Source organism: Achromobacter sp. D7-1 (assembly GCF_059760445.1).
In genome coordinates, this window is sequence record NZ_JCBAMT010000067.1 from 1 (window position 1) to 40,689 (window position 40,689).

Here is a 40,689-nt window from a genome sequence, read left to right on the forward strand (position 1 = left end):
CGCGCAAGGCGTCCGGCGCGGGCAATCATCAGAAGATGTGGCGGAAGCCCACTGCGGCGCCGAGCTGGTTGCTCTTGCCGGTGATTTCGCCGCTGGCGGCATCGCTGACCTTGTTCCAGTCCACGGTGCCGTAGACCTGCGAGCGCTTGGACAGCGAGTACTCGGCCACGGCGACCAGCGCGTAGCGTTTGCCCTTGTCGCCGTCTTCGACCACGTTCTTGCTCTGGTCGTAGTAGGCGGCGCCGGTGATGGCCCAGCGCGGCGTGGCCTGCCAGGTGACGCCGGCGAAGTAGCCGTTGTCCTTGCGGTCCAGGCCAGGAGCCTGGGCGCCGCCCATGACGGCGTTGACCCAGCCGGTTTCGTCGCGGCCGTTGTAGTAGCCGGCGAACACCTTGGCGCCTTCGAACTGATAGGAAGCGTTCAGGTTCCAGACGCGCTGGCGCAGATCGGAATCCGTGCCGTCGTAGGTCTGCTGGTAGCCCGCGCCCAGGCCCAGGTTGCCCACGGTGTAGCGCAGGCTGGCGCCGTACTGCTGGCCGGCCTTGTGGTCGTTGTAGTCGTCGCCGTTGGCCCAGGACAGCACGAACGCCAGGTCTCCAATGGTGTTGGAGTACTTGGTCATGTTGTTGGTGCGCACGCGCGACATGGCGGCGGGCAGCCAGGCGTTCTGGTCGTAGTTGCCGACGGTCAGCGGGTCGAAGTAGTCGGCCAGCAGGTCGAACATCGGGGTGTTCTGCAGACCCAGGGTCAGCGCGCCGATGCTGCCGCCGTCCAGGCCGATATAGGCCAGGCGGCTGAAGGTCTTGCTGGGATCCGAGCCGCGGCCGTTCTGCATGTTGAAGCCGTTTTCCAGGCGGAAGAAGGCGCGGTTGCCGTTGCCCAGGTCTTCGGAGCCGCGCAGGCCCCAGCGGCTGTTGGAGATGGCGCCGTTTTCCATCGATACGCGGCTGCCGTCCGCGCCGACGCTGCCGGCGCTGGTGCTCAGGTAGCGGATGCTGACGTCGGCGATGCCGTAGAGGGTGACGCTGGTTTCGGCTTGGGCCGTGCCGGCGGCCAGGCCCAGGCCTGCAAGGGCGAGGGATAGAGTGATGCGTTTCATGCGGGGGGCTCCTCCTGGGTAGCGCTATTTTTAATGGCGCCGGGCTTTTGGCCCGGCTGGTTGCGCCTGGCGGATCGTCAGGCGCTGGGCCGTCGCTCCGACACTTTGGGTAAGCGCGGGTCCGGGCGATGGCCGCATATGCACATATACGCCGTAATGTTGCAACGTATCAGCGCCTGGGAATTCTAGAAAAGTTGAGGAGCAAACAACACCTGTAGTTTTTTGGAGTTTTCCCTGGTTTACAGGAACGCAAAACAGGGGGCGGGCAGAGTGCGCAGGCAGGGGTGAAAAAAAACCCCGTTGCAGGAACGGGGTTTCATGTTGGCGCCAGGCTACAGCGTCATGTGCAGCGGCAGCCACGTCGCTATGCCAGGCACGGCATAGAGCAGCAGCACCGCCAGGATCATGAGGAAGAACATGGGCAGCGAGGCGCGCGCGATATAGGGCAATTCCCTGCCGCTCATGCCGGACAGTACGAACAGGTTGAACCCCACCGGCGGCGTGATCTGTGCCATTTCCACAACGAATACGATGAAGATGCCGAACCAGATCAGGTCGATGCCGGCGGCCTGCACGGTGGGCAGCAGCACGCCCATGGTCAGCACGACGATGGAAATGCCATCCAGGAAGCAGCCCAGGACGACGAAGAACACCATCAGCGCCATGATCAGCCAGAACTGGGACAGGCCCAGGCCGCCGATCCATTCGGCCAGCGCGCGGGGCAGGCCGATGTAGCCCATGGCCAACGTCAGGAACTGCGCGCCGGCGAGGATCAGCGCAATCATGCAGTACAGCCGCGTCGCGCCCAGCAGCGACTGCATGAAGGTGCTGCGGGTGAGCGAGCCCTGCAGCGCGGAGAGGAACAGGGCCCCCACCACGCCGACCGCGGCGGCTTCCGTGGCGGTCGCGATGCCGGTATAGATGGAGCCGAGCACGGCGCCAATCAGCAGCATCACCGGAATCAGATGGCGCGAGCGCGACAGCTTCTGCATCAGCGACAGGCCGGGATCCGCCGCGGGCACCTGGCCGGGGTTGCGGATCGCCCACCAGGCGATGTAGCCCATGAACAGCAGCGCCAGCATCAGGCCGGGCAGGATACCTGCAATGAACAGCTTGGCGATGGACACGTCCGCGGCCACCCCGTACACGATCATGATGATGGAAGGCGGTATCAGCAGGCCCAGCGTGCCGGCCCCGGACAACGTGCCGAGGATCTTGTCCTCGGGATAGCCGCGGCGCGTGAGTTCGGGGATGGTCATCTTGCCGACCGTGGCGCAGGTCGCCGCGGACGAACCCGAGACCGCCGCAAAGATGGCGCAGCCGATCACGTTGGTGTGCAGCAGTCGGCCGGGAAGGCGGTTGAGCCAGGGGGCGAGCCCCTTGAACAGGTCTTCGGACAGCCGCGTGCGGAACAGGATTTCGCCCATCCACAGGAACAGCGGCAGGGCGGTCAGCGTCCAGCTGGAAGACGCGCCCCAGATGGTGACGGCCATGGCGTCGCCGGCCGGCCGGCTGGAGAAGATCTCCATGCCGATCCAGGCGGTTCCCGCCAGGGTCAGGCCGACCCAGACCCCGCAGCCCAGCAGCGCGAAGATCGAGACGACCAATAGGGTTATGACGAGAAGTTCATTCATGGGTTTGCTGCGAAGTGGCGGCGGCCAGGCCGCGTGAGCGTCGGATCAGCTCGTCGAGCAGGGCGACCAGGAACAGCACCGTGCCCACGGCCATGCTGAGCTGGGGTATCCAGAGCGGCGTGGCGTCGTTGGACGTGGAAATGTCGTTGAATTGCCAGGAGTCGTAGGTCAGCTTGATGCTGAAGAACGCGAAGGCGGCTGCCAGCAGGGAGCCGGCCGCCAAGGCAAAGATGTCCAGCCTGCGGCTCGCAGCGGGTTTGAGCGAATTGAGCAGCAGCGTCACGCGGATGTGCTCGCCGTGCTTGAACGTGCTGGCTAACGCGAGGAAACCGGCGGCGGCCATGAAATACCCGGCATAGGCGTCCGTGCCGGGTATGTTCCAGTGGAGCTGGCGCGCGATGATCGCGGCCAGCACCGACCCCAGGACGCCTATCGTGCACAGGCCGGCCAGCAGGCCGGCCGCGCCGTAAAGACCATCTAGAAAGCGGCGCATGGAGATATCACTGCTTCTTGTAGGCGTCGATCATGGCCTGGCCGTCAGCGCCGGCTTTCTTCAGCCAGTCGTCCAGCATGCGCTTGCCGATCACCGACAGGCCTTCCTTCAGCTCGACCGTGGGCTTGATGGTTTCCATGCCGTTCTTGGCCAGCTCTTCCTGGTACCACTTGTTCTTTTCCTGCGACAGCTTCCAGCCGCGCTCTTCAGCCTGCGCGCCGGCCTTCTTCAGGGCGGCCTGGGTCGCCGGGTCGAGCGCGTCGAACGCCTTCTTGTTGACGATGATGGCGTTCTTCGGCAGCCAGGCCTGGGTGTCGTAGAACTTCTTGATGTACTCGTAGGTCTTGGTGTCGTAGCCCGTCGATGCCGAGGACATGTAGGAATCGATCACGCCGGTGGCCATGGCCTGGGCCAGTTCAGCCTGCTGCACCGTGACGGGCTGCGCGCCGACCAGTTCGGCGATCTTGGCCGTCACCGGGCTGTAGGCGCGCCACTTCAGGCCCTTCATGTCGCTGATCTGCTTGATGTCCTTGTTGGCGAAGATGCCCTGGGGCGGCCAGGCCACTGCGTACAGCAGGGTCATGCCGTGCGCGTTGAGCTTCTTCTCGAGGAAGGGTTTCTGCGCCTGGTAGAGCTTGAACGAAGCGTCATAGCCGGTGGCCAGGAAGGGCAGGCCGTCCAGTTCGTAGATCGGATCTTCGTTCGCAAAGTTGGTCAGCAGGATCTCGCCGATCTGCGCCTGATTGCCTTGCACCGCGCGCTTGATCTCGGGCGCCTTGTACAGCGAGGCGTTGTTGTGCAGCGTGATCTTCAGCTTGCCTTCCGACAGCGTGTCCACGTCCTTGACGAAGGTGGTCAGGTTCTCTACGTGGAAGTTGCTGGCCGGATAGGCCGTGGGCAGATCCCATTTGGTTTGCGCCTGTGCGCCTGCGCTGAACGCCAGAACGATGCTGCCGGCGAGCAGGGAAATTTTCTTGTGCATGGGTGGGTCCTTCTTTGCGAATGGTGAAGCCGGGTTGTGCCCGAAAGGCATTGCGAAAGAGTGCGCTGCGCCGATGACGCGCAGCTGAAAAGCCGTGCCATTCTATGTTGCTATGCGGCGGCAGGGCGCGTGAAATCGCGTCTTTACGGGTTATTCCTAACAGCCGCGCGCAGCGCCGATCATTGAGGGTTCAATCTTTGCGCAAACGCAATGCGGCAGCGGTTTTTCTTCTAACATTGCGTATCAAATGCATGGTGCAGAGGCGCGTGTGAACTTCGTTTTCCGTCGTGATGAATTGCTGGTTGAAGAGACGTCCGCCGTATTGCCGGACACCGCCGTGTGCGTACGGATAGGCGTGGCGGCTGCGGCCTTGCAGCCGATCTGGACATTGCCCGGTTCGCCGTACCGCACCGTGCACGTGGAGCCGGGCGTGGAGCCGCCGCAGGGCTATGCCTTCAGGAAGCTGCGCTCGCTTTTCGGGGTGCTGGACGACGAGCGCATGGCGCTGGCCGGCCGCGCCTACCAGATCGCCGAATGGGCGCGCACGCACCGGTTCTGTGGCGTCTGCGGCACGCCGGCGGAACGCGTACCCACTGAGTTCTGCCTGCGCTGCCCGTCCTGCGGCTTTTCGGCCTATCCGCGCATCTCGCCGGCCATGATGGTGCTGATTCGCAAGGGCGACAGCATCCTGCTGGCGCGCCACACCACCACGGCCACCTCGCGCTACACCGCGCTGGCCGGCTTCGTCGAGCCTGGCGAAAGCATCGAGCAGACCATCCATCGCGAGGTCTACGAGGAGGTGGGCCTGAAGGTGGGCAATCTTCAGTACTTCGGCAGCCAATCCTGGCCGTTTCCGCATTCGCTCATGGTTGCGTTCACGGCGGACTACGTGTCGGGGGATATACGTGTCCAGGAAGAGGAGATCGCCGATGCGCGCTGGTTCGGCCCGGGCGATCCCATGCCCGAGATCGCGCCGCGGATTTCCATCGCCGGCGGGCTGATCCGGGCCAATCTGCCCATGGGCTGGTCGGCGCCTTAAACCGCCTTTCTGGTTTGGAGTTTTCTAGGGGTATTCCCTCGAAAGAGGGGGTTTCTGGCGCTTCGTTCGTATTTTTTATTGATGAAATATAGATAAATTATTAGTATTTCGTTCATATAAACTCGGCTTGCGTCTCCCATGACACCCGCTTTGATTGCATCGTCGGCCCATCTGGCCGGCGGCAGCGCGCCCGACCTCTCCGAGGTGGAATTCGGCCTGATGATCGCCAGCCACGCCTTCGACCGCTGGACCGTGCGCTGCATGGCGGCGGCCGGGCTGCCCGACCTGACGCCCACCGACGTAATGGTCTTTCATCATGTCTATCACCGTGAACGGCCCAAGAAGCTGGCCGACATCTGCTTCACGCTGAACGTCGAGGACACGCACATCGTCAGCTATGCGCTCAAGAAGCTGGACCGCCTGGGCGTGGTCAAAGGCGAGCGCAACAGCAAGGAAGTCTTCTACAGCGTGACCCCGGACGGCGCGGCCATCCTCAAGCGCTACGCCGAGATCCGCGAACAATGCCTGACCGCCGGCCTGGACGCGCCGGGCGGGGGCGGGCTGGACTACAGCCGCCAATTGGCGCACACCTTGCGCGCGCTGTCCGGCCTGTACGACCAGGCCGCCCGCGCGGCGACCTCTCTCTGATTCCATTTACCCGCGCGCGGCCGCATGCGCCGCGGCGACTCTTTGTTTGCAAGGACAGCTATGAAGTGGCAATTCTGGATTGACCGTGGGGGTACCTTTACCGACATCGTGGCGCGGCGTCCCGATGGCACGACCACCACGGCCAAGATGCTCTCGGAAAACCCGGAGCAGTACCGCGACGCGGCCGTGGCCGGCATCCGCAAGCTGCTGGGCATCGCGCCCGGCCAGCCCGTACCCGCCGATCAGGTCGAGTGCGTGAAGATGGGCACCACGGTGGCCACCAACGCCTTGCTGGAACGCAAGGGCGAGCGCACCTTGCTGGTGACGACCAAGGGTTTCCGCGACGGCCTGCGCATTGCCTACCAGAACCGTCCGCGCCTGTTCGACCGTAACGTCGTTCTGCCCGAGATGCTGTACGAATCCGTGGTGGAAGCGGACGAGCGCGTGGCCGCCGACGGCGAGGTGATCCGCGAACTGGACCAGGAAGCGCTGCGCGCGGCTATGCAGGCGGCCTACGACAGCGGCATCCGCGCGGTCGCCATCGTCTTCATGCATGCCTGGCATGCGCCGGAACACGAGCGCATCGCTGCCCGCATCGCGCGCGAAGTGGGCTTCCCGCAGGTGTCGGCCTCGCACGAGGTCAGTCCGCTGATCAAGTTCGTGTCGCGCGGCGATACCACGGTGGTGGATGCCTATCTGTCGCCGATCCTGATGCGCTATGTGGACCAGGTGGCTGGCGAACTGCCGGGCATCCGCCTGATGTTCATGCAATCGAGCGGCGGCCTGACCGACGCGCACCGTTTCCGGGGCAAGGACGCCATCCTGTCGGGGCCTGCCGGCGGCATCGTCGGCATGGTGCGCACCAGCGAGATCGCGGGCTTTCCGAAGGTCATCGGCTTCGACATGGGCGGCACCTCCACCGACGTGTCTCACTATGCCGGCGAATTCGAACGCGAGTTCGAGACCCAGGTGGCCGGCGTGCGCATGCGCGCGCCCATGATGAGCATCCACACGGTGGCGGCGGGCGGCGGTTCGATCCTGCATTTCGACGGCGCGCGGCTGCGCGTGGGTCCGGATTCGGCCGGCGCCAATCCTGGCCCCGCGTGCTATCGCCGCGGCGGCCCGCTGGCGGTGACGGACTGCAACGTCCTGCTGGGCAAGATCCAACCCGATTTCTTCCCCAAGGTCTTCGGCCCCGAGGCCAATGAGCCGCTGGACCGCGACGCGGTCGTGGCGCGCTTTACGGCCATGTCCGACGAAGTGCGTGCCGCCACCGGCCGCGAGATGAGTCCGGAACAGCTCGCCGAGGGCTTCCTGGAAATCGCGGTGGGCAATATGGCCGAGGCCATCAAGCGCATTTCGGTGCAGCGCGGCCACGACGTGACCGAATACGCGCTGACCGTGTTCGGCGGCGCGGGCGGCCAGCACGCCTGCCTGGTCGCCGACGCGCTGGGCATGACGACGGTGTTCGCGCATCCGCTGGGCGGCGTGCTGTCGGCCTATGGCATGGGCCTGGCTGACCAGACCGACATGCGCCAGAAGACGGTCGAGAAGGTGCTGGACGCGGACCTGATGCAGGCGCTCCAGGGCGAGCTGGACGAGCTGGCCGGCCAGGCCGTGGGCGAATTGCGCCGCCAGCATGTGGCCGAAAGCGATATCAGCGTGCAGCGCCGCCTGCACCTGAAGTACCGCGGCACGGACACCTCGCTGGAAGTGGCCTACACGGACCTGAACCAGGCGCGCAAGGATTTCGAGGCGGCCTACCGCCTGCGCTATTCCTTCCTGATGCCCAACCGCGAGCTGGTGGTGGAAACCATCTCCGTCGAAGCCACGGGCGGCGGCGAACGCGTCAGCGAAGCGACCACCGCGCGGCTGCGCGATGGCGCCCTGGCTCCCAGCCGCGTCGTCAGCATGTACAGCGGCGGCGCCTGGCGCGACACGCCCTTGTATGTGCGCGAGGACATGGCGGGCGGCGACGTGGTGGCGGGACCTGCCATCATTTCCGAGCCCAACCAGACCACGGTGGTCGAAGCCGGCTGGCAGGCTGAACTGACGGCGCAGGATCACTTCGTGATCCGCCGCGTCGAAGCTCGTCCGGAACGCCGCGCCATCGGCACACAGGCCGATCCGGTGATGCTGGAGGTCTTCAACAACCTCTTCATGTCGATCGCCGAGCAGATGGGTTACCGCCTGCAGAACACGGCCTATTCGGTCAACATCAAGGAACGGCTGGACTTCTCCTGCGCGATTTTCGATGCGCAGGCCCGTTTGATCGCCAACGCGCCGCACATGCCGGTGCACCTGGGTTCCATGGGCGAATCCGTGCGCACAGTCATGCACGCCAATGCCGGCAACATGCAGCCTGGCGACGCCTATGTGGTGAACGATCCGTACCATGGCGGCACGCACTTGCCCGACGTCACGGTCATCACCCCGGTGTTCGACCGCGACGGACGCGAGATCCTGTTCTACGTGGGTTCGCGCGGCCACCATGCCGACATCGGCGGCACCACGCCGGGCTCCATGCCGCCCGATTCCAAGACAGTGGAAGACGAGGGCGTGCTCTTCACCAACTTCCAGCTGGTGAAGAATGGCGAGTTCCGCGAAGCCGCCGCGCGCGGCATCCTGGGCTCGGGCCGCTGGCCCGCGCGCAATCCGGACCAGAACATCGCCGACATGCACGCGCAGATCGCCGCCAACGAAAAGGGCGTGCAGGAGCTGCTGCGCATGTGCGACCACTTCGGCCTGGAGGTGGTCCGCGCCTACATGGGGCATGTGCAGGACAACGCCGAGGAAGCGGTGCGCCGCGTGATCTCGGTGCTGAAGGACGGCAGCTACGAGTATCCGCTGGACAACGGCGCGATGATCCGCGTGGCCGTGAAGGTCGACACCCAGGCGCGCAGCGCCGTGGTGGATTTCACCGGCACGTCCAACCAGCTGGACAACAACTTCAACGCACCCGGCGCCATCGCCGTGGCGGCGGTGCTGTACGTGTTCCGCACGCTGGTCAATGACGACATTCCGCTGAACGACGGCTGCCTGGTGCCGCTGTCCATCATCCTGCCGGAAGGCTCGATGCTGCGCCCGAATCCGCCGGCCTCGGTGGTGGCGGGCAACGTGGAAACCTCCATGTGCATCGTCAACGCGCTGTACGGCGCGCTGGGCGTGCTGGCCGCGAGCCAGGGCACGATGAACAACTTCACGTTCGGCAATGCGCGCCATCAGTACTACGAGACCATCTCGGGCGGTACGGGCGCGGGTCCGGTGCGCATCGATGCGGCGGGTCCCCACGATGAAGGTTTCGCAGGGACTTCGCTGGTGCAGGCGCACATGACCAATTCGCGCCTGACGGATCCCGAAGTGCTGGAGTTCCGCTTTCCGGTGCGCTTGGAGTCCTACGAAATCCGCAAGGGTTCGGGTGGCGCCGGCCGCTATCCGGGCGGCGACGGCGGCGTGCGCCGCATCCGCTTCCTGGAAGACATGACGGCGGCGATCCTGTCGAACAACCGACTGTACGCGCCGTTCGGCCTGGCAGGCGGGCAGCCCGGCGCCATGGGCCGCAACTCGGTCGAGCGCGCCGATGGTTCGGTGCAGGAACTGGGGCCGCAAGACAGCGCGCAGCTGTGTTCGGGTGACATCTTCGTCGTTGAAACCCCCGGAGGCGGGGGCTACGGCCAGGCTTGACCCGTAGCGGATGAAGCAACGGCCGCGTCAGCAATGACGCGGCCGTTGTTTTTCGGGCGTGGCGGATGACTACGATTCAGTGTCCGACATCACGTCCAGCGCAATGTCCGCCTTCGCCTTGCGGTCGTAAACCCGCAAGGTCACTTCGCTTTCTCCGATCTCGAACAGCGCGGTCGCCAAGGTGTTCTCGTCATCGGGATCGTCCGCCGCGGTGCGCAATATCGGCAGCTTTCCCTCGGTGTCGTGCAAGGCGGCGATCACATCGTCGCGGCCGGTGCTGCCGGACCAGCCGTCCACGATCCCTTCGATGCGGTTCTGCCGCGCCCGCGACGAGTCCGTGACGAGCTGGGCCACGCCGCCCATGTCCGCATGCACGATGTGGTTGGCATGGCCGTAGCGCGTGCCGATCTCCAGGATGGAGACCGAGCCCGGCGCGACTTCGGCGCTGAGCAGGCGCGGGTCGCCGGCCGCACCCAGCGTGTGATGGAAGCCGCCGGAATGCGGCAGTTCGCGCAGCAGCCCGACGGCCTCGTCCAGCGTGGCGCAATCCAGCAGCGCGCGCGCCATCAGCATGCGCGGCACGCCCGGATGTCGTTGCCGGATGCGCAGGTTATTGATGGTCTGGACCAGCCCGGCACGGTTGGCGCCGAAGGTGTGACCGGGCAGGGAACCGGGGTAATAGAAGCTGACGTAGCCGGGCGCGTCGTCCAGCGCCACGTCGACCAGATGGCAACGCCCATGCAGGTAGGGATCGCCGTCCTCGTTGTGGCCGATCCAGCGCGTGCCGTCCGCCGCCCGTAGCGCGACCGACGTGCAGCCGTCGGTGGTGCTGTGCAGCAGGTCGCCGCGGCAGTTCCACAGCAGCACGTCCTCGATCGGCATGCGCAGGCCTTCCGCCATGCCTTCCAGCTCTTCCCAGACTGCCGGCAGCGCCGTTTGCGCCTGCCGTGCCAACTCGTCCAGGAAGGCGTGGCCGCGCCACGGTCGCAGCGCATCCCAGCTGCGGCTTTGCTCCAGGTAGGTTGCCATCAGGGGGCGCGCCAGCTTGCCCAGCGCCAGGCCGGTTTGACGCCGGTTGCCGGCAATGCGCACATATTTGTAGGCCATGGGAATCCTCCGGGTGTCATGCGGATTGTAAATTTTCCGGCCGCTGCCGGGTGGGGACGTATGCGTTAAGATCGGCGGTAAGCTGTGCCGGAGACCCCGGTGCGGCCTAGGAATCATGCCCCTACAACAACCCCGGGGTGCCGACTGGTCCCCAAGAGGAGAGTTTCATGATCAAACGCAAAGTCGCCGCCGCGCTGGTCGGCCTGTCCGTGGCCATGTTCGGCGCCGCCTCCGGCGCGCAGGCCCAAGGCAAGGAATTGGTGGTGGCCACCGATACCGCTTTCGTGCCGTTCGAGTTCAAGCAGGGTAATACCTATGTGGGCTTCGACGTGGATCTCTGGGCGGCCATCGCCAAGGAACTCAACCTCAAGTACAAGCTGCAGCCCATGGACTTCGCCGGCATCATCCCGGGCCTGCAGACCAAGAACATCGACGCGGCGCTGGCCGGCATCACGATCCGCGACGACCGCAAGAAGGTCATCGACTTCTCCGATCCTTATTACGAAAGCGGCCTGGCCATCCTGGTCGGCGAAAAGAACACCGACATCAAGGACGCCAAGTCCCTGGCCGGCAAGACCGTCGCGGTCAAGACCGGCACCGCCACCGTGGACTTCCTGAAGGCCCAGGTGCCGGACGCCAAGCTCAAGCTGTTCCCGAACATCGACAACGCCTATCTGGAACTGGCCACGGGCCGGGTGGACGCGGCGGTGCACGACACGCCCAATGTCCAGTACTACGCCAATACGGCGGGCAAGGGCCGCGTGAAGGTGGTGGGTTCGGTCAAGAGCGGCGACTTCTACGGCATAGCCTTCCCCAAGGGCAGCGATCTGGTGCCGCAGGTGAACAAGGCCCTGGCCACGCTGAAGGCCAACGGCCAGTACGACGCCATCTACACCAAGTGGTTCGGCAAGAAGCCCTGAGCATACGGGTTCGCTTTGCGTTCCGGGACCGCTCGGCAGCGGCCAGCGCCGGCTGATGCCGGCCGCTGCGCCGCAGTCCGGCGGGCGGTCCCGCGCCGCTCTCGCCGTGCCATGCCGCGGCGCCGCGCCATAGGGGGAATATCGTGGAGTTTGACTGGACTGTAATCAGGGACGCGCTACCCAATCTGCTCGAGGGTACGCTCATGACCATCAAGATCACGTTCTGGGGCTTGTTTGGCGGCTTCTTGCTGGGCGCGCTGTCAGGCGTGACGCGGGCCTATGGGCATCCCGTGCTGTCGGCCATCGCGCAGGTCTACGTCGCGGTCATCCGCGGCACGCCCATCGTGGTGCAGGTGATGTTCATCTATTTCGCCTTGCCCTTGCTGGCGAACATCCGGGTGGACGCGGAATGGGCGGCGATTGTCACGCTCATCATCAATTCCGGGGCCTATATCTCTGAAATCGTGCGCGGCGCGCTGCTATCCGTGCACAAGGGCCTGAAGGAAGCGGGTCAAGCCATGGGGCTGCCGTTCCACAAGATCCTGTTGCACATCATCGGGCCGGTGGCGTTTCGCCGCATGATTCCGCCGCTGGGCAACCAGTGCATCATCAGCCTCAAGGATTCTTCGCTCTTCATCGTGATCGGCGTGGCCGAGCTGACCCGGCAGGGCCAGGAAATCATGGCCAGCAACTTCCGCGCGGTCGAGATCTGGTCGGCGGTGGCGATCGTTTACCTGATCCTGACCGGTCTCATGGCGCTGGCCCTGCATCTGGTTGAAAGAAGGATGCGCATACTATGAGCATGGTCGAATTTCACAACGTCACCAAGAACTTCGGCGAGTCCATGGTGCTCAACGGGATTTCGCTGAACATCGACGCGGGCGAGGTCGTGGTGGTGGTCGGGCCGTCGGGTTCCGGCAAGTCCACCTTCCTGCGTTGCATCAACGTGCTTGAAACCATCAATGGCGGCGATCTGCTGGTCGATGGCCTGAGCGTGAACGGCGGAGCGGCGCAAGTGCGCGAGATCCGCCGTGAAGCGGGCATGGTGTTCCAGCAGTTCAACCTGTTCCCGCAGATGACCGCGCTGGAAAACGTCATGTTCGGCCCGGTGCATACGCGCGGCCAGAGCCGCGCCGAGGCGCGCGAACTGGCCGAGAGCCTGCTGGCCAAGGTTGGCCTGGCCGAGCGCATGAACCACTATCCGTCGGAGCTGTCCGGCGGCCAGCAGCAGCGCGTGGCGATTGCGCGGGCGCTCGCCATCAAGCCCAAGCTGATGCTGTTCGACGAGCCCACGTCGGCGCTGGATCCGGAGCTGCGCCACGAAGTCCTCAAAGTCATGCGCGACCTGGCCGAGGAGGGCATGACCATGGTGGTGGTCACGCATGAGATGGAGTTCGCGCGCAAGGTGGGCAGCCGCTTGATCTTCATTGATGCCGGCAAGATCGCCCATGACGGGCCACCGGGCGAATTGCTGAGCAATCCGCCCAGCCAGCGGCTCAAGGATTTCCTGCAGCACGTGACCTGATTGCGGCGTGCAGGGCTGGGTTCAGCCCTGCACATCGGCTTTGCACCTCAGCCCTTCACGCGCACGATCTTCTGCACCTGCGGCACATGGCGGATGGCGCGGATGACCTGCGCCAGGTGCTTGCGGCTGTCGACCTGGATGGTCAGATGCAGCGACACCGTGGCGACTGCGTCGTCGTGCATGGTGACGTGCACGATGTTGGCGTCGGCCGCCGTGACTTCCGCGGCCAGCCGTCCCAGCACGCCGCGCTCGTTGCGCGTGACGATGTCCAGCCGCGTGGCCAGGTGCTTGGCGGTGTGGGCGTCCCAGGCGACATTGATCCAGCGTTCCGGCTCGCGCAGGCGCTGGCGCATCGCCACCGGGCAGTCGGCGGTATGCACCACCAGTCCATGTCCCATGCGCATGCCGGCGATGATGGGGTCGCCGGGCAGGGGGCCGCAGCAAGGCGCCAATTGCACGGCCTGGCCTTCATTGCCCTGGATCAGGATGGGGGCGCTGCGCGCCGAGGTAAGCTCGTCCACCGCCGCGGCCGTGGTCGCCACCAGTTGATGCTCGGGCGCGAAACGGCGCGCCACCACGGCAGCCAGGCGCTTGCCCAGGCCGATGTCGGCCAGGATTTCCTCGCGCGAGCTGGCGCCGGTGCTGCGCGCCAGCTTCTGCCAGGCCGGGTCGTCGGTGGCGGGCAGGGGCATGTGCAGTTCTTGCAGCGCCTGGCCCAGCAGGCGTTCACCAAAGGCCACGGACTCTTCGTACTTGACCGTGCGCAGGTAGTGGCGGATTTCGGAGCGCGCCCGTCCGGTACGGACGTAGTTGAGCCATTGCGCGTTTGGACGCGAGGCCGGCGAGGTGACGATTTCCACGGTGTCGCCGCTGTTCATCTCGGTGCGCAGGGGCACGAATTCGCCATTGACCTTGGCGGCCACCGCCTGGTTGCCGATGTCGGTGTGGATCGCGTAGGCGAAGTCCACTGGCGTGGCGCCGCGGGGCAGCGAGATGATCTTGCCGCGCGGGGTGAACACGTAGACCGCGTCGGGGAACAGGTCGACCTTGACGTGCTCCAGGAATCCCCCGGAGTCCCCGGTCTGGCTCTGGATGTCCAGGAGCGATTGCAGCCACTGGTGGGTGCGTTTCTGCAGGTCGTTGAGCGTCAGGTCGGCGCCCTTGTAGAGCCAGTGCGAGGCCACGCCTTCTTCGGCAACGTGATGCATGTCGCGCGTGCGGAACTGGAACTCCACGGGCGTGCCGTAGGGGCCGACCAGAGTCGTATGCAAGGACTGGTAGCCGTTCACCTTGGGAATGGCGATGTAGTCCTTGAACTTGCCGGGCACGGGCCGGTAGAGCTGATGCAGCGTGCCCAGGGCCAGGTAGCACTCGGGCAGGGTGTGCACGATGACGCGAAAGCCGTAGATGTCCAGGACGTCGGAAAACGACTTCTTCTGGTCGACCATCTTGCGGTAGATGCCGTACAGCGTTTTTTCGCGGCCGGTGACTTCGGCCTCGATGCCGGCGGCGGGCAGCGAGGCGCGCACCGAATCGGCGATCTTGGTGATGACTTCGCGGCGGTTGCCGCGGGCGGCCAGCACGGCCTTGTACAGCACCTGGTAGCGGTTCGGATACATGGCCGCGAAGCACAAATCCTGCAGTTCGCGGAACAGCAGGTTCAGGCCCAGGCGGTGCGCGATGGGCGCGTAGATGTCCAGGGTTTCGCGCGCGATGCGGCGGCGCTTTTCCGGATTGACGGCGTCCAGCGTGCGCATATTGTGCAGGCGGTCGGCCAGCTTGATGAGGATGACGCGCACGTCGCGCGCCATCGCCAGCAGCATCTTGCGGAAGCTCTCGGCCTGTTGTTCGGCCTTGGTGGCGAAGTCCAGGCGGTCCAGCTTGGACAGGCCGTCGACCAGTTCGGCGACTTCAGGACCGAATTTCTCGGCAAGCTCGTGCTTGGCGATGCCCTGGTCTTCCATCACGTCGTGCAGCAGGGCGGCGGACAACGCGTTGACGTCGAGCTTCCAGCCTGCGCAGATTTCCGTGACGGCGATGGGATGAGAGATGTAGGGCGAGCCGCTGGCGCGGAACTGGCCCAGGTGCGCCTGGTCCGCGAAGCGATAGGCTTCGCGTACGCGCTCTACGTCTTTCTTGTCGAGATAGCTGCCGATGATTTCGGTCAGCGGCGCCAGCGAGGCGACCGGCGAGGCGGTCGCGTCCGCCGCTTCTTGCGCGGCGACGGACGGTGGCGTGGGGGGAGTCTTGTCTTTCTTGCCCGTGCGGCGCCCGAGACGGGAGCCGGCACGCAGTGCGGCAAGCAGACCTGATGAAGCGTACTTCAGCCCGGGAAAAGCCATGCTTGCCGCCCCCGGAAACGATCAGGTGGGTACTTTACGCAGCATTTCCACGCCGGTGAGGCCGCCCGCGATTTCGCGCAGGGCAGTGACCGTGGGCTTGTCTTTGCTGTCCAGGCGCGGGGCATGGCCTTGCGCCAACTCGCGGGCGCGGTAGGTCGCGGCCAGCGTGAGCTTGAAACGATTGGGGATTTGATTCAGACAGTCTTCGACGGTAATGCGAGCCATTAGGACACCTGGTGCTGATGGAGGATAGGGAGAATGCGTTCGGCTCAGTGCTCGGCCGGGATGCCAAGTTGCGAGAACAACTGGCTGTGGCGGGCGGCCTGAGACGAAAAGCGCAGCCGCGCGGCGCTAACTATTTGAGTCAGTTCCGACAAGGCCACGCTAAATTCTTGATTAATAATAACATATTCGCATTCAGGCGCGTGGGCGATTTCGCCGCCCGCGGCCATCAGGCGGCGCGCGATCACCTGGGGCGCATCCTGGCCGCGCGCCTTGAGCCGGCTTTCGAGTTCATCGATGGACGGCGGCAGCACGAACACGCCGATCGCGCCGGGAAAGCGCTGCTTCACCTGGCGCGCGCCTTGCCAGTCGATTTCCAGCAGCACGTCGCGGCCGGCGCGGGTGGCTTCGTCGATGCGGTCTCGCGGCGTGCCATAGAAATTGCCGTGCACTTCGGCCCATTCCAGCAGATTGTTGCCTTCGCGCAGGAGCTTGAACTCGTCCGCGGACACGAAGCGGTATTCACGGCCGTCTTCCTCGCCGGGGCGGGGCGCGCGGGTGGTGCAGGAAATGGAGAGCAGGATGGAGGGGTCTTGCTGGAGCAAGGCCTTGACCAGGCTGGACTTGCCGGCGCCGCTGGGCGCGACGACCATGAAGACGTTTCCGGGATTGGCGGACATGAATGTGGCGGGCGTGTGATGCTGAGACACGAAGAATAACAAATCACGCGGCCGGGCAGGGGGTAACCCGCAAGCCTGCCGCGTGATTTGCGCCTGCCGGATTCAGCCGCCAGCCTTGGCGGCGGCCTGGGTCAGCTTGCCTCCGGCTGGTGGGGAGTCGCTGCCCAGCAGGTGGCCGTTGACCTCGATGCCATAAAGCGAATCGTCGGAGTCGTGGTACTTGGCCCGGGTCGCGGCGACCGACTCGGTGTAGCGCGGATCCTGGGGGCGTTCATGCGCGTTCATGAAGTAGGCGACATCCCAGGCTTCCTGGTCGCTCAGCATGCCGGCCTGCCCCAGCGGCATATTGGCCTTGATGAAGCCGGCGGCATTGCCGATCTGGTGCATGCCCGCGCCCCAGTTAAACGAGTCCGCGCCCCACAGGGCGGGGAATACCCAATGCTTGCCGTTCTTCTGGCCTCCGCCCTCGGCGCCGTGGCAGACGGCGCAATACTGCGCGTAGACCTCGCTGCCGCGCACGTAGTCCGCTTTCTGGGCGGGCGGCGGCAACTTGCGGTAGCCCTGGCCTTCCAGCACCACGCCGGTGGGCGCCTTGCTGGCCAGCCAGAACATATAGGTCTGCAGCGCGGTCAGCGTGGGATCGTCGGCGGCTGGGGCCTTGCCGTTCATGCTGAAGCGGAAACACCCTTGCAGGCGTTCGGCCAAGGTGTTGACGTGGCCATTCTTGGCGCGATACGCCGGGTACAGCACATAGGCTGCCCACATCGGGGCGGAATCTGCGCGGCGGCCGGCGTCCAGGTGACAGCTGGCGCAGTTCAGGTCGTTGCCGACGAACTTGCCGGCCTTCTGCGGCGTATGCAGGAAGATCTGCTCGCCTTCGCGTACGGCTTTGCCGAAATCGTTGTCGGGGATGGACGCGGCGGACGGCGGCGTGAAGGACGGGCGGGGTTCGGCCGCAAAAGTGGCGGCGGATGCGAACAGACAGGCGGCGGACAGCAGGCGCAGGCTGGTGGCGGTCATTGCTGGGCTCCCGCAGCGGTGTTGGCTTGCGCGGCAAGCTGGTCGGCGGCCTTGGGCAGGCCTGCGTAGTAAGCGGACACGGCGTCGATCTCGGCGCTGGAGAGGCGGGTGGCCACGGCAGGCATCAGGCCCAGCGGACCCGGCGGGCGCTGGCCTTGTTGCCACGCGCGCAGTTGGCCCGCGATGTAGGCGGCGGGCTGGCCTGCCAGGGCAGGGAAGTTCGCGCCGACGCCGATGCCGCCCGGTCCATGGCACTGATTACAGGCCGGCACGTTCTTATCCCAGGCGCCGCGGGTGGCCAGCCAGGCGCCGGTGTCGGCCGGCTTGACCGGATGCATGGCGGTGGCGGCGAGCTTGTCGGTGTCCAGCGTGGACGGCAGCGAAGCGTAGTACTGCGACACGGCCTTGCGCTGCGCCGGGTCCAGCGCCTTGGCGGTGGCGGCCATGACGGGGCTGATACGCGAGCCGTTGGCCATGGCTTCGAGCTGTTCTTCCAGGTAGGCGCTACCCATGCCGGCCAGCTGCGGAAAACCGGCGGCCGGATTGCCTTCGCCACGGGCGCCGTGGCAGGTGATACAGGCGGGCGCGCCATTCGCGCCCTGGGTGCTGATCTGCTTGCCGTCAGGCGCGCCCTGGGCTGCGGCCGAGGCGGTGTAGAGCGCGCCGAGGACGAGTGCGCCAGTCAGGGACCTTGGGATCATGGATGCTGCTCCATAGGTGTCTTTGGATTTTTGGTAATAAGCTAATTTCTAGGAATTATATAAAAACTTGTGACGGATCAACACGGGATTATCGGTTCGGTGGCATGCGCTGCGCTTGTTTTCGCGGTGGGATATGTCTGAAGAAAAGCCGCGTGCGCAGGCAACCGCGAGGTGCGGGCGCTTGCGGAAAATCGCCTCGTCTCCCGCTTTCCGGCAAGCTGCCGTGCCGCGTAATTTTTGCTTGCGTGTGACGGCTGCGTAAGTGTCACGGCTGGAACCTTCGCTTGCAGCATCGCCAGAACGATTCGGGTAGCATTCCGCCGATCGATAACAAGGAGAATCCGATGCAAGCGAACGAGATCGAACACCCGCGCGTGGCGCTGGTCACCGGCGCCGGTACCGGCATAGGCCGCGCGGTGGCGCTGGAATTCCTGGCGCAAGGTTATCGGGTCGTGCTGGCCGGCCGCCGCCGCGAACCGTTGGAAGCGACTCGCACTGCGGCGGGCGAGGATGGCGTGCGGGCGTTGGTGGTGCCCACGGATGTGTCGGACGAGCAGGCCGTGCGCGAGCTCTTCGACGCGGCGCAGCGCGAATACGGCCGGCTGGACGTGCTGTTCAACAATGCCGGGCGCGGCGCGCCGGCGATGCCGATCGAGGAGTTGCCCGTCGCTGTCTGGCGCGAGGTGGTCGACACCAACCTGACTGGCATGTTCCTGTGCGCGCAGGCCGCCATCCGCGTGATGAAGGCGCAGAATCCTCGCGGCGGGCGCATCATCAACAACGGTTCGATCTCGGCGCACGCGCCGCGTCCGTTTTCCATCGCCTACACCGCCACCAAGCATGCGGTGACCGGGCTGACCAAGTCGATTTCGCTGGATTGCCGGCCTTACAACATCGCTTGCGGCCAGATCGACATCGGCAACGCCGCCACCGATATGACCGAACGCATGGCCGCAGGCATCCTGCAGGCCGATGGCAGCACCAAGGTGGAACCGCGCATGGACGTGGCGCACGTGGCACAGGCGGTTGCCGCCATGGCGCGCCTGCCGCTGGAAGCCAATGTGCAATTCATGACCATCATGGCGACCAACATGCCCTTCGTGGGCCGGGGCTGAAACGCGTTCAGCCTGCGGCGGCGCGTCCATCGAGGACTGGCCGCGGCAGGCTGTGGTGCCGCCCCTATGGCGCGCCGCAAGCGCGCTTTTTTTTCGTCAGGGCGCGGAGGCCTGGGCCAGCATCTGGCCCGGTTGCATATCCAGGTAGCGCCGGGCGCCGACGTAGCGCTTGGTCCAGTACGGATTCTTCATTTCATCCACACGCACCTTGGTGCCGCGGCGCGGGGCGTGGACAAACTTGTTCTGGCCGATGTAGATGCCAACGTGCGAGGTCACGCCGCGGCCGCGCGTGGCGAAGAACACCAGGTCGCCAGGGCGCAGCTCCTGCTTGCCAGCGACGGATTCGCCGGCGGTGCGCTGGGCGCGGGCCGTGCGGGGCAGTTCCAGGCCGGCGATTTCGCGGAAGACGTACAGGACCAGTCCGCTGCAATCGAAACCTTCGGCATCGTCGCCGCCCCAGCTATAGGGGGTGCCGATGGCCTCCAGGCCGGCTTGCACGACGCGGTCGCGCAGGGTGGGGACGGTGGGCTCCTGCGCCAGGCGCAGGCCGGTGAGCGAGGGGCGGGCCTGCTCGGGACGGATGGACGCCTGGGCGGCGTCGGGGATCCAGGAGAGGGTCAGGGCGATGATGGGCGCTGACAGGAATACGGGAATGCGCAGTTGGGCAATTCGGGCTTTTCGCGTGGGCGGCGTCATTACGTCACTTCAAGAATCGGAGTGGGCGGCATGGCTTTGCCTGGACAGGCAAGCCGGCGGAAAGGGGGGCAACACCGGGACGCAAAACCCCGGATTGCCACATGATTGTAATGGAATAATGTTTCATTACATTTGTAGTGCAATGCAGCATTCTTGTCGGCAGACGTTACGGCGCCGCGCCGCTTCGGCAGGCCTGAATATGACACTTCATCTTGCGCTGGCTCGGGCATAATCGGCGGCATCGGCCCTGCGGCACGGCAAGCCGGCGGTGGCCGCTGAAACAGATAAGATGAGAAGCGGAGTAAAGCTCGATGATGAACGCAGTGCACCCTTTGTCTTCCATGAGCCGGCCCGAGGCCTTGCCGTTCGAGCCATACCAGGATGCGGTGGCGGCGGTGGAGCGCCTGATTGAAATCTATGCGCGCAACACCGCTTTCCTGCGCGCCGCTTTCCGCGAAGTGCTGAAAGGTTCGACCAACGGCCGTGAGCGCGCCCGCGCCTACTACCCGGCCATCCGCATCGTGGTGGAAACCTACGACCCGATCGACACGCGGCTGTCCTACGGCCACGTGGCCGAGCCAGGCATTTACCAGACCACCATCACCCAGCCCGCGCTGTTCCGCGACTACCTGATAGAGCAGGTGGGCCAGTTGCTGCAGAATCACCGCGTGGCGGTGGAAGTCGGCGAGTCCGATTCGCCCATTCCGCTGCATTTCGCTTTCCCTGAGGGCGCCTATGTCGAAGGCGAGCACCTGGAGGCGCTCAAGCGGCCCCTGCGCGACCTGTTCGATGTGCCGGACCTGGCGGTGACGGACGATGCCATCGTCAACGGTTCCTGGCGCGGCAAGGAGGGCGAGCCCAAGCCATTGGCGCCTTTCACGGCCCAGCGCGTGGACTATTCGCTGCACCGCCTGCAACACTACACCTCGACCGCGCCGGCGCATTTCCAGAATTTCGTGCTGTTCACCAACTACCAGTTCTACGTGGACGAGTTCTGCGCCCGCGCCCGCGCGCTCATGGCCAGCGGCAACGAAGACTATGAAATGCTGGTGGAACCGGGCAACCGCATCACGCGCCGCGGCGAAAGCGGCCCGGGCGACGAGGACCAGGCGGTCCGCCTGCCGCAGATGCCGGCGTATCACCTGGTGCGCGGCGACCATTCCGGCATCACGCTGGTGAACATCGGCGTGGGTCCGTCCAACGCCAAGACCATTACCGACCATATCGCCGTGCTGCGTCCGCACGCCTGGCTGATGCTGGGCCATTGCGCCGGCCTGCGCGATTCGCAGCGCCTGGGCGACTACGTGCTGGCGCACGGCTATGTGCGCGAGGATCACGTGCTGGACGCCGACCTTCCTACCTGGGTGCCGGTGCCTGCGCTGGCCGAGGTGCAGGTGGCGCTGGAACAGGCGGTCGAAGAAGTGGCGGGGCTGTCGGGCTGGGACTTGAAGCGCATCATGCGCACGGGCACGGTCGCCACCATCGACAACCGCAACTGGGAACTGCGCGACCACCTGGAGCTGGTGGAGCGTTTTGCCCAATCCCGCGCGATTGCGCTGGACATGGAATCCGCCACCATCGCGGCCAACGGCTTCCGCTTCCGAGTGCCTTACGGCACCTTGCTGTGCGTGTCGGACAAGCCTTTGCATGGCGAGTTGAAGCTGCCCGGCATGGCCAGCGCGTTCTATCGCCGGCAGGTGAACCAGCATCTGGAAATCGGCATTCGCGCGCTGGAGCGGCTGCGCGACATGCCGCCGGAACGCCTGCATTCGCGCAAGTTGCGCACCTTCATGGAAACGGCGTTTCAATAGCCTGATTGATCCGTCCCCGAGGCCCCGCGATTTCACCGGATGGGGCCTCTTGCGCTATCCTCGCCGGTTGCTTGGAAATCCCCAGGCACCCGGGCGCGTGGCGCGGGTGCCTTCATGACCTGAAGGAAATGCATTTTGGCACCATCGGAACACGATGAACGTCGCTCAGGCGGCACGCGCACAGCGGAGGCGGAACGGCCTTCCGAGCTGCGCCGCACGCTGTCCGCGCGCCACCTGACCATGATCGCGGTAGGCGGGTCGATCGGCACCGGGCTGTTCGTGGCCTCGGGCGCGACCATCGCCAAGGCCGGCCCCGGCGGCGCGCTGCTGGGCTATGTGCTGATCGGCATCATGGTCTATTTCCTGATGACCAGCCTGGGCGAACTGGCCGCCGCCATGCCGGTTTCGGGATCCTTCTCCACTTACGGCGCGCGCTACGTCGAGGATGGCTTCGGCTTCGCCCTGGGCTGGAACTATTGGTACAACTGGGCGGTGACCGTGGCGGTGGACCTGGTGGCGGCGCAGCTCGTCATGGCCTACTGGTTTCCGGACGTGCCAGGCTTCTACTGGAGCGCCTTGTTCCTGGCTATCACCTTCGGCCTGAACGCCATGTCGGCGCGCGGCTTCGGCGAGGCGGAGTTCTGGTTTGCGCTGATCAAGGTGGTCGCCGTGCTGGCGTTCGTGGCCATGGGCGTGATGATGCTGCTGGGCATCATCCGCGGCGGCGAGACCGGCGGCCTGGCCAACTGGACGGTGGGCGACGCGCCGTTCTCGGGCGGCTTCGCGGCGCTGATCGGCGTGGCCATGGTGGTGGGTTTTTCGTTCCAGGGCACCGAGCTGATCGGCATCGCCGCCGGCGAATCCAAGGATCCGGCGCGCAACCTGCCGCGCGCGGTGCGGCAGGTGTTCTGGCGCATTCTGCTGTTCTACGTGGCGGCCATCCTGGTCATCGGCCTGCTGATTCCGTATACCGATCCGCATCTGCTGCGCAACGAGGTCGAGGACATCAGCGTCAGTCCTTTCGCCCTGATTTTCGAGCGCGCCGGCCTGTTGGGGGCGGCTTCGGTCATGAACGCGGTGGTGTTGACGTCGGTCTTGTCGGCGGGCAACTCCGGCATGTATGCCGCCACGCGCATGCTCTACAGCCTGGCGCGCGACGGCAAGGCGCCGCGCATTTTCGGCCGCATTTCGCGCAACGGCGTGCCCCTGTGGGCGCTGCTGGCGACCACGGCCGTGGCGGCGCTGTGCTTCTTCACCTTCATCTTCAGCCCCAACGCGGTCTACATCTGGTTGCTGAACACGTCAGGCATGACGGGCTTCATCGCCTGGCTGGGCATCGCCATCAGCCACTACCGGTTCCGCCGCGGCTACGTCAAGCAAGGCCATAACCTGGCCGATCTACCCTATGTGTCGCCGTTCTTTCCGTTCGGGCCGATCTTCGCCTTTGTGCTGTGCCTGATCATTACGCTGGGACAGAACTATCAGGCGTTCCTGCAGGACAAGATCGATTGGGGCGGGGTGGTCGCGACCTATATCGGGATTCCGCTGTTCCTGCTGATCTGGGCCGGCTACCGGCTGGCACGCGGCTCGCGCTTCGTCAACTACCGGGACATGAAGTTCCCCGATGCGCGGGCGCGCAGCGCGTATCTGGATTCAGCGCTGCGAGGGGAGCCTGCTGCGGGTGAGGCGCGCTGAAGACTGGTCAAGCCAGCGCTTCGATGACGGCCTCCGGGTTCCGTTCGATGACATTGAGTAGTACCAGGGCAGGGCCGCGCGGTGAACGATCACCGCGTTCCCAGTGCCGCAGCGTGGCAGTCGAAAAACCGAATCGGGCTGCGAATTGCTCCTGGGTCATTCCGACTTTGGCGCGTACGGCTTTGACGTCAACTTCGCGGGGGCGATGCAAGCGCACGCCGCGCGTATCTCCCTGCGCGTGGGCAATCGCTTCTTGCAGACCTTGCTTGATGCCGTCGAATACAGTGCTCATGATCTTGTTTGTCCTTTCCAGATACTCACCAGCAAGGTCACCATGCTGGCTAGCTCGTTGCGTTGGGCCTTGGTCAGATTGGCTTTGTCGTTTTTCGCAAAAAGCGTCAGCAAATATAGCGGCATAAGATCATCGTGGTAGTAATAGATGATGCGCGCGCCGCCGCTCTTGCCTTGCCCACCACGACGCCAGCGCAATTTACGGACTCCGCCGGTGCCCTCCATGATGTCTCCCGCTTTCGGATGCCCGGCCAGGTAGTCGATCAGATCTTGGCGTTCGTCTGGCAGCAATAGTCTGTCGGCAAGACGAATGTAATAGGGCAGTTCTGCAATGCCATGCATGGTTTGTCGCAAAGTTGATTCTAATCCATTGGATTAGTTTGGCCAAGATCAGATGCCCAGCATCGGGGCTGGATCGAAAACGCGTATATCAACAGCTACGGGCCAATGCGGGGCGCGTGTGTCCTTAAAACCAGACGAAAAGCAGCCCTTACATACTGGATTGGTCATCCAGCAGGTAAGGGCTGCTTTTTTGGTGTCAGGATCCGGCGCCCGGTCGAAGCGCCGCTGCGAGTCTTTCTACTCGATGTTCTGCGCCTGTTCCCGCATCTGCTCGATCAGCAGCTTCAGGTCCATGGCGGCGCGGGTGACTTCCATGCTGCCGGCCTTGGAGCCCAGGGTGTTGGCTTCGCGGTTCATTTCCTGGAACAGGAAGTCCAGGCGCTTGCCGGCGCTGCCGGCGTTCTTCTTGCCGGAGGCTTGCTTGCCGCCGCCGTCGCCCAGCAGGTGGCGCAGTTCTTCCAGGTGCGAGCGCAGGCGCGACAGCTCTTCGGCCACGTCGATGCGCAGCGCGAACAGATTGGCTTCCTGCGACAGGCGTTCCGACAGCTCCGCGCCGGAAATGTGGGTGAAGCCGCCGGGGAAGGCGGATTCCACGCTTTCGCGCAGCTTGGAAGCCAGTTTGTCGCGGTGGTCGGCCAGCAGCTGGGGCAGGTGCGCCTGCACCAGTTCGACGATGCGCGCCACGCCGTCGGCGCATTCGCGCATCATGCCGGCCAGGCGTTCGCCTTCGCGCTCGCGGCCTTCCTGCAATTGGGTCAGGGCCTGCTGGGCGGCCTGCAGGCAGGCGGCGCCCCAGACTTGCGGGTCGAGCGCATCGTTGGTGCGCTGGCCAGGCCAGTTGAACAGTTCCACCAGGCGCGGCGCGGCGATGTCGGGGAGGATGCGGCGTGCGGCCTGCAGCTGTTCGGCCAGGCTTTCGAGCCAGGCCGGTTCCAACTTGGACAAGTCGGTGCTGGCGTTGCGCGTGTAGGAGACGCGGATCTCGACCTTGCCGCGCGCCAGGTTGGCGGTCAGCAGTTCGCGCAGTGGCGTTTCGACGTGGCGCAATTCATCGGGCAGGCGGAAATAGAGGTCGAGAAAGCGGCTGTTGACGCTGCGGAATTCGAGCGCAAGCGTGCCTTGCTCGAGATCTGCGCGGGCGTTGCCGAAAGCGGTCATGCTGCGAATCATGATGTGCGTGTCCTGGTAATGCTTTTTATTGGGAACCGGTTGCGGCCCAGCCCGCGCCAGCCGGTATTTCGGCGCGGACCCTTGTGTTTGTACCGGTTATATCGCGGCAGGATACTCCAAGCGGCGTTTTCCTGCGGCGCCACCCCGTACAATGCGGCGGATCTAAGCCACGTCTGGAGTCTGCCTGTGACCACACCCCCCGCCATCGCCCGTCCCTCGGGCCGCGCCGTCGACGAACTGCGGCCGTTCAGCCTGGAGCGCGGATTCACGCGCTACGCCGAAGGTTCGGTGCTGGTGAAGGCCGGCAACACCCATGTGCTGTGCACGGCCAGCGTATTGGAGAAAGTACCGCCTTTTCTGAAGGGCAAGGGGGAAGGCTGGGTAACGGCTGAATACGGCATGTTGCCGCGCGCCACCCACACGCGCGGCGATCGCGAGGCCGCGCGCGGCAAGCAGAGCGGCCGCACGCAGGAAATCCAGCGCCTGATTGGCCGCAGCCTGCGCGCGGTATTCGACATGAAGGCGCTGGGCGAGCGCACCCTGCATCTGGATTGCGATGTGCTGCAGGCCGACGGCGGCACGCGCTGCGCCAGCATTACCGGCGCCTGGGTGGCGGCGTCCGAAGCGATCGCCTTGCTGATGAAGCGCGGCGACTTGGCCGTGAACCCGATCCGCGACGCGGTGGCGGCGGTGTCGGTGGGACTGGTGCAGGGCCGCGCGGTGCTGGACCTGGATTACGAGGAAGACTCGGCCTGCGACGCCGACGTGAATGTGATCATGACCGGCGGCGGCGCGTTCGTGGAAGTGCAGGGCACGGGCGAGGGCGCGACCTTCACCCGCGCGGAACTGGACACGATGCTGGTGCTGGCCGAAGGCGGCATCGCTGGCCTGGTGCGTGAACAGCGAGCGGCGCTGGCCTGATCGGCACAAAAAAATGACGGGCTGGACGGACTCATTCCCGCCAACCCGTCGACCAGTCTGTCGCCATCAACCCCGCGGCAGCAGCGCTCCCAGCTTCTCCGCTTTTTCCAGGTTCCAGATTGCCGCGATCAGCCCGCGCAGCTCTTGCTCGGTGGCGGCGTCCGCGTAGCGGCCCAGGCTTAGCGTCTTGTCCTCGATTTCCGCGCGGCTCAGAGTATTGCCCGGATCGCCCTTGGGCTCGTCGACGCGACCATGCAGCTTGCGGCCGTCGCGGGTGTAGACCGTGACCTTGCCTATCCAGCGTTGGGGGTAGGCGCCGTCGACTTCCGCGTCCAGCTCCATTTCGACCTTGCCGCGGAACGCGGCCACGCCCGGATCGTCCAGGCCGGCGTCGAATTCCGCCAGGCCGGCGCGGCCCTGTCGGGCGATCAGGGCCAAGACGGTACCCATCGAGAACTTGGACTGGTGCACGGTCTGCGGATTGACTACCGGCCCCAGCACGTCGATGGCGCCCTGATGCACGTGGGCCACGACCCGTTCGACATCGGCCTCGGTCAGATTGTTGTCGCGCAGCGCCTGCTGCAGCGCATCGGCGGCCGGATGGGTGTGACGGCAGGACGCGTGGAATTTGAACGAGGTCTCGGCCAACGCCCAGCGCTCGCCCAGCCGGTCGCACAGGCGGCTGGGATCGGCGTCGGTCGACATGCCGGCCGCCATGCCTTGCGGGCCCTCCAGGATATGGCGCGCGCCGGTGAAGCCTTCGCGCGCCAGGTAGGCCGCGGTGATGCCGTCGGCGGCAGCCTTGGCGGTGTGAAGTTGCTTGGAGTCGGCGGCGTCGCGCAGGAATTCCCAAAGGCCCGCCGCCTGCGTGCCGGCCGATCCCAGCGCGTGCAGCATTTCCTCGGGGGACAGGTTGAGCAGCCGGCCGGTGGTGACGGCGGCGGCCAGTGTGCCGGCGGTGCCGGTGGTGTGGAAGATCTTGTAGTGCGAACGGCCCAGGAATTCGCCGACGCGGATTCCGACTTCGTAGCCCGCAACAGAGGCGACCAGCAGGTCGCGGCCCGAACGGCCCAAGGCCTGGGCCACGGCCAGCGCCGGCGGGAACACCACGGCCGCGGGGTGGAACACGGAACCATTGTGCACGTCGTCCTGTTCGACCACGTGGGCGGCCGCCGCGTTGACCATGGCGGCAAACAGCGGCGTGGTGCGGCGGCGGGTGATCAGGACTTCGCTGGGGCCGTCGGCCGGACCCATGGCGGCGGCATAGCGGTCGATGGCCTGCACCGCGCGGGCGGAAGCGCCCGCCAGGATGGAGGCCAGGCAGTCCAGCAGCAGGTCCTCGGCGCGGCGCAGTACCGGGGCCGGGATGTCTTCATAGCGCAAGTTGGCGGCAAAGGCCGCGAGCTCGGCGCTCAGGTGCGGGGTGTCTTTGACAACGGTCATTGATGTCGGGATCCGGTCAGAAGGAACGGGGCAGGCCCAGGATGTGTTCGGCCACGTAGGACAGGATCAGGTTGGTCGAGATCGGCGCAACCTGATACAGGCGGGTTTCGCGGAACTTGCGCTCCACATCATATTCCGTGGCGAAGCCGAAGCCGCCGTGGAATTGCAGGCAGGCGTTGGCGGCCTCCCAGGACGCGTCGGCGGCCAGCAGCTTGGCCATGTTGGCCTGGGCGCCGCAGGGCTCATGGGCGTCGAACAGGCGGCAGGCTTCGTAACGCATCAGGCTGGCGGCTTCGACGTTGATGTGGGCGCGGGCGATGGGGAACTGCACGCCCTGGTTCTGGCCGATGGGGCGGCCGAACACCATGCGCTCCTTGGCGTAGGCGGTGACCTTGTCCACGAACCAGTAGCCGTCGCCGATGCACTCGGCGGCGATCAGGGTGCGTTCGGCGTTCAGCCCGTCCAGGATGTACTTGAAACCCTTGCCTTCCTCGCCGATCAGGTTCTCTTCGGGGATTTCCAGGTTGTCGAAGAACAGCTCGTTGGTCTCGTGGTTGACCATGTTGGGGATCGGGCGGATAGCCATGCCGTGCTTGACGGCGTGATGCAGGTCCACCAGGAAGATCGACATGCCTTCCGACTTGCGCGTGACCTGGTCCAGCGGCGTGGTGCGTGCCAGCAGGATCATCAGGTCCGAGTGCTGCACGCGCGAGATCCAGACCTTCTGGCCGTTGATGACGTAGCGGTCGCCGCGCTTGACGGCGGTGGTCTTGATTTTGGTGGTGTCGGTGCCGGTGGTGGGTTCGGTCACGCCCATCGATTGCAGGCGCAGCTCGCCGGCGGCGATGCGCGGCAGGTATTCGCGCTTCTGGGCTTCGGAGCCGTGGCGCAGCAGCGTGCCCATGTTGTACATCTGGCCGTGGCAGGCGCCGGAGTTGCCGCCGCTGCGGTTGATTTCTTCCATGATGACCGAGGCTTCGGTCAGGCCCAGGCCGGAGCCGCCGTATTCCTGCGGGATCAGCGCAGCCAGCCAGCCGGCCTCGGTCAGCGCGCGGACGAAGGCTTCGGGGTAGCCGCGTTCTTCGTCGACCTTGCGGAAATATTCGGAGGGGAACTGGGCGCAGAGGTCGCGCACGGCTTCGCGGATGTCCTGATAGGCGTGGGAGGCGTTGGGCATGTTGCTGTTTTCTATATGGGTGATGGATCGTTACAGCATTGAATGTGCCGCAAGCCGCGGGCCCTGCCAATTCACAATTGCTTAATACGGGGTTCGGTTTCGTGACGGGAGTTTGTCATCCCGGCGCCGGGGTTGTGTCAAGAAATTGCCAAACTGGATGTCCATAATCCCTGTGAACGCCGCCGCTGGCGGCAGGTTTTGTATGGACTGATATGCGGAAAAACATCAGGGTCACGACGGCGGTGTCGGCCATTCTTGCGTTGTTCGTGGTGCTGTTCGCGCTGGCGGCGGCGGCGGGAATCTCGGTGCTGCGGGACAACCGCGCGGACATTGAAGCGTTGGGCCGGGGCAGCATCGAACGGGCCGGCGACCTGGCCGACATGAGCAGCCGGCTGTTCCAGGCGCGCGCCGCGCTGACGGACGCCAAGACGGCGATGGAAGGCGGCCTGGAAGAGGCGCGCAACGAGTCCCTGGCGCACGCTGAGACGCTATTCAAGCAGGCGGCGGCCAGCCTGGCGCGACTGCGCGCCAACCCCGACGCCAGCGCCGAGGGCGCGCCGTTGTTCGACGCGGTGCTGGCCGCCTATGCCGCCTTCGCGGACAAGACGCTGGCGCCGATGCATGCGGCCATCAAGGGCTGGAACGGCATCGAGGTGAACCGCCTGGTGGACAAGGTGCTGCCGGGCAGCGGCGCCGCCTACGTCAAGCAGGCCGACGCCTACCAGACCTATGCCCGCGACCAGGGCCAGGTGGCGGTGGCCAGCGCCAGCCTCACGCTGCAGCGGGTGATCGCGGTGGCGGCCGGCGTGCTGGCCCTGGTGCTGCTGCTGGCAGTGTTGATCCGGCTGGCGTTCCGTCGCGGCATCCTGCGGCCGCTGAACGAGGCCGGCGCGCATTTCGACCGCATCGCCGACGGCGACCTGACGGGCGCGATCGCCATGCGCGGCGACAACGAGATCGGCGTCCTGTACAACGCCATGCGGCGCATGCAGAAAGGGCTGTCGGCGGCCGTGGCCTCGGTGCGCCACGGCGTCGAGGAAATCCATACCGGCTCGGGCGAGATCGCCGCGGGCGGGGCGGACATGTCGGACCGCACCGCGCGCCAGGCGGGCTCGCTGCAGGAAGCGTCGGCCAACATGATGCAGCTGGCGCACACGGTGCAGCTGACCGCTGGCAACGCCGACCTGGCCAGCCGCCAGGCGCTGGGCGCGACCCAGCTGGCGCAGCGCGGCGGCGCGGCGGTCGAAGAAGTGGTGCAGAGCATGCAGGGCATTGCGGAAAGCGCGCGCCGCATCGGCGAGATCGTCGGCGTGGTCGACAGCATCGCCTTTCAAACCAATATCCTGGCGCTGAACGCCGCCGTGGAAGCGGCGCGCGCGGGCGAGCAGGGCAAGGGCTTTGCGGTGGTGGCGGGCGAGGTGCGCTCGCTGGCCCAGCGCAGCGCGCAGGCGGCCAAGGAGATCAAGGGTCTGATCGAGGACTCCGCGGCGCGCGTGCAGGCGGGGGTGCGCCAGGTCAGCCTGGCGGGCGACACCATGCGCGACATGGTGCAGTCGGTGGACCGGGTGACGCAGATCGTGGCCGAGATTTCCAGCGCCACGGCCGAGCAGGCCGCCGGCATCGCCTCGGTGAACCACGCGGTGGCGGACATCGAGCGCTCGACGCAGGAGAATGCCGCCATGGTGGAACAGACGGCGGCTGCGGCGGCTGCCTTGGAAGCGCAGGCGCAGGGCTTGCGCAGGGCGGTGGCGGTGTTCCAGATCGCCCAGCCGGCCGGTGGCGCGGCTGGGCAGGGCTTAGCTGTCGAGCTGCGGCAGGATGCCGCCGGTGTAGCGCTCGGCCACCAGCGACAGGTTCCCGTGCTTGACCTTGTGCTTGACATGAGCGGCGGCCGACGCGATGTCCTCAGGGCGGATGCGCTCGCATAGCGAGGGCGTGACGGTGAGGGCGCCGACGCCCAGCGTCACGAAGGGAAAGAAGCGGGGCACGCCGTAGCGGTCCTCGGCTTCGATCCCGCCGTTGCGGCGGCCCTCGTCGTCGTACAGGTCCATCGCGCGCTCGTTGAATTCGGCGATGATGCGCTGGGCGCGCGCCATCCAATCGGGGCTGCGCAGCAGCACCACGAAATCGTCGCCGCCCACATGGCCGACGAAGTCGCGCTGCGGGTCGCAATGGCGCTTGATGACGTCGGCGGTCAGCATGATCATGTCGTCGCCGCGCCAGTAGCCGTAGACGTCGTTGAAGGGCTTGAAGTTGTTCAGGTCGCCGTAGCAGATGGTGAAGTCATCCGCATCTTCCAGCAGCGTGGCGATGTGCCGGCTGATGGGGATGTTGCCGGGCAGGGAGGTCAGCGGATTGGCGTAGCGCGCCGCCTCGATGCGCATTTCGGTAACCGAGCGCACCAGCGTTTCGCCCGTGGCCAGCCCGTCGTAGCGGCCTTCGTGCGTGATGATCAGCCCGTCCATCAGGTAGCGCTGATCCTCGGAAATCAGCACATGGCTCAACTGGTCGATGGATACGTTCAGGTCCACCAGCACCGGCTCCGCGTTCATGAAGGTGGAGCAGGCGTCGCGTCCGAACAGTTCGCGCGTATAGCGCTGGGCGTAGTGTTCCGAGAAGTCGCGGCGGTTGATGATGCCGACCGGGCGGTTGTCGTCGTCCACCACGGCCACCGCGTGCATGTCCTTGTGCTCGATGAACAGCCGGTGCACGTCGTCGTTGGTGTGCCCGCTCAATTGCACCGCGGGCGCTTCCACCCGCAGGCTGGCGGCGGTGCCGCCGATGCCGCGTTGCAGCGCGGCCGCTGGCGCCCGCAGCCGCAGCGAATCGCGCAGCGGCGGCGCCAGCTCGGTCAGCAGCATTTCTTCCGGCCGGCCCAGCAGCCAGCCTTGCGCGTAGCGGATGTCCAGCTCGCGCACCACGGCCAGGTCCTCGGCGGTTTCGATGCCTTCGGCGACGATGGTGGTGCCCAGGTGCTGCGCCACCTTCAGGATGGCGCGCACCATGTTCTGCTTGCGCTCGTCCTGGCCGATGCCGTCGAAGAAATAGCGGTCTATCTTGACCAGGTCCGGCTGCATCTCGGCCCAGAGCTGCAGATTGGAGTTGCCCACGCCGTAGTCGTCCAGCGCAACGCGCATGCCGTGTTCGCGCAGGCAGGCGAAGGCGCTGGACAGCTCCGCCATGTGTTCGGACAGCGGATCCTGTTCGGTGAGTTCGACAATGATGCTGGACGGCGCGAGCGAGCAGTTCTTGAGCAGGCGTTGGGGCATTTCTTCGCCCCACAGGGTCCAGTAGTGCAGCAGCGCCGAGCCGGAAAGGTTCAGGAACAGCATGCCGGCGGCGTCGTGCTGATGAAAGCCCTGGGCGCCAGCGCGGAAGCTGGCCAGTTCCAGCTGCGGATGCAGGCCCTGGCGGCGGGCCTCGGCAAATAGCGCGTCGGGAAAGTGCAGGGCGGTGTCGGCCGGGCCGCGGATCAGGCTTTCATGGCCGTAGATGCGGCTGTGCGAAAGGTCGACCACGGGCTGGAAGCGCGGGCGCAACAGCCGTTCGCGCAGGATGCCGGCCAGGCTCATGTGCGCTGACGCGCTGTCCTGGGAAGATGAGGGCGCGCGGGCCGCTACCGGCCGGGGCAAAGCGTGAATGGGGTCCATCGCCGGTGCGTTCAGATACTATCAGTGACAAGTTTGATCATATTGACAAGAAAATATGTCGGCGTTGTTGCGTCGACGACGGGCGCGCCATCTTCAATTAGGGTACGTATCACTGTCAACCCCGGCCGAAGGCATATCCTTCGAGCGCGCGGGGGCATCCCGCCCGGCGGCGGCGCATCGGGCCCGCGCCCTATACAATTTGCCCATGACCGCTCCCAAGATTCCCGATTCCCTGCGCCGCGTCGTGCTGGCCTCCAACAATCCCGGCAAGCTGCGCGAGTTCTCCGCCTTGTTCGCGCCTCTGGGTATGGAACTGGTGCCCCAAGGCGAACTGGGCGTGCCTGAAGCCGAAGAGCCGCACGTCACCTTCGTCGAGAACGCGCTGGCCAAGGCCCGCCATGCCAGCCGCCTGACCGGGCTGCCCGCGCTGGCCGACGATTCCGGCTTGTGCGTGGCGGCGCTGGACGGCGCGCCTGGCGTGTATTCGGCGCGCTATGCCAAGATGCATGGCGGCGAAAAATCCGACCAGGCCAATAACGAACTGCTGGTGCGCAAGCTGGCCGGCGTGGCGGACCGCAGCGCCTGGTACGTGGCGGTGCTGGCGCTGGTGCGCGCCGAGAACGACCCGCGGCCCCTGATAGGCGAAGGCCTGTGGCACGGCGAGATCATCGACCAGCCCGAAGGCGCCAACGGCTTCGGCTACGACCCGCATTTCTACCTGCCCGACCAGGCCCTGACCGCCGCAGCCCTGGATCCCGAGGAAAAGAACCGGCTGAGCCACCGCGCCCGCGCCCTGCGCGAACTATTGAGCAAGCTGAGCCAGGCTTGACGAGGGCGCCGCGTGGCGCCCGGTCCAGGAATTACGCATGTCCATCATCATTCCCATCCGCAACGACATGGGCGCGCAGCCGTCGCGCCTGAAGTTGCCGGCCGGCGCTACGCTGTCCAGCCTGCCGCCGCTGTCGGTCTACGTGCACGTGCCCTGGTGCGTGCGCAAATGCCCTTATTGCGACTTCAACTCGCACGCGGCGCCGGGCGAGATCCCCGAGCGCGCCTATCTGGATGCCCTGCGCAGCGACCTGGAACAGGCGCTGCCTTCCATCTGGGGGCGGCAGGTGGTGTCGGTTTTCATCGGCGGGGGCACGCCCAGCCTGCTGTCGTCCGAGGGGCTGGACGAACTGCTGGCGATGCTGCGCGCCTGTCTGAACTTGTGGCCCGACGCCGAGATCACGATGGAAGCCAATCCCGGCACGGCCGAGGCGGGGCGCTTCCGCGACTATGCCGCCAGCGGCGTGACGCGGTTCTCGCTGGGCATCCAGAGTTTTGACGATGCGCAGCTGAAGAAGCTGGGCCGCATCCATGACGGCGCGCAGGCGAGGGCGGCGATCGAGATGGCGCAGCGCGCCGTCTCGCGCGTGAACCTGGACATGATGTTCGCCTTGCCCGGCCAGACCCTGGAGGCCTGTGTGGCCGACCTGCGGCAAGCCGTGGCTTTCGGCACCGAGCATCTGTCGCTCTATCACCTGACGATGGAGCCCAACACTGTCTTCGCCAAGTTCCCGCCCGAGGACCTGCCCGACGACGACACCAGCGCCGCCATGCAGGACGCGGTGGAAGCCGAACTGGCGGCGGCCGGCCTGGCCCGCTATGAAGTCTCGGCCTATGCGAAGCCTGGCGCGCGCTGCCGGCACAACCTGAATTACTGGGAGTTCGGCGACTACCTGGGCCTGGGGCCGGGCGCGCACGGCAAGCTGTCCTTCCATGACCGCATCCTGCGCGAGGCGCGGCTGCGCAGTCCGGACTCCTGGATGCAGGCAGCCATGGCGCGCGACGGCAGCCACATTGCCGAAAGCCGCCAGGTCGGCCCGGACGAACTGCCGTTCGAGTTCATGCTGAATGCCCTGCGCCTGAAGGAGGGCGTCGCCGCCACTGCCTTCAACGAACGCACCGGCCTGTCGCTGGCCGCCATCGCGCACCAATTGGAGGCGGCCTCCAAGCGCGGGCTGCTGGATGCCGATCCGACCCGTCTGCGCGCGACCCCGCTGGGCTGGAGATTCCTCAACGACCTGCAGGAAATGTTCCTGTAGCGTGCATGCACCATAGTGGGGCTGGCGTGCCCCACTATTTGCACCATTATGGTGCTACATTTTCCCGTGACCCAGCTGCCTTCCTCGGGGAATCCCGGGGGTAAAACCTGGCACGCTTATTGCTTCCCTCTTTTATGCCAGTCGACGGGTATAGCCCCTCGACCTTTTTATCTAATGGAGATGACATGGCAAGCCCGAAAGACGTCCTGAAACAGATCGCCGACAACGAAGTCAAATTCGTGGATTTCCGCTTTACCGATACGATTGGCCGCGAGCACCACATCTCCGTGCCGGTCAGCCAGATCGACGAAGACAAGCTGGAAAGCGGGCAGGCCTTCGACGGTTCGTCGATCCCGGGCTGGAAGGGCATCGAAGCCTCCGACATGCTGCTCATCCCCGACATGTCCACCGCCAACCTGGATCCGTTCCGCGAAGAACCGACCCTGATCCTGTCGTGCGACGTGGTCGAACCCTCCGATCTGAAGGGCTATGACCGCGACCCGCGTTCGCTGGCCAAGCGCGCCGAAGCCTACCTGAAGTCCTCCGGCCTGGGCGACACCGCCTACTTCGGTCCGGAACCCGAATTCTTCGTCTTCGACGGCGTGACCTGGAACAGCGACATGTCCGGCACCTTCGTCAAGATCAAGTCGGAAGAAGCGCCCTGGTCCTCGGGCCTGGAATTCGAAGGCGGCAACACCGGCCACCGTCCCACCGTCAAGGGCGGCTACTTCCCCGTGCCCCCGGTCGATTCCTTCCAGGACATGCGTTCGGAAATGTGCCTGCTGATGGAACAGATGGGCGTGCCGGTCGAAGTGCACCACCATGAAGTGGCCGGCGCCGGCCAGCTCGAAATCGGCACCAAGTTCAGCACCCTGGTGCAGCGCGCCGACTGGACGCAGATCGTCAAGTACGTGATCCACAACGTGGCCCACGCCTACGGCAAGACCGCCACCTTCATGCCCAAGCCCATCGTCGGCGACAACGGCTCCGGCATGCACGTCCACCAGTCCATCTGGAAGGACGGCCAGAACCTGTTCGCGGGCAACGGCTACGCCGGCCTGTCGGAATTCGCGCTGTACTACATCGGCGGCATCATCAAGCACGCCCGCGCGCTGAACGCCATCACCAACCCCGGCACCAACTCGTACAAGCGCCTGGTTCCGCACTATGAAGCGCCCGTGAAGCTGGCCTACTCGGCCCGCAACCGTTCGGCCTCGATCCGCATCCCGTACGTCGGCAACCCGAAGGGCCGCCGCGTCGAAGCGCGTTTCCCGGACCCCCTGGCCAACCCGTACCTGGCCTTCTCGGCCCTGATGATGGCCGGCCTGGACGGCGTGCAGAACAAGATCCACCCCGGCGATCCCGCCGACAAGAACCTGTACGACCTGCCGCCGGAAGAAGACGCCAAGATCCCGACCGTCTGCGCGTCGCTGGAACAGGCGCTGGAAGCACTGGACAACGACCGCGAGTTCCTGACCCGCGGCGGCGTGTTCAGCAACGACATGCTCACCGCCTACATCGACCTGAAGATGGCCGATGTGAACCGCCTGCGCATGACGCCGCACCCGGTCGAGTTCGACATGTACTACAGCCTCTGATGGCTTGAGGCAGTAGCTGGAGGTGGCGCGATGCTGCAGGCAGAAACCAGGGCCCGCAGCACGCTCACCGCCAGATCGCGGTTCGACGTGCTACCCGCCAGGCGCTGCGCCTGGCGGGCAGGGCGCCGGCTTCCGGCGCGGCCGTCGCGTTCCGCCGTCCCCTCACATTCGGGTATGTAGAAAATGAATGTAGAAGCTCTCGATTTGCTAGCCACGTCCGTTTTCCTGGTCAACGCACGCGGTCATATCGAATACGCCAATGCGGCCGCCGAAGATCTGTTCGGCCGCTCGCGCAAGCAACTGGGCGGCCAATCCGCCGCCACGCTGTTCGACAGTCCGGAAAACATCCAATCCTCCATCGACCGCGCCGCTGCCGGACGCTACGCCGACGTCAGGCAACTGGCCTCGTTGCGCCGCGCCGCCGAATCCGTGGAAGTCTCCGTCACGACCGTCGGACTGACGGGCCAGCGCTGGCCCGTGTTGATAGAAACCCGCGAGATCGAGCAACGCGTGCTGGCCGACCGCAACCACCGGCTGGTTGACGAGATCGAGGCCCACCGCGAACTGCTGCGCAATCTGGCGCATGAAGTCAAGAATCCCCTGGGCGGCCTGCGCGGCGCCGCGCAACTGCTCGAAGCCGAGCTGCCCAGCGCGGCCCTGGCCGAGTACACCCAGGTCATCATTTCCGAAGCCGACCGCCTGCAGGCGCTGGTGGACCGCCTGAGCGGCCCGCAACGTGTGCCGCTGAACGCGCGGCCGGTCAATATCCATGAAATCTGCGAGCGCGTCTGCGCGCTGATCCAGGCCGAGTTCCGCAACGACGTCACGCTGCTGCGCGACTACGACGCCTCGGTGCCGGACCTGAAGGGCGACGCCGCCCGCCTGATGCAGGCCGTCCTGAATGTGGCGCGCAATGCCGCGCAGGAACTGGTGGCGCGGCCGCAGGGGCCGCAGACCGAACCCGGCGTGATTACGCTGCGCACGCGCGTGGCGCGCCAGGTGATGCTGGCCCACCGGCAGCACCGCCTGGCGTTGGAGCTGTCCATCATCGACAACGGCCCCGGCGTGCCGGACCAGATCCGCGACCGCATTTTCCATCCGCTGGTTACGGCCCGCGCCGGAGGCACCGGCCTGGGCCTGAGCCTGGCGCAGGACTTCGTGCAGCAGCACGGCGGCATCATCGAATTTGAATCCCGGCCCGGCCGCACCGAGTTCCGCCTGGTCCTTCCGATGGAGCCTGCACTCTGATGAAACCCGTATGGATCGTCGACGATGACCAGGCCATCCGCTGGGTCCTGGAAAAAGCCCTGGCGCGCGCCGGGGTCCCCACCCGCAGCTTTTCCCAATCGGCCGACGTGCTGGACGCGCTGTCGCGCGACAAGCCGGCCGCGGAAGCACCCGCCGCGCTGGTATCCGATATCCGCATGCCAGGCGGCAATGGCCTGGAACTGCTGCGCCAGCTGAAGGAACGCCATCCCGGCCTGCCCGTGATCGTGATGACTGCGTTCGCGGACCTGGACAGCACCGTGTCCGCCTTCCAGGGCGGCGCTTTTGATTACCTGGCCAAGCCTTTCGATGTGAACGAGGCGGTGGCGCTGATCCAGCGCGCCATGCAGGAGTCCACCCAGCCCGAAGGGCCTGAAGGGCAGGGGGAGTCAGCGCAGAACAACGAACGCTGGATGATGACGCAATCCTCGTCCACCGCCATGCAGGAAGTGTTCCGGGCGATAGGCCGGCTGGCCCAATCCAAGGTCACCGTGCTGATCACGGGCGAGTCCGGCACCGGCAAGGAACTGGTGGCGCGCGCCCTGCATGGCCATGGCGTGCGCGCCGGCGGCCCCTTCGTGGCGCTGAACGCGGCAGCCATCCCGCGCGACCTGCTGGAGGCCGAGCTGTTCGGCCATGAGCGCGGCGCGTTCACCGGCGCCAACAACCTGCGCCGCGGCCGCTTCGAGGAAGCGCACGGCGGCACCCTGTTCCTGGACGAAATCGGCGACATGCCGATCGAATTGCAGACGCGCCTGTTGCGCGTGCTGGCCGAAGGCAGCTTCTACCGCGTCGGCGGTGCGCAGCCGGTGCGCGTCGACGTGCGCATCGTCGCCGCCACCCACCAGCCGCTGGAGCAGCGCGTGGAGCAGGGCCTGTTCCGCGAGGACCTGTTCCATCGCCTGAACGTGATCCGGCTGCGCCTGCCGCCCTTGCGTGAACGGGTCGAGGACATCCCGGCGCTGGCCGGCCACTTCCTGACGGCCAGCGCCCGCGCGCTGGGGGTGCCGGTCAAGCGCCTGACGCCGGAAGCCCTGGCCGTGCTGTCCAAGTTCGATTTTCCGGGCAACGTGCGCCAGCTGGAGAACTTCTGTCATTGGCTGACGGTAATGGCGCCCGGCCAGACGGTGGAGCGCGCCGACCTGCCGCCGGAAATTCGCGCCATGGAGCATCAGCAACAGCCAGGTCCGGCGCTTGCCCGTCCCGCCGCGCCCATGGCCGGCGTGGGTGCCGTGGTGCAGGCCGCGGCGCCGGTGGGTGATGACTCATCGCGCAACTGGCAGGATTCCCTGGTGCGCGACGCGCAGTACCGGCTGGAGCGCGGCGAGCCCGCGGTCATGGCCACGCTGACGCGCCAGTTCGAGAAAATCCTGCTGCAAAGCGCGCTGGACGCCAGTCGCGGCCGCCGCGTGGAAGCGGCTTCGCGCCTGGGCATAGGCCGCAACACCATCACGCGCAAGCTGCGCGAGCTGGGTATCGAGGACGAGTAGGGCGCGCGGCCGCGCGCCTTACCCCATCCCCAGCAGGCTCTCGCACAGGCGCGGCGACTTCAGTTTCTGCAGCCACCATTTCAAGGCTTCGCCGGGGGGCTCGGAGCGCCAGGCGTAGGTCAGGTGTTCCGTCAGGGACATGCCTTCGTCCGTCTCGCATACCACCAGCAATCCTTGCGCCAGATAGGGCGCGGCCAGCGTCAGCGGCAGGTAGCCGCAGCCCAGGCCGCGGACCTGGGCGTCTATCTTCGCTTGCATGGTGGGCATGACCAGCGTGGGCTGTTCGGCCAGGATGCCGCGCGTCTGCGGCGCCAGGTTGCGGGACGTATCCGCCACCACTACCGCGCAGTAGCGCGTGATGTCCGCACGGCTCAGCGGCTGCGGCAGGGACGCCAGCGGATGGTGCGCGGCCACGCAGAAGCCGAATTGCGATTGCCCCATGGCTTGCGAGCGGTACGGGCCGGTGGGTTCGCCGGCGGCGCCCGCGCCGATGACCAGATCGGCACGCCCGGAAGTCAGCGCGTCCCAGTTTCCGCTCAGCACCTCGCTGGAAAAGCGCAGCGTGGTGGCGCTGCCCAGCGCCTGGAACTCCTCGATCAGGTCGTACAACGGCCGCCACGGCAGCACCGCGCTGACCGCGATGCGCAGTTCCACTTCCCAGCCGGTGGCGATGCGCTTGACGCGGCAGGCCAGGTCGTCCAGCGACTGCAGCACGTGGCGGCCTTCCTTCAGCAGCGTTTCGCCCGCCGGCGTCAGCAGCGCGCGGTGGCCCGAGCGGTCGAACAGCAGCACGTCCAGCCCATCTTCCAGCTTGCGGATGGAGTAGGTCACCGCCGAGGGCACCTTGCCCAGTTCGCGGGCCGCCTTGGCAAAGCTGCCGTGGCGCGCGATGGCGTCCACCAGGATCAGCAGTTCAGGGGTGATGGCTTGCATGGATGTGCCTGAAACGGATATTCAAAAAATTTGAATGGTTCCGTCAAAATATAGCGCCAAACAGGCGAGGGCGCACGCGCACAATATCACTCATGCCGGTGGTGCAGCGGCCTCTCTCGAAAGAGAGGTGACGAAAGTCAGGCTGCACAACCATTCACATTATTGAAACAGGAGTCCGCAATGCTTACCACTCGCCGCGCTGCTGAACGGGGTCACGCCAACCATGGATGGCTGGACTCGTTTCACACCTTTTCCTTCGCCAACTACTACGACCCGGCCCACATGGGATTCGGCGCCCTGCGCGTGATCAATGACGACCGCATCGCGGCCGGCCGCGGCTTCGGCACGCACGGCCACCGCGACATGGAAATCATCACCTATGTGCTGGACGGCGCGATCGCCCACAAGGACAGCATGGGCAGCGGCTCGACCATCCAGCCCGGCAACGTGCAGCGCATGAGCGCCGGCCGCGGGGTGATGCACTCGGAGTTCAACCCGCTGTCGGACCGCGAAACGCACATGCTGCAGATCTGGATCGAACCCGACGTCGCCGGCATCGCGCCGGAGTACGAAGAGCGTAGCTTCAGCGACGAGCAGAAGCGCGGCCGGTTGCAGGCCCTGGTGTCGCCGGATGGAGCTGACGGCTCGATGAAGATCCATCAGGACGCGCGGCTGTACGGCGGCCTGTTCGATGGCGACGAGTCCGCCGCGCTGGAACTGGCCGCTGGCCGCCGCGCCTGGGTGCACGTGGCCCGTGGCAGCCTGACGGTCAACGGCGTCGAGCTTTCGGCTGGCGATGCTCTGGCCATCACCGACGAGACCCGCGTGGAGCTCTCGGGCGGCAAGAATGCCGAAGTCTTGGTGTTCGACCTGGCGTAAAGCCCCTGGGCGGGCGGGCTGATGAAGCC

Annotated in this window: 34 protein-coding genes and 1 pseudogene; 17 read left to right on the plus strand and 18 right to left on the minus strand. The window is 65.8% G+C overall.

Translation table 11 applies throughout. The features are described 5' to 3' along the window. Positions 1–28: 28 nt before the first annotated feature. The 4 genes from AC6LKD_RS23890 to AC6LKD_RS23905 form a co-directional block, all read right to left on the minus strand. Complete coding sequence (locus AC6LKD_RS23890; protein ID WP_498117673.1) at positions 29–1,099, minus strand: porin; 1,071 nt, start codon at positions 1,097–1,099, stop codon at positions 29–31. A gap of 332 nt (positions 1,100–1,431) precedes the next feature. Beyond that, positions 1,432–2,733, minus strand: coding sequence for a TRAP transporter large permease (locus tag AC6LKD_RS23895; RefSeq protein ID WP_498117675.1), 1,302 nt, complete (start codon positions 2,731–2,733; stop codon positions 1,432–1,434). Continuing rightward, positions 2,726–3,226 carry a TRAP transporter small permease gene (locus AC6LKD_RS23900; RefSeq protein WP_498117677.1) on the minus strand — a complete coding sequence of 167 codons (501 nt, stop codon included), beginning with the start codon at positions 3,224–3,226 and terminating at the stop codon, positions 2,726–2,728. The genes AC6LKD_RS23895 and AC6LKD_RS23900 overlap by 8 nt, the downstream gene beginning before the upstream one ends. A 7-nt stretch (positions 3,227–3,233) precedes the next feature. Next, positions 3,234–4,208: a TRAP transporter substrate-binding protein gene (locus tag AC6LKD_RS23905; RefSeq protein ID WP_498117678.1), complete on the minus strand. Its 975-nt coding sequence runs from the start codon at positions 4,206–4,208 to the stop codon at positions 3,234–3,236. A gap of 268 nt (positions 4,209–4,476) precedes the next feature. On the opposite strand from AC6LKD_RS23905, the gene nudC reads away from it, so the two are divergent. From nudC to AC6LKD_RS23920, 3 genes are all read left to right on the plus strand, one after another. Further along, on the plus strand, positions 4,477–5,247 hold the full coding sequence (nudC, locus tag AC6LKD_RS23910) for an NAD(+) diphosphatase (RefSeq protein ID WP_498117680.1): 771 nt from the start codon (positions 4,477–4,479) through the stop codon (positions 5,245–5,247). Between the two features lie 138 nt (positions 5,248–5,385). Further along, positions 5,386–5,895, plus strand: a complete 510-nt coding sequence (locus AC6LKD_RS23915) for a winged helix DNA-binding protein (RefSeq protein ID WP_013394006.1) — start codon at positions 5,386–5,388, stop codon at positions 5,893–5,895. 60 nt (positions 5,896–5,955) lie between these two features. Further along, positions 5,956–9,579, plus strand: coding sequence for a hydantoinase B/oxoprolinase family protein (locus tag AC6LKD_RS23920; RefSeq protein WP_498117681.1), 3,624 nt, complete (start codon positions 5,956–5,958; stop codon positions 9,577–9,579). A gap of 69 nt (positions 9,580–9,648) precedes the next feature. On the opposite strand, the gene AC6LKD_RS23925 is transcribed toward AC6LKD_RS23920, so the two are convergent. Then, positions 9,649–10,686 (minus strand): C45 family autoproteolytic acyltransferase/hydrolase, encoded by a 1,038-nt coding sequence (locus tag AC6LKD_RS23925; protein ID WP_013394004.1) that lies wholly within the window; start codon positions 10,684–10,686, stop codon positions 9,649–9,651. Between the two features lie 167 nt (positions 10,687–10,853). Between AC6LKD_RS23925 and glnH the strand changes: the two genes are divergently transcribed. The 3 genes from glnH to glnQ all read left to right on the plus strand — a co-directional run bounded on the left by glnH (position 10,854) and on the right by glnQ (position 13,131). Then, positions 10,854–11,606 (plus strand): glutamine ABC transporter substrate-binding protein GlnH, encoded by a 753-nt coding sequence (glnH, locus tag AC6LKD_RS23930; protein ID WP_013394003.1) that lies wholly within the window; start codon positions 10,854–10,856, stop codon positions 11,604–11,606. Between the two features lie 143 nt (positions 11,607–11,749). Beyond that, positions 11,750–12,406, plus strand: coding sequence for a glutamine ABC transporter permease GlnP (glnP, locus tag AC6LKD_RS23935; RefSeq protein ID WP_041653760.1), 657 nt, complete (start codon positions 11,750–11,752; stop codon positions 12,404–12,406). After that, a complete protein-coding gene (gene glnQ, locus AC6LKD_RS23940; RefSeq protein ID WP_013394001.1) occupies positions 12,403–13,131 on the plus strand; it encodes a glutamine ABC transporter ATP-binding protein GlnQ in 729 nt (242 codons plus the stop codon). The genes glnP and glnQ overlap by 4 nt, the downstream gene beginning before the upstream one ends. 47 nt (positions 13,132–13,178) lie before the next feature. On the opposite strand, the gene AC6LKD_RS23945 is transcribed toward glnQ, so the two are convergent. The 5 genes from AC6LKD_RS23945 to AC6LKD_RS23965 form a co-directional block, all read right to left on the minus strand. After that, positions 13,179–15,473: a RelA/SpoT family protein gene (locus AC6LKD_RS23945; protein ID WP_498117682.1), complete on the minus strand. Its 2,295-nt coding sequence runs from the start codon at positions 15,471–15,473 to the stop codon at positions 13,179–13,181. A 21-nt stretch (positions 15,474–15,494) separates the two neighbouring features. Next, a complete protein-coding gene (gene rpoZ / locus AC6LKD_RS23950) occupies positions 15,495–15,698 on the minus strand; it encodes a DNA-directed RNA polymerase subunit omega (protein WP_006219679.1) in 204 nt (67 codons plus the stop codon). Positions 15,699–15,742: 44 nt separating this feature from the next. After that, on the minus strand, positions 15,743–16,375 hold the full coding sequence (gmk, locus tag AC6LKD_RS23955) for a guanylate kinase (protein ID WP_013393999.1): 633 nt from the start codon (positions 16,373–16,375) through the stop codon (positions 15,743–15,745). A 102-nt stretch (positions 16,376–16,477) separates the two neighbouring features. Then, positions 16,478–17,395, minus strand: coding sequence for a c-type cytochrome (locus AC6LKD_RS23960; protein ID WP_498117683.1), 918 nt, complete (start codon positions 17,393–17,395; stop codon positions 16,478–16,480). Continuing rightward, on the minus strand, positions 17,392–18,096 hold the full coding sequence (locus tag AC6LKD_RS23965) for a c-type cytochrome (protein WP_498117684.1): 705 nt from the start codon (positions 18,094–18,096) through the stop codon (positions 17,392–17,394). The genes AC6LKD_RS23960 and AC6LKD_RS23965 overlap by 4 nt, the downstream gene beginning before the upstream one ends. Positions 18,097–18,440: 344 nt before the next feature. Between AC6LKD_RS23965 and AC6LKD_RS23970 the strand changes: the two genes are divergently transcribed. After that, a complete protein-coding gene (locus tag AC6LKD_RS23970) occupies positions 18,441–19,211 on the plus strand; it encodes an SDR family oxidoreductase (RefSeq protein WP_013393996.1) in 771 nt (256 codons plus the stop codon). 96 nt (positions 19,212–19,307) lie between these two features. On the opposite strand, the gene AC6LKD_RS23975 is transcribed toward AC6LKD_RS23970, so the two are convergent. After that, complete coding sequence (locus AC6LKD_RS23975) at positions 19,308–19,907, minus strand: C40 family peptidase (RefSeq protein ID WP_013393995.1); 600 nt, start codon at positions 19,905–19,907, stop codon at positions 19,308–19,310. 311 nt (positions 19,908–20,218) lie between these two features. Here AC6LKD_RS23975 and AC6LKD_RS23980 point away from each other — a divergent pair, with 311 nt between their 5' ends. Beyond that, positions 20,219–21,718, plus strand: coding sequence for an AMP nucleosidase (locus AC6LKD_RS23980; protein WP_013393994.1), 1,500 nt, complete (start codon positions 20,219–20,221; stop codon positions 21,716–21,718). Positions 21,719–21,853: 135 nt separating this feature from the next. Continuing rightward, positions 21,854–23,413: an amino acid permease gene (locus AC6LKD_RS23985; protein ID WP_013393993.1), complete on the plus strand. Its 1,560-nt coding sequence runs from the start codon at positions 21,854–21,856 to the stop codon at positions 23,411–23,413. Positions 23,414–23,420: 7 nt separating this feature from the next. On the opposite strand, the gene AC6LKD_RS23990 is transcribed toward AC6LKD_RS23985, so the two are convergent. The 3 genes from AC6LKD_RS23990 to AC6LKD_RS24000 form a co-directional block, all read right to left on the minus strand. After that, entirely contained in the window at positions 23,421–23,705 is a 285-nt protein-coding gene (locus AC6LKD_RS23990) for a helix-turn-helix domain-containing protein (protein ID WP_492275240.1), read from the minus strand. Continuing rightward, complete coding sequence (locus AC6LKD_RS23995; protein ID WP_492275239.1) at positions 23,702–24,046, minus strand: type II toxin-antitoxin system RelE/ParE family toxin; 345 nt, start codon at positions 24,044–24,046, stop codon at positions 23,702–23,704. Before AC6LKD_RS23995 ends, AC6LKD_RS23990 begins: the two co-directional genes overlap by 4 nt. Positions 24,047–24,283: 237 nt before the next feature. Beyond that, positions 24,284–25,216 (minus strand): YicC/YloC family endoribonuclease, encoded by a 933-nt coding sequence (locus tag AC6LKD_RS24000; RefSeq protein ID WP_498117685.1) that lies wholly within the window; start codon positions 25,214–25,216, stop codon positions 24,284–24,286. 186 nt (positions 25,217–25,402) lie between these two features. Between AC6LKD_RS24000 and rph the strand changes: the two genes are divergently transcribed. Further along, positions 25,403–26,137, plus strand: coding sequence for a ribonuclease PH (gene rph, locus AC6LKD_RS24005; protein WP_498117686.1), 735 nt, complete (start codon positions 25,403–25,405; stop codon positions 26,135–26,137). A gap of 66 nt (positions 26,138–26,203) precedes the next feature. Here rph and AC6LKD_RS24010 read toward each other — a convergent pair whose 3' ends face one another. Both AC6LKD_RS24010 and AC6LKD_RS24015 read right to left on the minus strand, forming a co-directional pair. Next, a complete protein-coding gene (locus AC6LKD_RS24010; RefSeq protein WP_498117687.1) occupies positions 26,204–27,580 on the minus strand; it encodes an MmgE/PrpD family protein in 1,377 nt (458 codons plus the stop codon). 16 nt (positions 27,581–27,596) lie between these two features. Further along, the gene (locus AC6LKD_RS24015) at positions 27,597–28,757 is read right to left on the minus strand and encodes an acyl-CoA dehydrogenase family protein (protein WP_013393987.1); all 1,161 of its coding nucleotides are present in this window, start codon (positions 28,755–28,757) and stop codon (positions 27,597–27,599) included. Between the two features lie 212 nt (positions 28,758–28,969). Here AC6LKD_RS24015 and AC6LKD_RS24020 point away from each other — a divergent pair. After that, positions 28,970–30,403: pseudogene (locus AC6LKD_RS24020) on the plus strand (methyl-accepting chemotaxis protein); the annotation flags it as partial. 150 nt (positions 30,404–30,553) lie between these two features. Here the strand turns inward: AC6LKD_RS24020 and AC6LKD_RS24025 are convergent. Next, positions 30,554–32,329 carry an EAL domain-containing protein gene (locus AC6LKD_RS24025; protein ID WP_498117688.1) on the minus strand — a complete coding sequence of 592 codons (1,776 nt, stop codon included), beginning with the start codon at positions 32,327–32,329 and terminating at the stop codon, positions 30,554–30,556. A gap of 283 nt (positions 32,330–32,612) precedes the next feature. Here AC6LKD_RS24025 and rdgB point away from each other — a divergent pair, with 283 nt between their 5' ends. From rdgB to ntrC, 5 genes are all read left to right on the plus strand, one after another. Next, entirely contained in the window at positions 32,613–33,236 is a 624-nt protein-coding gene (gene rdgB, locus AC6LKD_RS24030; protein ID WP_492275235.1) for an RdgB/HAM1 family non-canonical purine NTP pyrophosphatase, read from the plus strand. 37 nt (positions 33,237–33,273) lie between these two features. Continuing rightward, the gene (gene hemW / locus AC6LKD_RS24035) at positions 33,274–34,494 is read left to right on the plus strand and encodes a radical SAM family heme chaperone HemW (protein ID WP_498117689.1); all 1,221 of its coding nucleotides are present in this window, start codon (positions 33,274–33,276) and stop codon (positions 34,492–34,494) included. A gap of 185 nt (positions 34,495–34,679) precedes the next feature. Beyond that, positions 34,680–36,092 (plus strand): type I glutamate--ammonia ligase, encoded by a 1,413-nt coding sequence (gene glnA / locus AC6LKD_RS24040; RefSeq protein ID WP_498117690.1) that lies wholly within the window; start codon positions 34,680–34,682, stop codon positions 36,090–36,092. Positions 36,093–36,275: 183 nt separating this feature from the next. Beyond that, entirely contained in the window at positions 36,276–37,340 is a 1,065-nt protein-coding gene (gene glnL / locus AC6LKD_RS24045) for a nitrogen regulation protein NR(II) (protein ID WP_013393981.1), read from the plus strand. Next, positions 37,340–38,848, plus strand: coding sequence for a nitrogen regulation protein NR(I) (ntrC, locus tag AC6LKD_RS24050; RefSeq protein ID WP_498117691.1), 1,509 nt, complete (start codon positions 37,340–37,342; stop codon positions 38,846–38,848). The genes glnL and ntrC overlap by 1 nt, the downstream gene beginning before the upstream one ends. Before the next feature lie 18 nt (positions 38,849–38,866). On the opposite strand, the gene AC6LKD_RS24055 is transcribed toward ntrC, so the two are convergent. Further along, on the minus strand, positions 38,867–39,781 hold the full coding sequence (locus tag AC6LKD_RS24055) for a LysR family transcriptional regulator (RefSeq protein ID WP_013393979.1): 915 nt from the start codon (positions 39,779–39,781) through the stop codon (positions 38,867–38,869). A gap of 180 nt (positions 39,782–39,961) precedes the next feature. Between AC6LKD_RS24055 and AC6LKD_RS24060 the strand changes: the two genes are divergently transcribed. Further along, the gene (locus tag AC6LKD_RS24060; protein ID WP_424242309.1) at positions 39,962–40,660 is read left to right on the plus strand and encodes a pirin family protein; all 699 of its coding nucleotides are present in this window, start codon (positions 39,962–39,964) and stop codon (positions 40,658–40,660) included. Positions 40,661–40,689 lie beyond the last annotated feature (29 nt).

What these genes read in the sequence shown, in the direction of transcription:
- AC6LKD_RS23890 (WP_498117673.1), bottom strand. Translation starts at nt 1,099, where the DNA reads ATGAAACGCATCACTCTATCCCTCGCCCTTGCAGGCCTGGGCCTGGCC.
- AC6LKD_RS23895 (WP_498117675.1), bottom strand. Translation starts at nt 2,733, where the DNA reads ATGAATGAACTTCTCGTCATAACCCTATTGGTCGTCTCGATCTTCGCG.
- AC6LKD_RS23900 (WP_498117677.1), bottom strand. Translation starts at nt 3,226, where the DNA reads ATGCGCCGCTTTCTAGATGGTCTTTACGGCGCGGCCGGCCTGCTGGCC.
- AC6LKD_RS23905 (WP_498117678.1), bottom strand. Translation starts at nt 4,208, where the DNA reads ATGCACAAGAAAATTTCCCTGCTCGCCGGCAGCATCGTTCTGGCGTTC.
- AC6LKD_RS23915 (WP_013394006.1), top strand. Translation starts at nt 5,386, where the DNA reads ATGACACCCGCTTTGATTGCATCGTCGGCCCATCTGGCCGGCGGCAGC.
- AC6LKD_RS23920 (WP_498117681.1), top strand. Translation starts at nt 5,956, where the DNA reads ATGAAGTGGCAATTCTGGATTGACCGTGGGGGTACCTTTACCGACATC.
- AC6LKD_RS23925 (WP_013394004.1), bottom strand. Translation starts at nt 10,686, where the DNA reads ATGGCCTACAAATATGTGCGCATTGCCGGCAACCGGCGTCAAACCGGC.
- glnH (WP_013394003.1), top strand. Translation starts at nt 10,854, where the DNA reads ATGATCAAACGCAAAGTCGCCGCCGCGCTGGTCGGCCTGTCCGTGGCC.
- glnQ (WP_013394001.1), top strand. Translation starts at nt 12,403, where the DNA reads ATGAGCATGGTCGAATTTCACAACGTCACCAAGAACTTCGGCGAGTCC.
- AC6LKD_RS23945 (WP_498117682.1), bottom strand. Translation starts at nt 15,473, where the DNA reads ATGGCTTTTCCCGGGCTGAAGTACGCTTCATCAGGTCTGCTTGCCGCA.
- rpoZ (WP_006219679.1), bottom strand. Translation starts at nt 15,698, where the DNA reads ATGGCTCGCATTACCGTCGAAGACTGTCTGAATCAAATCCCCAATCGT.
- gmk (WP_013393999.1), bottom strand. Translation starts at nt 16,375, where the DNA reads ATGTCCGCCAATCCCGGAAACGTCTTCATGGTCGTCGCGCCCAGCGGC.
- AC6LKD_RS23960 (WP_498117683.1), bottom strand. Translation starts at nt 17,395, where the DNA reads ATGACCGCCACCAGCCTGCGCCTGCTGTCCGCCGCCTGTCTGTTCGCA.
- AC6LKD_RS23965 (WP_498117684.1), bottom strand. Translation starts at nt 18,096, where the DNA reads ATGATCCCAAGGTCCCTGACTGGCGCACTCGTCCTCGGCGCGCTCTAC.
- AC6LKD_RS23970 (WP_013393996.1), top strand. Translation starts at nt 18,441, where the DNA reads ATGCAAGCGAACGAGATCGAACACCCGCGCGTGGCGCTGGTCACCGGC.
- AC6LKD_RS23975 (WP_013393995.1), bottom strand. Translation starts at nt 19,907, where the DNA reads ATGACGCCGCCCACGCGAAAAGCCCGAATTGCCCAACTGCGCATTCCC.
- AC6LKD_RS23980 (WP_013393994.1), top strand. Translation starts at nt 20,219, where the DNA reads ATGATGAACGCAGTGCACCCTTTGTCTTCCATGAGCCGGCCCGAGGCC.
- AC6LKD_RS23990 (WP_492275240.1), bottom strand. Translation starts at nt 23,705, where the DNA reads ATGAGCACTGTATTCGACGGCATCAAGCAAGGTCTGCAAGAAGCGATT.
- AC6LKD_RS23995 (WP_492275239.1), bottom strand. Translation starts at nt 24,046, where the DNA reads ATGCATGGCATTGCAGAACTGCCCTATTACATTCGTCTTGCCGACAGA.
- AC6LKD_RS24000 (WP_498117685.1), bottom strand. Translation starts at nt 25,216, where the DNA reads ATGATTCGCAGCATGACCGCTTTCGGCAACGCCCGCGCAGATCTCGAG.
- AC6LKD_RS24010 (WP_498117687.1), bottom strand. Translation starts at nt 27,580, where the DNA reads ATGACCGTTGTCAAAGACACCCCGCACCTGAGCGCCGAGCTCGCGGCC.
- AC6LKD_RS24015 (WP_013393987.1), bottom strand. Translation starts at nt 28,757, where the DNA reads ATGCCCAACGCCTCCCACGCCTATCAGGACATCCGCGAAGCCGTGCGC.
- AC6LKD_RS24025 (WP_498117688.1), bottom strand. Translation starts at nt 32,329, where the DNA reads ATGAGCCTGGCCGGCATCCTGCGCGAACGGCTGTTGCGCCCGCGCTTC.
- rdgB (WP_492275235.1), top strand. Translation starts at nt 32,613, where the DNA reads ATGACCGCTCCCAAGATTCCCGATTCCCTGCGCCGCGTCGTGCTGGCC.
- hemW (WP_498117689.1), top strand. Translation starts at nt 33,274, where the DNA reads ATGTCCATCATCATTCCCATCCGCAACGACATGGGCGCGCAGCCGTCG.
- glnA (WP_498117690.1), top strand. Translation starts at nt 34,680, where the DNA reads ATGGCAAGCCCGAAAGACGTCCTGAAACAGATCGCCGACAACGAAGTC.
- glnL (WP_013393981.1), top strand. Translation starts at nt 36,276, where the DNA reads ATGAATGTAGAAGCTCTCGATTTGCTAGCCACGTCCGTTTTCCTGGTC.
- ntrC (WP_498117691.1), top strand. Translation starts at nt 37,340, where the DNA reads ATGAAACCCGTATGGATCGTCGACGATGACCAGGCCATCCGCTGGGTC.
- AC6LKD_RS24055 (WP_013393979.1), bottom strand. Translation starts at nt 39,781, where the DNA reads ATGCAAGCCATCACCCCTGAACTGCTGATCCTGGTGGACGCCATCGCG.
- AC6LKD_RS24060 (WP_424242309.1), top strand. Translation starts at nt 39,962, where the DNA reads ATGCTTACCACTCGCCGCGCTGCTGAACGGGGTCACGCCAACCATGGA.